The sequence below is a fragment of the Bacillus sp. GS3m_15504 genome (genome assembly GCF_055825275.1).
The window spans coordinates 1-57,671 of the sequence record NZ_JBVVNL010000001.1 but is presented as its reverse complement, the minus strand read 5'-3'; the positions used below and the strand labels follow the sequence as shown (position 1 = coordinate 57,671).

The following is a 57,671-nucleotide window of genomic DNA, read 5'->3' as shown; positions in this document are numbered from 1 at the left end:
TCGTTACATCACTAACGAACATCCCAACTCCTTTTTTCAAAGTTGCATCATCCGCTCCCCAATATATAGAAAACTTCTTCTTTAATTTCGGTATATGTAACATCGCTACCTTTTCTCCTTCTTTATGTTCTGTTTGAGAAGAAGGCACTTGAGAAGTTACCAGTGTTTCATAAGGAAGTTGATTATGTTGTATATTTTTAAAGCTCTTTATTTCCTCATTCGTTAATTCTTGCGCAGAACTTTTTCCTTTATACCATTCCACAGCGTAATAGGATCCCATAAGTAGCCCGATGGCCATTAATATCATTCCGATATAATTAAGTAACTTCACATTTCATCCCTCCATGCCAAAAATGGTAGGAATAACCTACCATTTTTAATATATGAAATTATCCCATTCTTTATAGGGCAATATTGTAATTACGCCTTAACTTTATTGCGACGTTTCAAACCGAATAACGTCCCTATCCCTACAAGGCACGCGCTTAGTGCCATCATTGCTACATTATTTGATGCAGTGTTTGGTAATTTTTCACCTTGTACAGCTGGCTTTGCTACTTCTTTTTTAGTTGCAGCATTTTTTTGTTGTACTTGTGCTGCTTCCTTTTTCCCTTCCTCACTCTTTTGCTGAGCCTTTATTGCTTCTTCTTTTTTTGCCATATCATTTTTTAGCTGTTCTTGCGCTATTCTCTTTTTCTCTTCTTCAATTTTTTGCTGTTCCTTAATCGCGGCTTCTTTTTTCGCTTTATCTTGTTGCAGTTGCGTTGCTTCTTCCTTTGTTACTGTTCCAGTATCCGCACTTGCTACTGAAGAATATCCTACTGTTAAAAGTGCTATTGCACAGATCGGTAATAGTTTCTTTTTCATTTTATTTCTCTCCTTTTATACGTTTTACATCACTTCGCATCGGATGTATCACTAGAATAAACAAGAGATATAAATATAAGATGCAGATGAAATATATTTCATTTAAAGATTTCATTGTAAAAAATAAAAAAACATCGCAATATATACGATGTTTTTTCGGGTGTGTGTCTCAATATTTACATGTTACTTTCGCGTGATTTAGAAGTAGAACGGGCCGGAGCGATAACTAATTGTCTCGGCTCAGTTTTCTTTAAGTGATTTTTGACGTTACACTTACGACGTTGAACAACCCACGCTTTAATAGGGTTTGTCAAAATAACCTTTTGCTCTTCGTTAGGGGTCTCTTCTTCAAACCTACAACTCTCGCTCCACTTACTCCATTTCATTGTAAATTTAGAAGAAGAATGATCGTCTTCTCGATCAAACAAGTGCAAAAAATCCATTTCGCCAGCTAGCATTACGGTGTTGCTAGTTGCTAAAAAAGAAAAGGTCGTCCAACGTTTCTCCATGCCCTCCTACTCCTTTTTCACATATAGAGTGCCTAAAACTTAATTTACCTAAAATATGCTTGCCTTTTACCTTACACCCATAGTTTATCCAAAACACTACTATGCAACTATCGATTTCCCTTACAACTACCTTACATTTTTGTAAGAAACAAAAAAACCTTCACTATGCCTATGTGAAGGTCTCTTATTTCTTATCTATATGGTCTTTCATATCATCAAGTCCAGCTTCTTGCAGTTGTGACATCATACCATGGGAAATTGCGCCTAATACTAAAGTCATTCCAATTAGTGAAATCCGAATCGCTGGTACATCAATTATATAAGCCAACAATCCAAGAACAATTGTTAATAGTAATGCTTTTATAAATGTTACAGTTGTGTACTGTTTCTTCTTCATTATCATCACCCTTTATGGAAGCGTTTTCTTAATATAATTAGTATATCATATCATCAGATGATTTTGTTCGTATTTTGTAAAAAATTACTATCTCCTTTGACTTTTTCCTTTCTATCCTTTACAGTCGAAATGTTCACAAGTTTTACACTGTAGGAGGACTCCAATGAATATTGAAATAAAAGACACTTTAATTTCTGAAGAACAATTACAAGAAAAAGTAAAAGAACTAGCACTTCAAATCGAACGTGATTTTGAAGGAGAAGAAATCGTAGTCATCGCTGTACTAAAAGGATCTTTCGTATTTGCTGCTGATTTAATTCGTCACATTAAAAACGATGTAACAATCGACTTTATTTCTGCATCTAGCTACGGAAATCAAACAGAAACAACTGGAAAAGTGAAACTATTAAAAGATATCGATGTAAACATTACTGGAAAAAACGTAATTGTCGTAGAAGACATTATCGATTCTGGTTTAACACTTCACTTCTTAAAAGATCACTTCTTTATGCATAAACCAAAGGCACTCAAATTCTGTACGTTACTTGATAAACCTGAGCGCCGCAAAGTGGATTTAACAGCTGAATATGTTGGCTTCCAAATTCCAGACGAATTTATCGTTGGCTACGGCATCGACTGCGCAGAAAAATATCGTAACTTACCATTTATCGCTTCAGTTGTAACGGAATAATCGTATAACTTAAAAAGTCGATAGTACATAAAATTTATATCGGCGATTTTCAAAATATATCGACCGTATCTTAAATTATATCGGCGATTTTTCAAATATATCGACCGTAACTCAAATTATATCGGCGATTTTTTAAATATATCGACTTACCGACAATAACTGACAATCTTAGCGCCCTATTAATAGGAAGAAGCTGTTCTGCAATACATCGGAACAGCTCCTTTCTTTCCATTACAAAAAAACAGGGAGAGATGAAAAATGACAAAGACAAAATTTGAAAAAGTACTCCTCATCGTAAATCCAAAAGCTGGACAAGGCGACTTACATACAAATTTAACGAAAATCGTACCACCTCTTGCCGCGGCTTTTCCTGACTTACATATCCTTCATACGAAAGAACAAGGTGATGCAACAAAATATTGCCAAGAGTTTGCTAGTAAAGTAGATTTAATTATCGTCTTTGGTGGTGACGGCACAGTATTTGAATGCACAAACGGCTTAGCACCTCTTGAAATTAGACCTACACTTGCAATTATTCCAGGCGGAACTTGCAATGACTTCTCTCGCACACTAGGCGTTCCGCAAAACATTGCAGAAGCAGCAAAACTTATCACTAAGGAACACGTAAAACCAGTTGACGTTGCAAAAGCAAATGGACAACATTTCTTAAACTTCTGGGGCATTGGACTCGTATCTGAAGTATCAAACAATATCGATGCAGAAGAAAAAGCAAAGCTTGGAAAAATCGGCTACTACTTAAGCACAATTCGAACTGTCAAAAATGCTGAAACATTCCCAGTAAAAATTACGTACGACGGACAGGTATATGAAGACGAAGCTGTTCTTGTTATGGTTGGAAACGGTGAATATCTTGGCGGCATCCCGTCCTTTATTCCGAACGTAAAATGTGATGACGGAACACTTGATATTTTCGTAGTCAAATCAACAGGTATTCAAGCATTTAAAGATTACATCGGAAAGAAACTATTTGAAGACTCAAACGAAAATGACATCTTCCACGTAAAAGCGAAATCCATTCATATTGAAACAGAAGAAGAAAAAGAAGTAGATACAGATGGAGAAAGTTCGCTTCATACACCTTGTAACATTGAATTATTACCAGGACACTTTACGATGATTTATAATCCTGCGGTTGTGTAATACAAAAAAACGAGCTAAAGTTTTAACATTTTAGCTCGTCTTTTTTATTACAAAGATATTTTAATATGAATTTTCGTAATCAAACTCCACCCAATTTTTCCAGTGCGTATTAGCATCCTTCTTCACAATAATACTTGGATCTTTCTTCTCTATTGCAGCGGCTACTGATTGGAAGAATTCATTTTCACTTACTTTTTCATCTTCAACATGTTTCCATTCTTCCGTTTCATACGCTACTTCCCAGTTGCCTTCTAAATCAAACTCTTCTAAAATCTCTTCTTTACTCCACCATAATAAATTTCTTGCTTCATTATTAGTAGCAAGCATACGCATGAAATATGTTGGATAAGACTCTATCGTTTGTACTTCTATTCCATGATTCACATAATCTTCTTCTGTAAATTGATATTCAAAATGATGCTCGCGAATTTTTAAACTGCCGTTATAAATATCCGGTATAAAATTACCTTCATCATCAAATAATTCATAATCTCCATCATTTAATTGCAAAATTCCATCATCACCAATTGAATGGTTTATTCTATCTCCATATACTTGAATATCATTACATACACCTAATGAACCTACACCGACAACTTGAAACACCATTAACCAATCCTTATTCTCTTTAAAGAAAAGAGAGAATTTCACTTGTGAAATATCCATATAAGCATTATCAAAAGCAGGAAATTCATACTTACTTTGCTTTTTATCTAATAGTTTCAAAATATCTTTTTGCATCTGTAGCATCTTCACCTCTATATAAACTTTTTAATTTTACTAGAATAGCTATACTTACCTCTGACATTATAATAATCCTACTTAAAAATAGCAGAATGGTCTATTTGCATACTCTAGTTATTTTTAGATAAAATGAAGAAAAGAAGCACCTTCATATAAGGGAGAGGACATACTTTGTTCAACCAACAATTAGTGAATTTACGCATTGATTTTGCATTTAAACAATTGTTTGGTACGAATGGTAGTGAAGATATTCTCATTGCCTTTTTAAACGCGATGTTACAAGAGTCTTTAGAGTCACCTATTGCTTCTCTACAATTAGAAGATCCACATTTACACCGAGAACACGCAAATGATAAATTATCAATTCTAGACATTTCAGCAACATTAGGCACAGGGACAAAAGTAAATATAGAAATACAGCTTAATAATAATCACGATATGATGAAACGCAGTTTATATTATTGGGGAAAATTATATACATCTCAGTTACAAAAAGGGATGCCCTACAGTGCACTTCGTAAAACCATCACCATTAATTTATTGAACTTCATAATGTTTTTAGATCACAAAGAATTTCATACAAAGGGCACATTGTGGAATACACAACAACAGAAACTCTTGAGTGATGACATAGAAATTCACATTGTAGAAATTCCAAAGTTAACAGAACAGTGGCATGAAGAAAAAGTAAATCCGTGGAAAGACCCATTTGCTCGTTGGCTTTTATTGCTTTCAGCAAATGAGGATGAGCACTTAACTAAACTATTGGAGGATATTGCTATGAACCAAGACCCTATTTTACAAAAAGCAATAAACAAGTGGGAACGTATGAGTCAAGATTCCTCTTTCCGACAAGCCTATGACGCAAGGGAGAAAGTTTTAATGGATGAAGCAGCAAAATTCGCCCATGCAGAGACAGAAGGTATGAAAAGAGGCATGGAAAAGGGCTTAGAAAAAGGTATAGAACAAGGTATAGAACAAGGTATAGAACAAGGTATAGAACAAGGGCGAAAAGAAGGAGTTCAACAGGGAAAAATCCAAATGATTAAAAGTATGTATGATCTTGGCATACCACTTGAAACGATTGCTAAGGCAAGTAAATTGAGTGTGCCTGAGGTTGAACATATTTTAGGACATAAATAGCAATGAAAAAGAGCTTGAATTGTTTCAAGCTCTTTTTCATCAACTTCTTGGCATACCCCGCATTTTTTTATAGCATTGAAATTCCCCAACATTTCCTTCAAAAGGAAAATCCAGCACCATGCAAAGTGATTCGGAGGACTTACTTGAACTAAAATATTACATTACATTTCGAACAAAAAGGAGCAGAATTCCCTTTTCTAATTTTCGCATCACATTTTGGACAATATACGTATCGTTCTTCTATCTTTTGTCGTTCTATCATATGTAAAGATACTACCCTCATACTACACATAATCCCAATTAATATAAGACTAACAACGAGTAGCATACCTCTCACTCCTCCCCTTTAAATTTTACCATAAAATAACAAACCCGATTCTCTCATCGAGAATCGGGTTTATATTTACAATCCTAACTTTGCCTTTGCACCGTCAGGAATTTTATCTATCGTTACTTGCACTTTGTCATGTAAAACCTTTCCTCTTGTCAGCACATGCCAATACGAACCTTTTTGTAATTCACCTACTCCATCAATCGTTACTTCTTTTTCTTTTCCATCCTTATCATAAGCTTTCACCGTATATTCACGGCCTTTATTTCCGCCTAATTCTTTTCCATCATTATCAATAATTGCGTAATGATTCTCTATATCAAGAAATGGGTTCATCTGATCTAATAGCTTACTCCCGCTTAATAAGTATGCCGCCCCTGCGACGATAACAATCATTGCTCCAAAAATAAATCTTTTCATCTATATTCCGCCTTTCATTATGTTTTCTTGAGAACATTTCTAAGTATAGAGCGCATTCCTTAATAAAAACTCGTACAGTTTCTTAACTTTTTCTTAATGTAGAAGAAATGTAGCGTTACATCTAGGTACATGAAATTATATCGACGATTTTTCAAATATATCGAACACAACTCAAAATATATCAACGATTTTTCGAATATATCGACGTTTCGACAAGGAATATCGACTTACCGACAAAAACTGACAGTAAAAACAACAAAAAAGGCTGTCCAAAATGTATTTTGGAACAGCCTCCTCTACTTACTAACTACCGCACTTCTTTTTACATAAAACAAACTGCCAATTAAAACAACAACTACGCCAAAATATACGCCATACTCTATCGCAACTGCTACAATTCTTTCAATATGTTGTCCGAATAAAGAACCGAGCACGAAATAAATGAGTGTCCAAACAAATCCTGTCGTATAGGAATACAAAGCATATATCCGAAATGACATGTTATTCATTCCAACTAAATACGGTACGATATGTCTTACAACTGGTATGAAGTAACTTGTAACTAACGCATAATGACCATATTTCTCTACCATTTGTTGAGATTTCAAAAAATATTTTGCCTTTTTCTTTTTCATTAGCTTATCAAGTACTTTCGCACCAAATATTCTCCCTAATATATAACCTAGCGATAGTCCTGATACAACACCTAAATATGTTAATAACAATGCTGGAATGACACTTAATATCCCTAATGAAGAGACAAAACCACCACTCATTACGATCATTTCGTCTGGAATTGGCATACCGATAATACCTAACCATAAACAGAAAAATAACGCCCAATAACCATACTGCTCAATATAGGATAATAATTCATGCAATTCCATTATGCATATACTCTCCTTAGCTCTTTTTTACAGCTAAAGACGTACGCTGGCGGAAAATTGAGCCACACTTTTTCTAATGTAATTTGAGGAAAGAAATGCTGTATAAATCCTTTTTTCACAAGTGAATATTGAAATGTTATGAATTCCCCATTCTCATGTATTGCTTCCATTGTATTATTTAAAATGCGTTTTGAAACTTCTTCTGATAAAGAAGCAAAAGGCAATCCAGATAAGACGTAATCAACACATTCTATATGGAACTCTTCCATATACTTCTTTATATTTTCAGCTGAACCATGCACAACAATGACGTTCTGCTCATCTTTAAACTTTCTCTTTAGCTCTTTGCAAAACACTTCATTTATTTCAATAAGAAGAAATATTGTTTCCTGCTTCTTTCTCTTCATAATTTCTTTCGTAAAGACTCCTGTACCAGGCCCTAACTCTACAATGCATTTTGCTTTATTAAAATCAATTACATCTACCATTTTCTTTGCTAATATTTTTGAACTTGGCGCAACTGCACCAGTATGTTTCGGATGTTTAATAAATTCATGTAAGAATGTTATGAGCTGCATGTAAACTTCTCCCCATTCGTTCAATAGTTTTTAACTTGTTTCTAAGTATAACTATCGTTTCTTAACAAAAATTGAGGAGATTTCTTAAGATTTTATGAAGAATAAAAAACAGCTATCGCCTATAGCGATAGCTGCCCCTTTATTACTTCGCACTCACAATCTTATAATAAGAGCGAACTGTTAAGAAGTAATATCCAATATAAATGACACCGTATACTCCGATACTAATTAGAAGTGGGATCATGATTTCATACGGTAATATGTTCCCTAAACCTTTTAGTGCAAACAAGCTGTGCAAAATTCCGATTACTAACGGGATCGCAAAGATAAAGCTTACTTGTTTTGCGATAGCTTTCTTCATCTCTTGCTTCGTTACACCGACTTTATGAAGGACGACGTAACGATCACGGTCAGCACTTGCTTCTGTTAATTGTTTAAAGTAAATGATTGAGCCTGTCGCTAATAGGAAGACTAATCCTAAGAATAACCCAATAAACATCATTAAGCCTGTCGTTTCAAGCCCCATTTGGAATCCTGTATAGAAATCATGAAATGGTTTTAAAATTTCTGATTCACCAGCTGGCATAACGCTTGCTAATTTCGCTGTTAACTCTTTACTATTTCGCTCACCTTTTACATCAATATTTTTTACAATGCGCGTTTCGTTTACTTGTTTCGCCTGCTCATATGTTTGATCTGGAACGATTACAAATAGTTCATTTAAGTTTGTAACACTTCTACTATCTACACCTTTAATCTTTAACTCTTTCGATTCATTTCCAACAGGGAATACAGCTGTATTTCCTGTGTAAAGAGGACCAAAATCAAGTGTTTCAATATATAAGCTATCATATACAAAAGCTTCATTTGCACTTAAATTTACAGGTTCTATATCTAAATGTTTCGCGATTGTATTAAAGTTTGATTGAGAAATAAGCTGGTACTGCTTTGTCACATTATAGTGTGTGTTCAGAACTTGATCCGCTCTTTCACCTTTAAATGTTCCTTTCACAGGAATCATTTCAAGTTCTGATTCATATGTCACTGGATGATTACTCTTTTCTCCAGCAAGTATTTCATTTACTTTTTTATCTAATGCTTCATCTTTTTTCTCATAAGAATAACTATACGGTGCAGCCACTTTTGATTGCGTAAATGTATTGTAATACATCGTAACTGACGTACCAACCGCCGTTAATGTTACTGCACTTAAAATCGCAATTGTCGCAAGTGATTTCGCATTTCCTTTAATACGATATAGTAATTGTGATGTCGTTACCATATTCATACCGTTATAAAACGCTGACTTATTATTTCTTGCACGTTTCAATATAAATACTGTGAAGAACATGAACAATAAATAAGTTCCTGCTACTGTCGCTAATAAAATGTATAATGCAACGACCATAAAGTCTGCATACATAACTGCTTTCATGTACATTAACGCTAAGAAATAACCTGAACCGATTAAGAAAACTGAAATTAATGCCATAATAACAGAGCCCTTCGGCATTGCTTCTCCTTCACGTTCTGCACGGAAAAGTTCAATTAGCTTGAATCGATAAATTAGACGATATCCTTGAAGTGATGTATATAAAATAATCACAAAGAAAATAATTGCTGTATCAACAATTGCAGCCATTGGTACTTCAAAATGTACATTTAATTTTAATCCCATCATGCTTACTAGCAGCTCAAGGAATAGTTTTGAAAGGACACTACCAATCGCAATCCCGATAATTAAAGACATTAATCCCATTAACATATTTTCATAAAAGAGCATTTTACCAATCTGTCTTTTACGAATACCTAATAAAGAATATAACCCAACTTCTTTTTTACGTTTTCTTGTAAAGAAACCGTTCGAATATATAATAAACACCGCTACGAAAATAATAAGCATCACACTGGAAACTTGGAATGCCCCGCTAATTTTTTTAGAAGCTTCCGCTGCTTTTTCCATTTGTGAATTATATTGCAGTGCTTTAAATGTAAAGTAAATAACGATACTAAAAATCATAGATGCAAAATATACAAAGTAGTCTTTAAAGTTCCGCTGTATGTTGCGGAGGGCAATGCTAGATAAGGTCATCAGCCATACCTCCGGAAATAGAAGACATTACATCAACGACTTGTTGGAAGAACTGTTTACGCGTTAACTCGCCGCGGTGCAATTCTTTATATAACTCACCATCTTTAATGAAAATAACTCGCTTGCAGTAACTTGCCGCAAATGCATCGTGCGTCACCATTAAAATTGTAGAGTTATCATATTCATTTAGCGACTTCATACTTTCAAGTAAATCTGTCGCTGATTTAGAATCAAGTGCTCCGGTTGGCTCGTCCCCGAAAATCATACTTGGATTTGTAACGATTGCACGTGATGCCGCACATCTTTGCTTCTGTCCACCAGATACTTGATATGGGAACTGACTTAAAATATGATCAATACCGAACTTTTTCGAGATTTCAAGAACGCGGCGATCAATTTCATTTGCCTTTACTTTCGATAACGCAAGAGGTAACGCAATGTTCTCTTTTACCGTTAACGTATCTAATAAGTTATAATCTTGGAAAATGAAACCTAAATGATCGCGGCGGAATAACGCTAACTTATCATCATTCATTTTCACGATATCTTTTCCATCAATTAAAATCTCACCGTTCGTCGCATTATCAATTGTAGAAAGAACGTTTAGTAAAGTCGTCTTACCCGAACCAGAAGGTCCCATAATTCCAACGAACTCACCTTCTTTTACTTGTAGGTTAATCCCTTTTAACGCTGCAAATTTATTACCACCCGTGTCATACACTTTTTCAATATTTTTTGCTTCTAATACTGTTTTCATCTCGACATCCCTCATTTCATCTATTCTCTATTTTCACTATATACATTCTCTACTCTTGCCACTATCGATATTTCTTACACAAACATGACAGTTATGTAAGTCTGGTGAGCAAAGAAATCAAAATTTAACCTAATGAATCAAAGTACTTTGTTACTATAACATTGGGATATCATGCCATCCATTCATTCTCCTTACAGGAACATTACAATTTTGTAAGGTTAAAAATATACCCTACAAAGTTGTGCATGAAATGTCGGATGGAGCTATTTTTTTCCTGCTATTCTATTTAACAAGGAGGTTATGGTTATGGATTCACTTAAAAACATGAATGCAGCAATGCAGTATATTGAAGACACCCTTACACATGAAATTGATTTTAAGGAAGTCGCAAAAATAGCTTACTGCTCCGAGTATCATTTCAAAAGAATGTTTTCTTTCCTAGCTGGCATATCACTATCAGAATATATTCGCTGTAGACGTCTTACTCTCGCTGCTTTTGAACTAAAAAATAGTGGTGCAAAAGTTATTGATGTGGCTATCAAATATGGTTACAACTCACCAGATTCTTTTGCACGTGCCTTTCAGAACTTGCACGGCATAACACCTTCAGAGGCCCGAAGTAGTAGTCATTCTTTAAAAGCTTATTCACCCATGACCTTCCAATTATCCATCCAAGGAGGACATGAAATGAACTATCGAATTGAAGAAAAAGACTCATTTCAAATTATAGGTATTACAAAACGAGTACCAATCGTTTTTAACGGTGTAAATGAAGAAATTGCTTCTATGTGGAAAAGTTTAAATCCAGAGATTATTCAAACACTAAAGTCCCTTTCAAACATGGAACCTACTGGAATCATTAGCGCTTCTACTAACTTTTCTGAAGGCAGAATGGAGGAAAAAGGTGAACTCGATCACTATATTGGAGTAGCCACAACAAAGGATTGTCCCGAGCAGTTTAAACAGCTTGAAGTTGCAGCTTCAACATGGGCTATATTTGAAGCTGTCGGTCCATTTCCTGAAACATTACAAAATGTATGGGGACGCATTTATTCCGAATGGTTTCCTTCCTCAAACTATGAACTAGCGGAAGGACCGGAAATATTGTGGAATGAACAGAAAGATATATCTTCTCCAAACTTTAAAAGTGAAATTTGGATACCGGTTTTGAAGAAATAAAAATAAAGCTGCTTTTCCTTTTTAGGAAGGGCAGCTTTGTTTTACATTTTAGTTCTTTTTAATTGTCAATTATATATACGCCCTTTTTACTTTTTACGCTTTTGCCCTATACTGTTTATTAGCTTATCTTTCAACATAATGAAAAGACTTGAAACACATGATACACTATATCTACAATTGTTTTTTTAGGAGGAATATACATATGTATAAAATTTTAATCGTTGAAGACGATCCAAATATTTCATCATTACTGCAATCTCACATTCAAAAGTATGGCTATGAAGCTGTTGTTGCGGAGAATTTCGATGATATTATGGAATCGTTTAACGCAGTGAAACCACATCTTGTTTTACTTGATGTAAACTTACCGAAATTCGATGGGTTCTACTGGTGCCGCCAAATTCGTCATGAATCTACTTGTCCTATTATTTTCATTTCAGCTCGTGCTGGTGAGATGGAACAAATTATGGCGATTGAAAGCGGTGCGGATGATTATATTACAAAACCGTTCCACTACGACGTTGTAATGGCGAAAATTAAAGGTCAATTACGCCGTATTTACGGTGATTATGCGCCAAATATTTCTGAACGTATCGTTGAAGTAGAAGGTTTAAAACTATTCCCAGAACGTCCTGAAATTCACTTCGGATCTGAGCAAGTTCTTTTAACGAAGAAAGAAGCTATTTTAGCAGAAATGTTATTATCTAAATTCCCTCGTACAGCGAGCCGTGAAGATTTACTAGCTGCCCTTTGGGATGACGAGAGCTTCGTTGAAGAAAACACATTAAACGTAAACATTACGCGTCTTCGTAAAAAGTTCAATGAGCTTGGTATTGAAAATGCTATTGAAACAGTGCGCGGACTTGGGTATCGTTTTAACGCAACTTGGAGTGAATAAGCATGAAGCTATTTTTACGTGATCATTTTGCATTTTTTCTACTGTACATATTAAACTTCGGTATCATCTTCGTTCTTTATGATGCAGTAGATGGATTCCAAAATAATAAATTTTACTTCGTTGTTTTAAGCTTATACTTATTTATTTGTTTCCTCGCTTATCGTTACGTTCGCAATCGTAGAATGTACCATAGATTAAGTGAGCAACCAGAAAAAATGGAAGATGCGTTTATTGAAAGAGCAACTGCTCCGATGCCTCACGGTGTAAATGAACTCGTGCGTACGCAGTATCGTCTCTTCCAAAAAGAACTACAATCGTACGAAGTAAAACAACAAGAACATCAATTATTCATTAACCACTGGGTGCATCAAATGAAGACACCCGTTTCTGTTATGCAACTTATGGTACTCGAAATGGAAGATGAACATTTAATTCCGAAATTCAAAAAAGAATTAGAACGCCTAAACCAAGGGCTTGATATGGCTTTATACATGGCAAGGTTAAATAACTTCCATGAAGACTTCCATGTTGAGACGATTTCATTAAAAGATACGGTAACGAAAAATATTAATGGATTAAAAGAACTATTTATCCGAAACGGAGTCTTCCCTGTTTTAGAAGTTCATTCTGATTTAAAGGTTGCTTCTGATGCGAAATGGCTAAAATTTATCATCTATCAGTTAATGACAAATGCCGTTCGTTACTCTGGTGAGCGCGGAAAGAAAGTATTCTTATCCGCTTATCGAAATGGAAAAGATATTATTTTAGAAGTTCGTGATGAAGGTGTTGGTATTCCGCAAGAAGATATTCGACGAGTATTCGAACCGTTTTACACTGGGAAAAATGGTCGTACATTCGGAGAATCTACTGGTATGGGACTTTATATCGTAAGTAAAATTTGTGATTACTTAGGTCACTCTGTCAAACTAGATTCTGAAGTTGGTAAAGGAACGACGATTAAAATCATCTTCCACAACGCTGCAAATAATCAATCAGAACATGCGGAGAAGGTGACCGAAGCATGATCGTGACATATGCAAGCAAAATGTATGAGAACTCACTCTCATACATTTTTTGCAATAAAACTACTTCTATATCTTCTAACCGGAGGTATAATTTATGACCTTTTGGCAATTTGCATTTAAAAACGTCACGCGCAACTCGAGAGCTTATTTTGCTTACTTTGTAAGTAGTTCTTTTTCGATTGCCGTTTTCTTTTCATTTGCTGTTTACTTATTCCATCCGAAATTACAAAAATTTGGCATGGTCTCTGAAATTTCAGGATTAATGATATTTTCAGAAGTAGTAATTGTATTTTTCTCTTTCTTCTTTTTACTATATTCCATTGGTACTTTTTTAAAAGTTAGAAAAAAACAATTCGGCGTTTTGACCGTTTTAGGAATATCTAGAAAACAATTACACCGTCTCGTCTTCATGGAAAATATGTTAATCGGTATTTTATCTATCTTTTTCGGTATGCAGTTTGGACTTGTCTTCTCGCAATTTTTCTTATTAGTGACAGCAAAAATTACGCACGTACCAGGCATATATTTATACTTGCCTATTAACGCGTTTATTTTAACGACAATCGTCTTCCTTAGTCTTTTTATCGTTGTATCTACATTGACACCGATGCTCATTCGTACAAAAAAAGCGGTACACCTTTTAAAAATAAATAGTAAAAAACGAAAAGAAAGAAAACCGTCCATACTTATTTCTTTATTTGGTGCGATTTGTTTATTTGGTGGCTATGCGTTAGCTGGAAATCCTAAATATTTCGTATCAGTAAGCCCACAAATAGGTGTTATATATATGGTTTCAAGTATTTTCGTCATTCCAACGCTCGTTACAATCGGTACATATTTCTTCTTTTCACAAATTAGTTTCTTACTTATTTATATTTTAAAGAAAAGAAGAAAGTTTTATATGAAACAGATTAATATGCTTTGGATTTCTGATTTAGCAAACCGTATTCGAACGAATATTAATATGCTTTTTATTGTAGCAATGCTATCTACTATCGCTTTCACAATGATTACGTTTCTATATGGGTTCGGAAAATTTATTAAGCTAGACGTTAATCGAACTTCGCCTTTCCCAATTTCTTATTTTTCTTATGATGCGAATCCTTTTGTTACAGAGCATTTAAATTGGCTTGAGCAACAATTACAAAAAGAGCATTTTCCTTATGAGAAAATAACAGCTGATATATATGAAACACCGCTAGAAGAAGATAAAGGTATAGCTATTTATAATGACGTATACGCAATTAAGCAAAGTGACTATAACAAACTTGCGGATTCTTTACGAATGAAACAACTATTTATGAATGATAACGAGGCATATGTTTTAACGGGGACGTCTTATATCACTATATTTAATGAATTTGAGCAAAGCTACAAAAGAGATTACATTACACTCTCTAGTACAAATACGAAATTAAAAGTTAAAGGCTATGAACAGATCCATGCAATTCCATCTAATTTTTCATATCAAACGATAGTTTTGCCTGATATTATCGTGAACAACTTACCTAACACGGTAAAGCATATATCGGCGTACAATTACAAAATTCAAAACTGGGAACAGACATATGAAATTGCTAATACTTTTATAGAAAAAGTGCAAAAAGATCGAAATAAATCTCAGTATGAAGAACCTCTTATTCGATCCTTTGAATCAGCAGGATCGTTATATAGAATAACATCTGGTAGTGCTGCATACTTCCTAATTGGAACATTTTTAGGAGTTATTTTCTTCATTGGAGCCGGTAGCGTTCTTTACTTTAGAATGTATACCGATTTGACGAACGAACAAGAGAAATATATAACGATTTCTAAAATCGGTGTAACAGGTGCAGAGATGAAACGATCTGCAACCATTCAACTTAGTATTTTATTTTTCGTTCCGTACATTATGGCATCCATTCATACAATGTTCGCAACAAAAATGTTACAAGATGTAATTGGCTTATCTTTGTTCAAAGAAGTTTCAGCCGTTCTTATTATTTTTGGGTTCGTTGAAATCGTATTTTTCTTATTCATTCGTTCACTTTATATGCAAAAGCTATCACAATATACTAATACACATTAAAAAGGTTATTACATGAAAAAGGTGGGATCTCTTCCCTCCTTTTTCATGCCCCTTATATTAGGAGGTTTAGGTGAATGACATTTTGGCAGTTTGCATTTAAAAACGTCACACGGAACGCCAGAGCTTATTTCGCCTATTTTGTAAGCAGCGCGTTTTCTATTGCAATTTTTTTCTCATTTGCAGTTTACTTATTTCATCCTAAATTGCATATGACCGACGTAAATTATGCTCTGAACATATTAATGACAATTTCAGAAGTTGTCATTGTATTCTTTTCATTTTTCTTTTTACTATATTCAATCGGTACTTTCCTAAAAGTACGAAAAAAGCAATTTGGGATTTTAACAGTACTTGGCATCTCTCAAAAACAATTAAAACGACTCATATTTATAGAAAATATGTTAATTGGTGTTCTTTCTATATTTTTTGGCATGCAACTTGGACTTGTCTTTTCACAGTTCTTTTTATTAGTTACCGCCAAAATTACACATGTACCTGGTTTATATTTATATTGGCCTACAAGCGCCATTATTTTAACTATCATCATCTTTCTCGGACTCTTTATTCTCGTATCATCTTTTACACCGATGCTCATTCGTACGAGAAAAGCTGTACGTCTTTTAAAAGAAGGAACAAAACAAAAAGAAAGAAAAGCATCTGTGCTCATCTCTCTATTTGGTGCGATATGTTTAATATCAGGATATGCGTTAGCCGCAAATCCATTATACTTTCTATCGCTAGGTGACATCATTGGGCTTTTATATGCCATCTCTAGTATATTTGTCATCCCATCGCTTATTGCAGCTGGAACATATTTTTTCTTCTCACAAATTAGCTTTTTACTCATTCGTATATTAAAAGCGCGAAGAACGTTTTATATGAAACGCATTAATATGCTTTGGATTTCTGATTTAGCATCACGCATTCGAACGAATATTAATATGCTTTTTATTGTAGCGATGCTATCAACACTCGCTTTTACAATGATTACATTCTTATACGGTTTTGGGAAATTTACAAAGTTTGATGCGATAAGGGAAAACCCTTTTCCTTTTACATATTTATCACATACTGAAAATACGTTAGCGGATGAGCATTTAAACTGGTTAGAGCAGAAGTTTAATGAAGAACACTTTACTTATACAAAATTTAAAACGGATATATATGAAGTATCTTCAGCTGAAAATAATACGCAACTCTATTACGCAATTAAACAAAGTGACTATAATGTACTTGCTAAGGCTTTAAATTGGGAAACGCTCACGGTAAATAAAAATGAATCTTATATTCTTATGAAAGACTTAGATGACCAAGTTATTGGAACACTTCACAATAAAGAACAGAAAAATACTCTTACACTTACTCAAAACAATTTACAACTACAAGTGAAAGAATATAAAAGTTATAGCCCATTCCCAAACAGCTTAATATACCAATTACTCATACTATCTGATGAAAATGTAGAAGCCTTATCGACTGTTTCCAAGCAAATGAGTGTATATAACTTCAAAGTTACAGATTGGGAAAAAGCACATAATATCGGTTCATCGTTTATAACAAAAATCCATAACGACAATGCAGCAATTCAAGCAGAGCACCCTCCTTTCCATGCAAGTGAAGCGAGCGATTCTCTATATAAAACAAAACTAAATGTCGCTTCATTTTTCTTAATTGGTACTTTCTTAGGTGTTATTTTCTTTATCGGAGCTGGCAGTGTTCTTTACTTCCGGATGTATACAGATTTAACAAACGAGCAAGAAAAATATATAACGATTACGAAAATTGGCTTAACGGAAACTGAAATGAAACGTTCAGCGACAATTCAGCTTGCGATTCTTTTCTTCGTGCCTTACATTATGGCATCCATCCATACGATGTTCGCGACAAAGATGTTACAAGAAGTTTTACATCTCTCGTTCTTCGCTGAGATTACAGTCGTTCTTATGATTTTTGGAACAGTTGAAATTTTATTTTTCCTTTTAATTCGTTCCTTTTATATGCAAAAATTATCACAACACATTAAGTTTTAAAAAATAGAAAGGTGATTATGATGGAAGAAGTATTACACATAAAAAACGTCTCGAAAGTGTATGAAGGAAAAGTCCCTCATACTGCTTTAAAAAATATAAATTTACATGTAGATAAAGGAGAATTCGTTGCCATTATGGGTCCATCTGGCAGTGGGAAATCTACATTTTTAAACGTTATCTCTACAATTGATTCGCCCACTTCTGGGGAAGTCGTTATTAACGGCAAAAAGCCACACACATTTCGTAGAGAAAAATTAGCTGTTTTCCGTCGTCAAGAGTTAGGGTTTGTTTTCCAAAACTTTAACTTACTCGATACATTAACGATCGGAGAAAATATCGTATTACCTTTAACATTAGACAATGTTCCTTTAAAAGAGATGGACAAAAAGCTCGATAGCATCTCAACAAAACTAGGAATCGATCATATTTTAAATAAACGTATTTTTGAAGTTTCAGGAGGACAAGCACAGCGTACTGCAGTAGCACGCGCCGTTATTCATCATCCGTCTCTTCTCCTTGCTGATGAACCGACAGGAAACCTAGACTCGAAAGCAGCTATTGATGTAATGGAGTTATTTACGAAATTAAATAAAGAAGAAGATGCAACGATTTTAATGGTTACCCACGATCCGTTTGCAGCAAGTTATTGTAATCGCGTTATTTTTATTAAAGATGGGGAGCTTTACAACGAACTGCACCGAGGATTGTATCGTGAGAAGTTTTATCAAGAAATATTAGATGTTTTAGCATTACTAGGAGGAAGACGTGGATGACATTTTGGCAATTTGCATTTAAAAATGTCTCGCGTAATTCCAAAGCATATTTCGCTTATTTTGTGAGTAGCGCGTTTTCGATCATGGTTTTCTTTTCATTTACTGTATACGCGTATCATCCACGCTTACAAATTATGAATAAATTACAGGAACAAGATCCATTGATGAACTTAGCCGGCATGGCACAGTTTGTTATCGTTTTGTTCTCGTTCTTCTTTCTCTTATATTCTATTGGGACGTTTTTAAATGTACGGAAGCAACAATTTGGCGTTTTAACTGTTCTCGGTATATCTCAAAAACAATTAAAACGTCTTTTGTTTACTGAAAATATGATTATTGGAATGCTTGCTATCTTTGCAGGTATTCAAGGCGGTCTCGTGTTCTCTAACTTTTTCTTACTCGTTACTTCTAAATTAACAAATGCAAAAGGCCTCTATTTATATTGGCCAACAGAAGCTATTATCGTTACAACAATAACTTTTATTATTTTATTTTTCATCGTCTCTACATTTACACCAATGTTCATTCGTACTCGGAAAACAACTCGATTACTTAAAAATAATAAAAAAGAAAAAAGCGAAAAAAGACCGTCTATACTCATTTCATTATTTGCTTTAATTTGTTTAGGGCTATGCTATTATATCGCTGGTTATCCGCAAGGCTATATAACAGAAAAAAATGTACAAAATGGATCTGTATTCTTAATTATGCTATCTATTTTACCGCTCGTAGTGGTGGGAACATATTTATTCTTTTCACAAACGTTTCTTCTCTTTATCTTTATTTTGAAAAAGCGGAGAAAGTTTTATATGAAGCAAATAAATATGTTATGGATTTCAGATTTAGCTAACCGCACTCGTAGTAATATTAATGTACTCTTTATCGTTTCTATGCTATCTGCACTTGCATTTACAATTATTATCGCGCTATTTGCTATCAATAATAATACGAAAGCAATGATATTAGAACGTTTTCCTATCCCCTTCACATATACATCTAAAGGGGAAAATTCACTTGAACAAAAACATATTGCTACAATTGAAACGGAGCTTACAAATGCTAATTTTCAATACAGCAAGCATCAGTCTACATTGTTAAAAGATACCGCTTTAAAAGAAGACATTACTCTTATGAAAATGAGTGATTATAACACGCTTGCAAAACAATTAAGGAGACCAGAAATAAATCTTGATTCTACACAAGTTTATATTATTTCTCGTTACTCACCAGAGCTCTTAAATCTTGTATCAAATCCATTCGCAAAACAAAATACAATTACAATCGGATCTAATAAAAAAGAATTTCACATTAAAGGATTTATTAATAAATCCATTGAACCCGCCTTCGCATTCCCTTATTTAATGGTTGTACAAGATGATGTATTCAATAATATGATTCCTCATATTGAAACAATCATAGTGTATAATTACTTCGTTGAAAACTGGGAAAATGCGATTGCTCCTACGAAAAATATATTAAAACATATTAGAAATGATACAGATAACTTCTATGAGGCACACAAAGATGCGGAAGGTAATTTTCAACCCCCATTTAATATTTATACAGCTGCCGATGACCTGAAATACAGCAAAGGAAATTCAATTGCTACTTTCTTTATTTGGGCATTCCTCGGTTTTATTTTCTTTATCGGTGCGGCTAGTGTTTTATACTTCCGTATGTATAACGACTTAACAAATGAAAAACAAAAATATATTACGATTACAAAACTTGGTTTAACAGAATCAGAAATGTTTCGCTCTGCAACGATTCAATTAGGAATTTTATTTTTCGTTCCTTATATCGTTGCTGGTATTCACACATTATTTGCGGTTAAGTTTTTACAAAGCATACTCGCTTTTTCTTTACTAAAAGAGTTATTAATTGTACTCACTTTCTTTGGGATTATCGAGATTATTTTCTTCTTCCTAATCCGATCTCTGTACATTAATAAATTATCACAGCACATAAAAATATGAATAAAATGGCCTTGTGCGTATTGCACAAGGCCATTTTCAATAGTTTTTAATTAGCAGCAATATCCACCGTAGCCGCCAGCATAACCGCCGTAACCACCATAACCACAACCGCCGCCTCCGCCGAAGCAGCTAGCACCGATGATGATTAATAAAATAAACAATACGATTAGAAGCGCAAAACCGCCGCCGCACCCATGTCTGCGGTTACAATCATCATGTCTGTGTTCACACTTTTCGCTCATTACTCTATTCCTCCTTTAGTATCATTCATAACAAGTTCACCTTGCTCTAAATGAGGGGATTCCATTTATAGTATGTTTTCAGGGCGAATAGGAAGCTTGGCTTACTTAAAAACGGGCTTGTTTTGGCAATTGGGCTTCATCAAAAAAAGATACCTATCCAGGTATCTTTTAAAGAAACATATTCAATACAAGGGCAAAACCAAATGCAATAAAAGATAACAATGTCTCTAGCACCGTCCACGTTTTAAACGTTTCTTTTACTGTCAAACCTAAATACTCTTTTACAAGCCAGAACCCTGCATCATTTACGTGAGAAAACATTAATGAGCCTGCACCGGTTGCTATAACGAGCAATTCTAAATTCACACCAGACATGTGCTGAATAACTGGTGAAACAATTCCTGCTGCTGTCGTTAATGCTACTGTCGCTGAACCTGTTGCAATTCAAATTAATCCAGCTACCATGAAAGCTAATACGATTGGTGATAACGATATATGTTCTGCCATTTGCGCAATCGCCGTTCCAACGCCGCTTTCAATTAATATTTGTTTAAATCCACCGCCTGCACCGATTATTAAAATAATGGAACCGACAGGTAGTAAGCTTTCATCCGTTAATTTTTTAATCATCTTTTTATTAATTCCTTGTCTTATTCCAAGTAAATAAAATGCTGCGAAACATGAAATAAGTAAAGCAATTACTGGGCTTCCGATAAATACAAAAAATTCAGTTATCTTTTTCGGTAATGAAATATATGGCGCAACTACTGATAAAATCATTAAAACGACCGGCAGTAAAATGATAAAAAACGAAACTTTACGGCTTGGTAAATCAGTTGATACTGTCGTAACTCGAATAAGCTCTGGTTCATTTTCAGGTATAACCCTTTTATGTATCCACTTTGCAAATATCGGTCCTGCGATAATAGCCGTTGGTAGCGCGATAAGTAATGAATATAAAAGTACCTTTCCTAAGTTCGCGTTATAAATACCGATTGCTGTCATCGCTCCTGGATGTGGTGGCACGAGCCCATGTACGATAGATAATCCCGCAATAACAGGTAACGCAATTAATAATATATTTTGCTTCGTCGTTTTTCGAATGGAAATAACGAGTGGTAACAAAATGACAATCCCCACTTCAAAAAATACCGGAATCCCTATAACAAATCCTGCAAATAACATAGCCCACGGTAGTTTCTTCACACCGAAAAATCGAATAAAGAAATCTGCCACTTGCATGCCGGCCCCTGAATCGGACATCATTTTTCCTAAAATTGTACCGAGAGCTAAAATACCAACTAAATGCCCTAGTACGCTACCAACACCAGATTCATAGGCAGTCACTATTTTCGTTAAATTCAGCCCAGACATAATCGCTAAAAATAAACTTGCAACTGTTAAACTAATAAATGCATGCCATTTCCACCATGATACACCTAAAATGACAATTGCAATTGCAAGTAATGTGACGATTAATAAGTATATATCCATCTCCCATTCCCCTTACTTTATAAAAAAAGAGGGAAAATCCCCTCTTTTTTATACGTCATAATTCACTACATAATGCTGCATTTCTGTATTGTAGTAGCCTTCGCTGTATTCAATTACTTCGCCAACTTCATCGTAAGAATAACGCATACGTTTTAATAGCGCTGTCCCCTCTTTTTCACCTAACGCTTCTGCAACGAAACTAGGCGCAAGCCCAACAGCAAATTCATCTCTGAAGTTTTCTAAATGAATGCCTCGGTCCTCGACTAAATCGTAAAGCGATTGCAAGTCAAAGTCCGATAAATCTGTACTTGCCATTTTCGCTGAAAAATAGTGCGTATAATGAATATACGGTGCATCATTTAACGTATATAAACGTTCAATACGAAAACTCTCTTTACCGAATAATAGAAATGGCACTGTTCCTTCTTCATTCTGAACGATTTCTGCTTTTAACAATTTCTTCTGTACTTTATAGCCTTCTTCCACTAACACTTCAGTAAATTTCTTTCCCTTTGACAGTTTTGTCGCAGAAGTATTGCGGATGACTTTCGTTCCTTTACCGCTTTTCTTTTCTAAATATCCTTCTTGAGCGAGTTCTTTAATCGCATTTCGTACTGTAATTTTACTTACTTTGAACTCTTCTTCTAACTGCGGTTCGGAAGGAATATTCGTATGAATTGCATATACACCATGCAATATTCGATCACGAATAATGTTTTTTATTTGTAAATATAATGGTCCTTTTTTCCTCGTTACGTTCACCGTTACACCCACTACCTTTCTACATCACCTACTGATGCCGTCATTGCCCGAAGTATATCCTTCTCTGATGACATTGGCGTATCACCGACGATTGTATGTGCAAGCATTCCAGCTGCTGACGCAAATGAAACAGCTTTCTCTGGTGCAAACTCTTCTATCTCGCCATGAATAATCCCGCTCGTATAAGCATCTCCAGCACCTATTCTATCATATACAGAAAACGTAAGTGTTTTTGCAAAAGTGAACGCACCATCTTTACATATAAATCCGCGAAGCGAGTGTGTATTATCGCTATTAATAGAGCGATGTGTACCAGCAATTGTAGCGATATGATACGTTTCAGCAACTTGTGGAATAAGGTCCACAAGTTGCTCCTCTCGCTCTGTCTCTTCTGTTTTCATCCCAAGAACGAACATCGCATCTTTTTCGTTCATCATAACGATATCAGCAAGAGCCAGCATTTCTTCATAATGCGGTTTCGCCTGTTCATATCCGTCTTCTCCCCAAAGAGATGGACGATAGTTACAATCAAAAACGACAGTACCTCCGTTTTCTTTAACAGCTTTCGCTAAAGATTTCATATGATGGCGCACCGTGTCATTCATCGCAAGTGTAATCCCACAAAAATGAACAATATCAATTTCCTTCGCAATTTCTTCAAATTGATACATTTCTTCACATGCCGTATTGAAGCTACTTTCTAATCGATTCGAATATGTAACGCGGCTTGCACGTGCGCCAAATCCATTTTCTAAAAAGTACATGCCGACATATTTACCGCCTCTTGAAACAAGCGAGGTTTGCACGCCTAATTTTTGAATGTAAGATAATGCAGCATCTCCAACCGAATTTTCCGGTAAAGTAGAAATAAGAAACCCTTCATGCCCGAGATGAGAAAGTGCTGCTGCCACGTTCACACCTGTACCAGAAAATGAATATTTTAATGTGTTAGCTTGCGACAACAATTCATATCCTGGTACTTGCAGGCGCATCATTACTTCGCCGAATGCTGCAATTTTCTTACGCATATTGATCAACTAACTTCTTCACAACTGCTAATAATTCACGAACATCTTCTACTTTCGTATTGCCAGTTTCTTTATCAATAATAGAAGAGTACACGTGCGGGATCACTTGCTCTACGTTTGCTTCAAGCGCAATACGTAAAATTGTTTCAAAGTTTTCTTTATCAATTCCGCCCGTTGGCTCTAATGCGAATCCTTCTTCTGCACAAGCTTTCGCGACTGCGCGATATTCTTCTTCGTGAGCTAGCCCTTTCATTGGGAAGTACTTCAATGAATTTCCGCCCATATCACGTACAAGTGCGATCGCTGTTTTAATTGGAACGATTGCTTTTTCTTCTCCAGCTGCACTAATTGGACCAGTAGAAATATTTACGTACCCTACTTTTCCTGTTGGTGATACTAAACTATTAATCCAGCTATCTTTTCCGCCGAGATTTGCACGCGTTGCTCCAACTGAAGGGAACACTTGATTAATATGGCTACCAGGATAATGCTTCGCAATTTCAGCTACAACTGCTGCTTGGCGATTATCTCCTGCGCCTAGTCCAATTGATACAGCGTCATCAATTTCTTTCCCGTATGCTTTCATCGCTGTAACAGCTTCTTCTACTGTTGGATAATCTTTTGATAATACACCTACTACTACATAACCTTCTGCTGCTTCAAAAATATCTTTTGCATTTTCTATATTGTTCGCTAATACATTTAATGCTACGCGGCCTTTATAAAAACGTTTTTGAATGTTTGTCATTTTAGTTTCCCCCTACAATTTCTCTCAATTTTTCTTCAATCACATGTATGTCATCACCTTGAAGTGGACGTGGATCAATATCAAAGAATCCTTGTCTTACTCCGTAATCACGTGTGTAAATTGCGATTTCCCCTTCGCGTAATGCAGTCACAACGTCTTTTGCCGATTTATTTAATTCATTCTCGTTAATATGAATACGTGCTCTAAAGATTGCTCTTCCCGCTTCATCTTGAACGATCGTTACATTTACACCGTTTAATTCTTTTAGCGGCATAAGTACTTGTAACAACTCTTTTTCTTGCTCACTCTTATCTTCTTTTACTCCGTACTCATCAAGCGCTTGAAGTAAGCCAAATGTTGTTTCTTTCCCAACCTTCATACTTCTTCCGATGCAATGTAATTGCACTTTCAGCCACTCAATATATTTTCGTTTCCCGCCAACAATGCCAGAAGTAGGTCCTTCAATCGCCTTTGAACCGCTATAAATGGCAAGGTCTGAATACTTCACATATTTTTGAATGTCTTCTTCAGCTGCCGCATCTACGATAAGCGGTACGTTATTTCGCTGCGCTACTTCCCATGCTTCTTCAACAGAAATCATATTTTTTTGCACGGCATGATGGGATTTTACATACAGAATCGCCGCTGTATTTTCACCAATTGCATCTTCAATATGTTCTGCTTTCCCTTCATTTGCGTAGCCAACTTCTACAAGTTTTCCTCCGCCTAAGTAAATCATCGTTTCAACAGGAGCACCGTATTGAACGTTATGGCCTTTTAACATGATTACTTCGTTTTTCGCGATGACCTCTTGATGAAGTCTTTCACTTTTACGACGATTTCCTTCTGTCACAATTGCTGCGATAGAAAGCGCAATTCCGCTCGATGCTGAATTCACAACAACCGCTGCCTCTGAATCTAGAATTCTCGCAATATGATCTCCTGCTTTATCTACTAAATCAGCAATTTCCACATAATTTTGTCCCCCATGTTTCATTGCATCCATAACTGTATCTGTCGGAGCGGATACACCTAAAATACTCATTCTACCGCTCGCATTAATCACTCTTTTTAATCCGTACTTAGCATTCAATGAATGACCCATTGACTACAACCCCTTTCGTATCAATTCTTCTTTCAGCAATGCGCTGATCCCCTTCTGAATCTATTAACTTAACCTTCTCATCTTTCACCGTAAATAAAGTTAAATTTGCAATATCTCCTTCTTGAATGCGGCCAAGCTCAGGTTTCTTAAGCCATTCTGCCGCATGTTTCGTAACCGCATCAATCACTTCTTCTAGCGGATAACCTAAGTAAAGGAATTTCGAAAGAACGTGAGCCATACTATACACTGGACCGTGCACGCGATTCTTCCGGTAAATATCTGTACTAATTGTATTAAAGGTAATATCGTGACGCTTTGCTGCCTCTGCTACTTTAAAAGAAAAACTAGCATTACCATGCCCAACATCTAAATGCACACCGCGATTCACTGCATCTAGTAACACAGGTAACGGTTTGCCTTCTTCATCAAATAAATTATTTTCTTTCCCGTTTAAATAATGTGTAATGACATCATCTTTTTCTAAAAGAGGTACAACTTCCTCAATGCGAGGAGGCGCTGAACCGATATGTACCATAATCGGTAATGATGTTTCACGGGATAAGTCACGCGCTATATGAAGTGGTTCAATTCCACTATCACAAACGACACTTTTACTCATTCTCGCCTTTAACCCAACGATTACATCTTTATATTTTTCTACTGCTTCTATTACTTTTTCTTTATCGATCCATTCCATATTGGATAATTCATCAATTCGTTTCAAACCGATGCGAGAAATATTTAAAAAAGCAAATAAATTCGTCTTTGCCTGTTCTCTACTTTTTACTAAATCTGCAATGCGATCAGCTCCGCAGCTACCCGCATCAACAATTGTCGTTACCCCTTGCTTAACGCCAATTTCATCCACCTCATCGCCATACGGATCAAACTCTGGAAAAGCATGAACGTGTAAATCAATCCAACCACTCGATACGTAAGTACCTGAGTAATCAAGAACCTTTCCACCCTCGCCAGCACCAGCTTTCGTCACCTGTGCGATTTTATTATTTTCAATTACAATGTCAATCTCTTCCCCGTTCACACGTCTCACATTACGTAGTACGAATCGTTCTGTCATTGTACTTCCACCCTTTTCTATAAGAAGCCATAAGAATACGCTTACATTAAAGTTTCATTTTATATCTCTTTCACACGTTTAGCGTAACACAAAAAAAGAGAGAAGTAAATATAACGTTATAATGTTTAAGTTCCAATAATGGAGACTATTTGCATTTCGTAAATTTTATATGTTAAGACATTTCTCTGTCATAAATAAAAAACCAAAAAGCACTTAAATTGATAGGCTTTTTGGTGATAGATAAATTTATAAAATGAAACTTTAATCAGTGTGGATTAGCCTTCACCAACTTTTGAGGTGGAAGCCTTACTGCGCGCCAATAGCGGGCTAGAACTAAACAATTGAATTATTAATTAACCAATCAGTAAATAATTTATTTCCTTCACACTCATCTAGATCTTTTGTACGAACATGGAGAATTTCATATCCATACTTATCATAGAATGGATACTTAGAAAATTGATGATTTGATAAATCATCATAGTAAGAAATATCAAAATACACTACCCATAAATTTTCATTACATACTTTATAAGCTATAGCCTCATATGTAAAAACCTCTTCAATATCCCTGTAATAAAATAAATGCATATGAATCAAATCGTCAAAGTTATATTTTTTCATAGATATAAGCTCCTTAGACATTATCTAAAATATTTGTGTGCACCGACATTAGGAGGACTATGATAATGTAAGATAGGACCTTTTCCATCAATATAATGATAATCTATGGCAAAAACTCGGTTACCAGTAGCTTTAGAACGTACTTGTATTATCATTCCACCCTTAGCTGCTTCTAAAATATATTGCTTCGGAGAATTGAGTGCCTTTTGTACATATGGACGCGCAACCGCCCAGGCTTTATCCGCAGCAGTTCTACCTACTTTTGAAACTAATACTCTTAATGCACCAAGAACAATAGCAGGCAAGATTTCCTGCTTAACAACCAATTCGCCAGTAAAAGGATTTTTTTCAACAACAGATTCAATCCTTAGTTTACTTACTTCTTCCTCTAGTTGTAAAAAAACAGGGTCATTTACTAAAAAATCATACTCTTTTCCGAAATTTTCAAAATCGAAGTCGGAAGTATCAACCTTTGATAAATCAATGCCTAGATTGATTTCAGGGATATACTCCGTTACAATACCATCATCTTCCGTTTCAATACTTGCATCAGCAATTGATGGTAAAGTAAAGCTCAGCAATAATGCAGCAGAAATCATTCCCGTGATAAATTTCTTTTTCATCTACCATTCTCCCTCCTAAATATGTAACAGCAGAAAACAATAAAAATACACTTTTATTATCTCGCAATCCAAATGATAAAACATTCAGAAAAATTAAACTAGTCTATTAATAACCTTCAATATTTGTTACTATTAATTTGTATAAAACAATTATTTAATGATGTTTAAAATAAATCTCATAACTAATTCACTCGGTGCAAATATAGAGCAATTTATATAATTAATAATTCCTTTTCGTTCCTATTTCAAACAATCGCCTTTATCAACTGATTAAAAAGAATGATCTTAACTCTCATCGATATAAGTAGTTAAACATTTTTTATAATCCGATATTGTGTATAAAACAACGATAAAGCATAGACAAGTACCTAATAAAAAAATCGCACTTTAATAAGCTTTTTTAGCACTCCTCCTTTTACTTGCTAGTTTAAAAACAATCATATTTCGTATCCATTGATTTATTTCGCTAGCTTGATAAGTATGTGACGGGAGCCAACCAGAAAAAAAGCTATCTACTTCAGATAGCTTTTTCTCTATTCCTGAACCGTCACAATAACCCCGTCCATATTATTCCCGGAAATTTCATACTGCTTATTCACTGGAACGTTCACTTTCATATTCCCTGAAACTTTATAATAAGAAACCGTATATTTCTTACCTTCCACATCGGTTGTGATTTCTTTTTTCTCTTTTAAGAAGTCTAAATATTCCTCTAATGTCATTTTCTTTTTTTGCATAATCGCACTATGAGGCAAGCCGACATAACGGATGTGCCACGGTTCATATTGAATGCCTGTAATATGACTTTTATTTTTCGGATAACGTAATACAAATCCGTGCTTCCATACATTCTCTTCAATCCATTTTCCTTCAGGCGCTTTTTCCATTTTCTTTTGCGTTGAACCAACGTCCAGTGATAATCCTAAATTATGTTCACTATATCCTGCTGGAAGTGCATAATCTGATCCCATTTCTTTATATAATTTACTTTGCTCTTTAAAATCTCGATACCCGCTATTCATTAAGAAATGTTGTACACCATCTTTTCCAGCCGCATCGACCACGTTCAAAAACTTTTTTACAACATCCTTTGATAAACGAAGATTTCTATCAAATATTACATAGCCCCTTACTAATTCACTATTATGATTTACATTTATAATATCGGACCTAATACTATCTTTTTTTACTGGATAATCTTTGTTAACTAATAATAGATCCCCTTTATAAATTTGTTCTTTTGTAACCTCTATCTTTTCCATATTTGCATTCTTTACTGCACCATTTTCCCCGCCGATTTTCACATCAATTTCCTTTTGAAATAACGGTGATATATAAACGCCTACACAGATTGTGCATGCGATAAAAAAAGAAATAAATACCCACTTTTTCATTTCTAGTTCCTCCTTAACGTAACTTACGTCTAGAATAGAAAAAACTATTAAAATAAAAAGTGGGATAAAGTTTAAATTTTTATTAAATTGTTAACTTCTTGTCTTTTGGCAATCGTACTTCAAATATCGTTCTAACTACATTACTTTCAGCAGAAATCGTACCGTTATGTTGCTCGACAATATTTTTCGCAATAAATAGTCCAAGGCCTGTCCCGCCACGGTTCTCAGTTCTCGATTTATCACCTGTATAAAACATATCAAAAAGATACGGTAAATCTTCTTCTGGAATGCTATCTCCGTAATTCATAACTTGTACGACAACTTCTTCATTATCGATATACCCATTCAGATCAACAAATTGCCCATCATATCCGTAGCGAACGGCATTTGTTAACAAGTTTTCAAATACTCTAGCTAACAATTTTCCATCACCGTTAATCGGCAAATGCGGATCAACATTCAATCTAGCTTCTAAATGATGTTTTTCTAATAACGGATACAATTCCTCATCTAGCTGTATAAGCAGCTCACTTATATCAATCGGCTTTTTATTTAGTTGTAACATGCCATAATTCATACGTGTAATTTCAAATAATTCATCAATTAAGCTTTCAAGCCTTTGCGATTTCGTATATGCAATCGTGGAAAAATGTTTAATTTGTTCTTTTGTTAAATTCTCATCTTTAAGAATTAAATCTAAATACCCTAACACGGATGTTAATGGTGTCCTTAAATCATGGGCTAAATTCACAACAAGCTGGTCTTTACTACTTTCAGCAAAGTCCCCTCTTTCCACAGCTTCTTTTAACTTTTCACTCGCAACATTTATTTCACGCGCGATGTCTCCAAACTCATCATTTGATGAAACTTGAACTCTATTCGTAAAGTTACCGTTCGCAAGATGATGAATCCCGTTAGAAATCTCACTAAAATACTTTAAATACGGTTTTGTCAAAAAGAAGAAAAAGATAATAGATAACGGGATAAAGAAAATTAAAAAGAAGTTAATGTCTCCAAATTCCCTTACGATTGACCTAAATTGTGCTAAAGGCTCTTCATAGCGAACCATCGTTTTATAATATAACTGCAATCCTTTATAAATTATATAAGTTACAGTTGCAGCGAGCACCATACTTAACGCAAATAAGGCAATCATTTTAAAACGAAAGCTTTTCATCATGTTATCCATTGAAAGTATACCCTACTCCCCACACTGTTTTTATTAGCTTATCTTTTCTTTTATCTTCCCCAAGCTTTTTCCGCAACGTACGAATATGTACCATAACTGTATTTCCACCTTCATAATAATCATCTGCCCATACTTGCTGAAAAATATTTTCCACATTGTACACTTTCTTCGGATGACTCGCTAATAAATATAAAATATCAAACTCTTTCGGTGTTAACTCAATTTGCTCTCCGTACACGTTCACTGTTCTTCGCTCAGGATCAATAGTAACTCCGCCTACCTGTAAAGCAGATTTATTCTCAGCTACTTTCGGCTGATTTAATGTAAGAAATCGGCGTAATTGTGCATTTACACGTGCGACTAATTCAATCGGTGTAAAAGGTTTCGTCATATAATCATCTGCACCTAATACAAGACCTGTCACCTTATCAAAGTCCGAAGTTTTCGCACTCAAGAAAATGATTGGCATATGATGCTTCGCTCGAATTTGGCGCGTCACCTCATACCCATCCATTTTTGGCATCATAATATCTAAAACCACTAAGTCGATTGGCTGCGTTTCAATAATATGAATTGCTTCTTCCCCGTCTGCTGCCTTCACGACGTGGTACCCTTCTTTTTCTAAATGTATCTCAATTAAATCAGCAATTTCTGCCTCATCATCCGCTATTAAAATTGAAATGCGCTTCATTTTACTCCCCCTTTTATACGCTCGATTGTAAACTAGTCTATCCAATTTGTACAATACGAAAAGGTTACCCGTTAGAGTAACCTTTGTAAATAAAATTATATCAGCGATTTTCCAAATATATCGACCATAACTGGAATTATATCGGCGATTTTTCAATTATATCGATCGTAACTCGAATTATATCGGCGATTATTAAAATATATCGACTTACCAACAATTAACGACAAAATCCTCTCGCTATTTTAAAGACTCCACTTACCGCTCAAAAACAATCCGTTGCTTCGTAATTTCCGCCAGCCTTCCGCGGTCCACTTTATACTCAGTATCAACACTTTGCGGCACCATCACTTTCCCGCCCTCAAGCGTCACTTCCGGCGAAATAATATCCTTCTCCCAATGTCTACTAGAAGCGGATATATCGCCAGGAATCGTAAAGTTCGGCAATGAGGCGAGGGCAACATTTTGCGCTCGTGAAATCCCCATCTCTACCATACCGCCGCACCAAACGGGTATGTTATGCTCCATACAATAATTATGGATTTGGATTGATTCTGTTAATCCGCCTACTCGTCCTGGTTTAATGTTAACGATTTGGCAACTACCAAGTGTAATCGCAACACGCGCATCTTCTAAACTATGGATACTTTCGTCCAAACAAATTGGCGTTTCAATCTTCTTCTGTAGCTGTGCATGATCGAGAAAATCGTAATCTGCTAGCGGTTGCTCAATCATCATCAATTGGAATTCATCTAGTCGTTTCAGACTCTCCGTATCCGCTAATGTATACGCTGAATTTGCATCAGCCATTAACGGGATATGCGGAAACTCTTTACGAATTTCTTTCAATAACTCATAATCATGCCCCGGTTTTATTTTCACCTTAAAACGCTCGTATCCTTCTTCCGCATACTTCTCAATTTGTTTTAACATAACTGGAATCGTATTGATCCCGATCACAACACCGACTTCAATTTCAGACTTCGTTCCGCCAAGCAATGTCGCTAACGATTTCTTTTGACGCTTCGCATATAAATCCCAAACAGCCCCTTCAATTCCGGCCTTTGCCATTCGGTTTCTTTTTATATGCTGGAACAAACTCGGCACTTCATTCGGATGAGAAATTTCAGCCTTTAATAAATCCGGTAATAAAAAGTCTTGCAGTACGTGCAGCGCTGTCTTCACTGTTTCTTCCGTATACCACGGTTCAGAAAATGCAACGACTTCGCCAAATCCAATGTACCCGTCCTCATCTTCTAATTCAATGACGATACTCTCACGTTTTTCATACGTTCCGTAGCTTGCAGCAAACGGGATGACGAGTGGCATTTCCGTTATATGAAGTGTCGCTTTTTTTATTTCCACTTACATCTCCTCCACTAATTGTCTTAACTCTCGTCTTAACAATTTTTTCGAAGCATTTCGTGGTAATTCTTCTAAGAAGCACGCTTTTTTCGGCACTTTATATTTCGCTAATTTCTCCTCGCAAAAATGAAGAATTTCTTCTTCTGTTATCTCTCCACTTTTTACAACAAAAGCAGCGGGTACTTGTCCCCATTTATCGTCAGTCATACCGACAACACCAGCTTCCGCTACCATCGGATGAGAAAGCAACACTTCTTCAATTTGAGCCGGATATATATTCTCTCCGCCAGAAATAATTAAATCACTGCGGCGATCTAATACGTATAAAAATCCTTCTTCATCTAAATAACCGAGGTCGCCAGTATGAAGCCATCCGTTTTGAATAGTCTCGCGCGTTGCATCTTCACGGTTAAAGTAACCGCCTGTTACGTTTGGTCCTTTTACGACAATCTCGCCTTCTGCAAACGGCGGCACTACTACGCCGTCTTTTTCAATACGAAGTTGGCATTGAAATAGTGGTTTGCCGGCTGATCCTACTTTCGTTAACATGTAATCCGCGGATAACGTACAAATTTGCGAAGACGTTTCTGTCATACCGTACGTTTGATATACAGGAATCCCTTTATCTACACACGTTTCTAATAACGGTTTCGGCGCTGGTCCTCCGCCAAGTAACATACATCGTAAAGAAGATGGATATGTTCCTTCTCCAAGTCGCTCTAATAAATCAGTTAACATTTTAGAAACGACAGAAATAATCGTAACGCCTCTCGTTTGAAGTGCTTTATGAATAAAATCAGCATCATATTTCGGAACGAGTAAAATGCGCATGCCGTACATAATATTTTTCATTAAAAGAGATAGCCCGCCAACGTGGAACATCGGCATACAAGCTAACCAGCAATCATCATCACGAAGTCCTAAATTAAGCGAAGAACCAACCGCGCTTGCCCAGTGATTCCCGTACGTTAAAATAACGCCTTTCGGTTTTCCAGTCGTACCTGACGTATAAATAATTGTCATCGCTTCTCTTAAAGAGAATTCTTCTTGTATAGAGGCTTCCTCTTTTGGTCCATTCATCACTTCGGCGAATGAATAGACAGGAATATCTTTAGCCTCAAAATCTTGATCTGTCACTAAACAAATAACTTCAGCATCATCCATTTGCCAAAGTAGCTCTTCTCTTGAAAGACGCGTATTTAAAAGCACAGCTACTGCACCTACGTAAGATAGGGCGTGAATAACTGTAATCATCTCCATACCATTTTTCATCAGAACAGCCACCTTTTGCCCACGCTTCACTCCTACATGCGTGAGGTGTTCACAAACAGATACTACTTTTTCATGCAGCTGCATAAAAGTAACTTTCTCTTCCTCTATTTCAATTGCAGTGCGATCTGGTGTTAAAAATGCACGTTGCTTTAACCAATTTGGCATCGTCTCCATCATTCATTCTCCTTTCATGAAAGAAAGAGACTTGATATGACATCAAGTCTCTTAGTTGTTTTGTTTCCATCTCACACTCTGGACGAACCGCTTCCGCTTTTAATCTCATCCAGCTGCGCCTCCTAGCCCCTTCCGTCTAAGAACCTTCCGCACAAGAAAGAACCTTAGCCAACGGGGCTAAACAGTCGGCTCCGCTTTTGGTTTGATCACGGGAAACGAGGGAATTGACCGAAGTCCGGACTGCGTTTTTCTTTGAACGCGTCGCGACCTTCTTTTGCTTCGTCAGTTGTGTAGTACAATAACGTTGCATCTCCAGCTAGTTGTTGAATACCAGCTAGTCCGTCTGTGTCTGCGTTGAATGCAGCTTTTAGGAAGCGAAGTGCCATTGGGCTGTTTGCTAAGATTTCTTGTGCCCATTGTACTGTTTCTGCTTCAAGTTCTTCTAATGGTACTACTGTGTTTACTAAGCCCATATCAAGCGCTTCTTGAGCGTTGTATTGACGGCATAGGTACCAAATTTCGCGAGCTTTCTTGTGGCCTACCATACGAGCTAGGTAACCAGCTCCGTATCCACCGTCAAAGCTTCCTACTTTAGGACCTGTTTGTCCGAATACAGCGTTGTCTGCAGCGATTGTTAAGTCACATACGATATGAAGTACGTGTCCTCCACCAATTGCATAACCTGCTACCATTGCGATAACTGGTTTAGGAATTGCGCGAATTAGACGTTGTAGGTCTAATACGTTTAGACGTGGGATTTGGTCGTCACCTACATATCCACCATGACCGCGAACTTTTTGGTCGCCGCCAGAACAGAATGCACGTCCACCTTCACCTGTTAAAATGATAACGCCAACATTTGCATCATCACGAGCGTGTGCAAAAGCATCGATTAACTCCATTACCGTTTTAGGACGGAATGCGTTATGTACTTCAGGGCGGTTAATCGAAATCTTCGCGATACCATTGTATGTTGAATAAATAATATCTTCGTAATTGCCTTCTTTTACCCATTCAATAGCCATTACAACTACCTCCTTATATATTTCTGATCTCCTCTATAAGTGTAACTTCATTCTTAACTGAAAAAAGCATCACTGCATAGTTTTTAGAAATCCCTTTACTATTGTATCAAACTTTTCCGGTTGTTCCACATGAATTGCATGGCCAGCACCATCAATTTTGACAAATTTCGCGTCAGAGACGCATTTTTCGATATTTTTTAATATGCGAAAGAACTTTTCATCATACTCTCCGTTCATTAAAAGAACAGGCATCTTTAAGTTTTGCAGCTCATTCCACCATGAAGGCTGAGCCCCTGTTCCCATGCCGCGCAAGCTATTTGCAAGTCCGTTTGAATTGTTAGCAAGTCGTTCTTTTCGCACTGCTTCTTGTACGTTTTGCGCTAAACTTTTTTGCGTTTCAAACAGCGGAATATTTTCCCACATTGTTACAAAACTTTCGATGCCTTCTCGCTCGATTTTATCGGCAAGTCGCTCATCTTTTTCACAGCGTTCTTTTCGCTCATCTTCCCTTTCAAGCCCAGCTGTACAATTTTCTAATAAAAGAGAACGTACATATTCCGGATATAGACATGCCATCGTAATCGCTAGTCTACCGCCCATTGAATAGCCAAGTATGTGCGCTTTTTCAATATGAAGGTAATCTAGCAGCTCTTTCATTTGCAATGCCGCATTTCGAATATCATAATGCGTCACATCTTCAGGGCTTTCTGTTTTTCCGTGCCCAACAATGTCTACTAAAATAACTTGAAATTGCTCGCTCCAAGAAGGAACGAATGAACGCCACGTTTCCATGCTTCCCGTAAAACCATGAAGAAGTAGAAGTGGCTCTCCGCTTCCGACTACTTCATATTCATACGATACACCTTGCAGCGTTACGTTCATTTTGATTCACCTTGCAACGATGTAGTAATTACGTCCTGTGTTTTTGCCCATAACGTACGGTGCAATGTTAAGTTTTCATCACGGTTCGTACAAATTTCCACAACGTGTAAACCTTCTGTCGTTACTCCCTTTTGTACTTCTTCACGGAATTGCTCCCAACCATTTACACGGCTAAATGAACCGCCATACATTGTAACAACATGCTCATAATCAAGCCCAATCGGTGTTCCAAATAACGATTCGAAATGTTCCTTTTTCTCATATTGCGGTAAGAATGAGAAAATACCACCACCGTCATTATTTACAACGACAATTGTTATATTTAATTCATGTAATTTTGCGGCTAATAATCCATTTAAATCGTGATAAAATGATAAATCACCGATTACTAATACGAGCGGATCGCAAATCATGCTCGCTCCTAAAGCTGTCGAAATGATTCCATCAATCCCATTTACACCACGGTTAGCCATCACTTGAATATTTTTATCCGATGTGAAAAAGAATGAATCTGTATCACGAATTGGCATACTATTACTCGCAAATAAAGTTGCCCCTTCTGGTAATACGCGGACAATATCCGTAATGACCCTTCCTTCAAACGCCGTATCATATGTTTCCATTTCACGAAGCGTTTCCTTCGTTTTTTCGTTTATATGTTGCCACATTCGGAACCAATCATTCTTTTTCATAACTGGCATTTTTTCTATTAGTGCACTGCAAAATGCAATATCACTTGCTTGAACAACTTCTGTTGCAACGAGAGCTGGATCTCTCCATTGTCCTGATTCGTCAACTACGATATGAACAGCTTTCGTTTGTTTTTTAATGAACTGCGTTAATGCTTTTGAAACAGGCATACCACCGAAGCGAATTAAAACGTCCGGCTTCCACGTTTCCTTTAACAGCTCATTTCGTAAAAATGTATCGTAACAGTCGATTACCATCGTTTTATCGTGGTGTCCGCTACGAATGTTAGAAAGTGGATCCGCTAATATTGGATATCCCGTTTTTTCAGCTAGTTGCGTTGCAAACGCTGCGATTTCTGAATGACTATCATCTCCACAAATAATAAGCCCCTTTTCCATATGTGAAAGGCGCCCTACAAGAGAATCTACATATTCACTCGGCATCACCGCGTTCCCTTGCTGAACTACTCCTGTATATTCTCCGCGTCCTTTATCCCATAAACTTTCTAATGAGAAGTCCGGGATAAGCGGTTCACGAACTGGAAAATTAAGATGAACAGGTCCTTGCGGCGCTAAACAAGCACTTGCTATCATGCGCTGCGTTGTCAAGCGAGCGTAATGATACATCGCTTCACTCGCTTCTGGAAGTGCCATCTCTGTAAATTGCTTCACAAACGTACCGTATAAATTAATTTGATTCATCGCTTGTGGTGCACCGACATCTCTTAATTCATGCGGTCTATCTGCCGTTAAGACGATAAGTGGCACTCGTGAATGAAAAGCTTCACATACAGCTGGGTAATAGTTCGCTGCTGCCGTTCCTGACGTACATAATAATGCAACCGGACGTTTTTTCGCTTTTGCGATACCGAGCGCAAAAAATCCTGCAGATCTTTCATCTACATGTAAATATGTGTTCATTCCTTCATGTTGTTCCATTAGTAGAGCAATCGGCGTTGACCGTGAGCCTGGACTAATGACAACATCACATACATTTAGACGCGTCAGTTCATCCACGAACGCGCCTAAATAATATGATAATGCTTCTATATGATTGTTCATTTCATTAATTCCTCCAAAGCACCAAGCATCGGTCTAAACTTTAAACTTGTTTCTTCATATTCAAGTTGTGGTACTGAATCAATTACAATTCCGCAACCGGCAAATAAAGATGCTTTCTCTCCATTTAATAATCCACAGCGAAGTGCAACCGCAAATTCACCATTTCCTTCATCATCTATCCAGCCAATCGGTGCACCATATAATCCTCTGTCTAACAATTCAACATCACGAATTAGTTTCATCGCTTCTAAACGAGGTGTCCCGCCAAGAGCTGGTGTTGGATGTAATTCTTCTACCATCGTTAAAAGACTCGCGTCACCTTTTGCCTCTACAGGCGTATATAAATGAATTAAGTTTTTCGTTGTTAATAGACCTGGACTTTCCGGAATATTAACGAATTCGCAGTGCTCATTTAATACCGACCTGATCATGTTCACAACATAACCGTGTTCAGCTAAATTCTTTTCATCATGAAGAAGCGCATTACTATTTCGCTTACTTTCTTCTATAGATTGACCATGACTAGTTGAACCCGCAAGACACATCGAAGTAAACTTCTCATCTTCTTTGCGAATTAACCTCTCTGGCGTCGCTCCTAAGAAGCATGCCCCTTTATAATCAAAAGAAAATACGTAACAATCCGGTTGCCCAATGCGGAGTGCTTCTAAAACAAGAGCAGAATCAATATGATGATCCATCTCTACTTTTAGCTCCCTCGCTAATACAACCTTCTGCACGTTCCCCTGCTTCATCTCATCTTGCACTTTCTCAATGGCCTTCATCCAGCCTTTCGGATCCACTTCTACTTTAGAAGTAACTGTTAATTTTGATCCTTCTAGTGCACATTTACTCTCCTCAAAAATTTTCTCTTCTAAAGAAACAATTTCGTTATAAAGAGTTTCTGCACAATCTGTTGCTGAAACGAATGTATTCATTGTTAACCATGCTTTTTCATTTTTTACAGTTAATAAAAATGCTGGTAGTGAAAATGTCGTATCATCAAATTCTTTCCATAAATCTGTTTTCTCTTTTTCTTGGTCAAATGAAAATCCACCAAATAAAAGAGGACCTGTTCCAAACTCGTATTTTTCCCTTTGTACAAATGCTTTCTCTTTTACTTTATCCCACTCGTCACGAGCAGTTTGAAAGCGTTTGTGAGAAGCAGTTGCTATAGTGAAAACAGAGCCAATTCCAGCAAATATTACATGCTGCGCTGGGTCTGCAAAATAACATCTATTTTCGAATGAGATCCTTTTTCCTGCTGCATAAAACAGAAGCGGATCCATCCAGTCTATTTGTTTTACGAAGCTCACCAATATTTTTTCATCAGTTGCACGCTTAATGGCCGCACTTAGAACTTCTTGCAAGCCTATTTGTTTCGTTTGAATCACAATTGTCTCCCCCCTATGGGCGAAAAATAGTCATAATTACGCTTGATTTTAAGATACACCTCAAACGAAAGGCCTGTCAACGTTTAGCATTTCTGAGAAATTCACCTTCTCTTCCTAGAAAATAAACGTTGACACTAAATGATGCTTTTTCTACACTTAGTTGTGTACAATATGTGACCAAAGGAGGATTCAACATGGAAATGAACGTCGAAACGAATTCCTCTCCTACGGCGCCAAAGCCAAGTAAGCAAACAGGCTGGCGCATTTGGTGGAGTTTACTACGTCCCCATACATTAACAGCAGCTTTCGTTCCTGTTTTCATCGGAACAGCCTATGCAATGCAGGTCGGAGGTATAAATCAAATACATCTCCCTCTTTTCCTTATAATGCTTCTTGCTTGTCTTCTCATTCAGGCAGCAACAAACATGTTTAATGAATACTTTGATTATAAAAGAGGACTTGATCACGAAGGTTCAGTCGGTATCGGCGGCGCTATCGTTCGCGATGGCATTCAGCCAAAAACAGTGCTTAACTTAGCATTTGGATTTTTCGGCATCGCAATACTATTAGGTGTTTATATTTGTATGAATTCTAGCTGGTGGCTTGCTGCAATCGGTCTTGTTTGTATGGCCGTTGCTTACCTTTATACAGGCGGTCCACTTCCAATTGCATATACACCATTTGGAGAGTTAACAGCCGGATTATTTATGGGTGTCATTATTATTGGGATTTCATTCTTTATTCAAACTGGAACTGTAACATCAGAAGTCGTGTTACTATCTATTCCAAGCTCGATTTTAATTGGTGCCATTTTACTAGCTAATAACATCCGTGACTTAGATGGCGATAAAGAAAATGGTCGTAAAACGTTAGCCATTCTCGTTGGACGTGAAAGAGCCGTTGGTGTACTTGCTTCTATGTTCATCGTTTCCTACATTTGGACAATTGCTTTAATTATCGTGGGCATCGTATCACCATGGATGCTTATCGTATTTTTAAGTGCACCGAAAGCATTTAAAGCGACGAAAGGCTTTATCGGCAAAAGCATTCCAATGGAAATGGTACCTGCAATGATAGCAACAGCAAAAACAAATACAATCTTCGGTCTCCTTATGGGAATCGGATTATTACTTGGATATTTCCTTTAAAAGGAGCTGCTAATGCGGCTCCTTTTTCATATACCAATTTCAGCTCATAATTCCTACTCGCAACGCTCATACTATGTAAAGAAACTGAATTGTAGGAAGGTGGACGACTATGTTAACTCCACAACAAATAAATCAATTTAAATCCGTTTTAGAAAAACAAAAACAAGAACTAGAGCAAACGATACAAACACATGAAAATGAAGATCGTGCATCTGAACGCGAATCTGTTGGAGAATTGTCTAGCTATGACAATCACCCCGCTGATATGGCTACTGAATTATATGAGCGTCAAAAGGACTTCGGACTTATTGAGCTTTGGCATAAACAGCTAGAAGATACGAAACATGCCCTGCAAAAAATAGAAGCGGGTACGTACGGCATTTGCGAAGTGTCTGGCGAAGAAATTCCATTTGAAAGATTAGAAGCAATGCCGACTGCTACAACATGCATACAGCACACGACAAACAAATTAAATATGGAAACGCGACCAGTTGAGGAAGAAGTATTATCCCCTTCTTTTCATAAGCACGATGAAGATCATTCTGTTGAGTACGATGCAGAAGATGCGTGGCAAGATGTTGCCAATTATGGAACGTCTGAAACGCCGTCTGATTTAGAAAGACAAGATTCAAAAAACTACAATGGCATGTACGTAAATAGCGAAGAGAATGTAGGCTACGTAGAGGATTTTGAAAACTTTATCGGTACAGATATGTATGGGAAAAATCCGCAAGTTTTCGCTACGGAAGAGCATGAAGAATATGAACAAATGCTTGATGACTTTGAAGAGCGTACGTTTAAGGGCGAATTATCTTCAAATGAGTCGAGTTCCAAAGAATAAAAAAAAGCATTCCGAAAATCGGAATGCTTTTTATCGCTAGCTAATTAGTTTTTTGTAACGTTAGCAGCTTGTGGTCCACGGTTACCTTCAACGATTTCGAAAGAAACTTCTTGACCTTCTTCTAAAGTTTTGAATCCGTCACCTTGGATAGCTGAGAAGTGAACGAATACATCGTCTCCACCTTCAACTTCGATGAAACCGAAACCTTTTTCGCTGTTAAACCATTTAACTTTACCTGTTTGCATGTCATGTACCTCCTAAATAAAAATGAAACTATGAATCCACATGAAAAGGTGGATATAAAGGACATGAATGTATAACAAGCTTACAGCCTTTAATTCAACGTGCTTTATTTCCGTACCACATTATGTAGCTCAATAGTGACTTCACTATATCACGCTATATCAAAAACGTCAAATGAGAACACTTTCATTCCATCATTTTTTTATAATTTTAATATAATGTTGAATTTCCATATTCATATTTTATTGGAAAATTAACAAAACTATAGTGTTCTAATTCTAATAATTTCTGTACAATATAATTACTACATATTTATGAGGTGAAAAGAATGCAAGCACATGAAATCGAGTATAAATTATACGGCGATGATATGCAGTTTGTTGAAATTGAGTTAGACCCAGAAGAAAGCGTTATCGCAGAAGCTGGCGCAATGATGATGATGGAAGATTACATCGAAATGGAAACAATCTTCGGGGATGGTTCTGGACCATCTGGAGGTTTATTCGGAAAGTTAATGGGCGCTGGTAAACGTCTCGTTACAGGTGAAAGCATGTTTATGACTGTATTCACAAATACAGGTCACGGCAAACGTCACGTATCCTTTGCTGCTCCTTATCCAGGTAAAATTATTCCTGTAGATTTAACAGAATATCAAGGGAAAGTAGTTTGTCAAAAAGATGCGTTTCTTTGTGCCGCAAAAGGCGTTTCTATCGGCATTGAGTTTACGAAAAAAATAGGAACTGGTTTCTTCGGTGGTGAAGGTTTCATCATGCAAAAACTTGAAGGTGATGGACTTGCTTTCATGCACGCAGGCGGAACTGTATACAAACGTGAATTAAAGCCTGGCGAAAAACTTCGCATTGATACAGGTTGTCTCGTTGCCATGACAAAAGACGTTAATTACGATGTCGAGTTCGTTGGAAAAGTAAAAACAGCTCTATTTGGCGGCGAAGGTTTATTCTTCGCAACGTTAGAAGGCCCTGGAACAGTTTGGATCCAGTCCTTAACACTTAGCCGCTTATCAGCACGCCTGACAAGCCCAGCTGCTCAAGGCAGTGGTGAAGGTAGCGTTTTAGGTGGACTTGGTCGTTTATTAGATGGGAAAGAGTAAAAAGGGCCCTTATGGGGCGCTTTTTATTTTGGTAAACTATACTTTTACTCTTTTCCCTCACGTAACTAAATGTATACGCCTCATTTTCAAAACTCTCCAAAAGAATGAATCAAGTCCCTCACTGCATATATTGAACTATACCTTTTCTTAAGGAGGCTCCCTTAATGCGTACTCCTTTATCCTTTGATAAAGATACTGCCATACTGTTAGCTTCTTGTTGTGAGTTAACATATGAACAATATAAACAAAATGGGATTTTTGAAATACCAAATGGTTTTCAATATGTACAAGGCTTTCAAGGAAAAACCATTCAAACGACAGAATGGTTCGGATTCATATTAGAATCTGAGGATACGATTATTGTAGCTTTTCGCGGGACACAAACAGATACAGACTGGATTATCGATTCACTCGTTAACCAAAAACCATACCCATATGCTTTAAATAGCGGAAATGTCCATAACGGCTTTCTTTCCATTTATGAGTCTTGCCGGGATTCTATTATGGATATGCTCGTATCACTACCAGCCCATAAAAAACTTCTTGCAACAGGTCATAGCTTAGGCGGCGCGCTTGCCACACTACATATACTTGATGCGCGTATCAACACCGCCTTCGCACAGTACGGTCTTTATACATTTGCCTCCCCAAAAGTGGGCGATATTGCATTTCGTAATTATTATAAACTACAAGTAGCTAGTAGCTTTCGCTTTGTTAATTTATTTGATGTCGTTCCTCTTCTCCCTCCGCGCAATGTCCATTTTAATGAACAAGACTGGGAATATGCACACGTTCATCACAACATGACTTTTACAAAAAACACAAAATCTATTGCAAATAATCATGCCATGACAACATACAAAACATGTCTGACTTCTCATTTTTAACCAGTAAACAATTGGAAATTAAATATCCTTATACTATAATAATATATGAAGTTATTTTTGGATGAGGGGACCTTACATGCTAAAATTTATCTTTGCACTTTTTCTCATTGTAATTTTTTCGTTTACGGGTTTCTTTACATTTTCATACTTTGCGACAGGAGAATATGATGGAACAGGTATCATATATACTGCTATCCCATTTCTTTCTTAAGCAAAAAAAGAAAACCGAGCTTAATGAGATTAAGCTCGGTTTATTTATTAATTTCAATTTTTTTCGGTAAATCGATATATCTTAAAAATCGCCGATATAAATTTCATATAGCCTTTTCCGGCCTAGCAATCTCTTTAAATTTGTGTAACTGTATTACCAATACCCCAAATCTCATTACTATACTGTAAAATCGTTCGATCGCTCGCAAAATGACCAGATTGTGCAATGTTTAAAATCGACATTTCTAGCCACTTCGTTCGGTTTTCATAAGCTCTACCAACAGCTTCTTGCCTTTCCGCATATGGACCAAAATCTCGCAGAACGAAATACTCATCATTTTGAATAACGAGAGAATCGTAAATTGCTTCAAATTCAGCTCCCGACTGTGCAAAGAAACCATTCGTTAACTGATCTACTACCTTTTTAATGTGCCCATTGTGGTGATAATAATCACTTGCACGATATCCACCATTTTGATAGTAATGAAGAACTTCTTCGGCCGTTAAACCGAAAATGAAACAGTTATCATCACCGACTCTATCTTTTATTTCAATATTCGCTCCGTCTAACGTGCCGAGCGTAATCGCACCATTCATCATAAATTTCATATTCCCTGTTCCGGATGCTTCTTTACTCGCTGTTGAAATTTGTTCACTGACATCGGCCGCTGGGAATATATCTTCCGCTAAAGACACTCGATAGTTTTCTAGAAAGATAACTTTCATATACTGGCTTACATACGGATCATTATTCACTTTCCTTGCGAGTTCATTAATTAATTTAATAATCTTTTTCGCATAGTAATAGCCAGGTGATGCTTTCGCTCCAAAGATAAAAGTACGCGGATAAAATGTAAAACTAGCATCCTCTTTCAAACGGTTATACAAATATAAAATATGAAGAACGTTTAACAATTGTCGTTTGTAAGCATGTAGTCTTTTTACTTGCACATCAAAAATAGAATTAGGATCAATTGTAATCCCCATTGTATTATGAATACGCTCCGCTAAAATCTCTTTACGCTCTTGTTTTACCTCTGCAAATTTCTCTTGGAAACTCGCATCGTATTGAACTAATTGTAACTCTTGAAGCTTAATCGGTTCTTTCTTCCACTCTGTTCCAATCGCCTCTGAAATAAGGTTTGTCAGCTGCGGATTCGCCTTCATTAACCAGCGTCTATGAGCGATTCCATTCGTTTTATTATTAAACTTATCTGGATAAAACTCATAAAACAATCGCATTTCACGTTGCTTCAAAATTTCCGTATGAATTTTTGCTACACCGTTTACGCTATGGCTACCGACAATTGCCAAATGAGCCATTTTCACAAGATCATGCGCAATAATCGCCATCTCTTCAATACGATGCCATTCATACGGATAACGTTCCCAAAGCTCATGACAGAAACGTTCATTAATCTCTTCAATAATCATATAAATTCTCGGTAATAACGGTTTAAAAATGTGAATTGGCCACTTCTCAAGTGCTTCTGATAACGTCGTATGATTCGTATAAGAAATCGTTTGCGTTGTTATATGCCAAGCCTCTTCCCATGCTAGTTTTTCTTCATCTAATAAAATACGCATTAGTTCTGGAATCGCCAAAACTGGATGTGTATCATTAATATGAATCGCAATTTTTTCATGTAATTGACGAAGGTCACCATATCTTTCTCTATGCAAACGAACAATATTTTGCAAGCTTGCTGATACGAGGAAATACTGTTGTTTCAAACGAAGTATTTTCCCCTCATCATGCGTATCATCTGGATATAAAAACTCCGATACCGCCTCTGTTTCACGCTTATATTTCAAAATATCTTTGCAATTTTGCGGGAAAGGAACTGGTTCCGCATTCCAAAGTCTAAGTGTATTTACAGTACTCGTCTCATAACCTACTACTGGAACATCATATGGTACTGCCATAATTACTTCTGCATTCGTATGCCTGAATTCTAAACGTCCATCAATGTAGAGCGGTTCAACATTGCCAAAATAACTTACCTCTACAGCTTGATCATGCCTTCTTACTTCCCATACGTTTTCATGAAGAAGCCACTGTTCTGGAAATTCAACTTGATAACCATCAACAATTTTTTGATCAAATAAGCCGTGTTTGTAACGAATTCCACATCCATGACCTGGTAAATCTAAAGATGCAAGTGAATCAAGGAAACAGGCTGCTAATCTTCCAAGGCCACCATTTCCAAGACCCGCATCTGCTTCCACCTCTTCTAACTGCTGCAAAGAAATTCCAAGCTCAGAAAGTCCTTGCTCACATACATCCCTGATACCTAAATTTAATATGTTACTTCCAAGCAAACGCCCAAGTAAAAACTCAATGGATAAGTAATACATTTGCTTTCGCTCTCCAGATCGATAACTTTCGTTCGTTGCAATCCATTGACTATTCATATACTCACGTACCATGTACCCAAGCGTGTTGTATTGATCACGAGTTGTAGAGTCTTTGAAACTTTTACCATACATCGTTTCTAACTTTTCTAGAAAAGCTGATTTGAAACTTTCAACATGAGTAAACATTTCTTCACCACCTACATGTTATTCCATGAGACCTTTATACAATTTCTTATAAGCAAGAGCTGATTTCTCCCAGCTATAATCTTCAGTCATCGCTTGTTTTACAAGCCTATCCCATACCGGTTTATCATGATAAAATTCAATTGCACGAAGAACCGTGTGCAACATATCATGTGCATTGAAGTTCGTGAAACTGAAACCATTTCCTTCTCCAGTTTCTTCATCATAAGATTGTACCGTATCATTTAATCCGCCTGTTTCCCTTACAATTGGAATCGTACCATACGCTAATGCGATAAGTTGTCCAAGGCCACACGGCTCAAACAGTGATGGCATTAAGAATAAATCACTTCCCGCATACACTTGGTGAGCTAACTCCTCATTAAAGCCGATATACACTTTTACCTTCTCAGGATACTCATATGCCATCCACTCAAAGAATTGTTCATATTCAGAATCACCTGATCCTAAAATAATACATTGTACATCTTCTTCCATTATTTCTCGGAATACAGTACGTACTAAATCAAGACCTTTTTGCTTCGTTAATCTCGTTACCATTGAAATAATTGGTGTATCTTCTTTTTCTGGCAAACCAAAATAACGCTGCAACGCGCGTTTATTTTCATTCTTTTCATATAATGAATCTGCATCATACTGCGCAGTAATATACGAATCCGTTTCTGGATTGTACACGCTCGTATCAATTCCATTTACAATGCCGCTAAGCTTATCATTATATTTTCGCAGTAATCCATCTAACTTCTCACCGAAAAATTCATATTGAATTTCTTCTTTGTACGTCGGGCTAACCGCTGTAATTTGATCAGAAGCGATAATGCCCCCCTTCATAAAGTTCACATTTCCATAAAACTCTAACTGCTCACTATGAAAATATTCATCACCAAGTTCTAACAAGTCGTACATCACTTCAGGAGGAAATACACCTTGGAACTGCAAATTATGAATTGTATATACCGTTTTAATATGCTCATATAACGGGTTATCTTGATACTTTTCACGCAGTAAGAAATTCACCATAGCTGTATGCCAATCATGACTATGAAGAACATCCACTTCGAAATCAAGATGCGGAATACACTCTAATACTGCTTTCGAGAAATAAGAAAAACGCTCTCCGTCATCATAATGGCCATACAGAGAATCTCTCTTAAAATAATATTCATTATCTATTAAGTAATACGTAATCCCGTCTTGCTCACCTTTTAAAATTCCACAATATTGATTTCTCCAGCCAAGCGGGACGTTAATTACTTTATGTAGCGTACATCCATCCCTTAATTTTTGCGGAATAAGACTATAATTCGGGAGTATAATGCGAACTTCCACACCTAATTTTTTTAGCTCTTTTGGGAGCGCACCTGCTACATCAGCTAATCCTCCAGATTTCACAAACGGTACACATTCTGATACTGCAAATAAAATATTCACTTGTTGTCCCACTGCACGAAAAGCTTCTACTACTTCCCTTGCAGCTTCCTCCCTTCGAGTTTTCATTTAAATTAAAACTTTAATCAGTGGAGGAAAGACCCCCACTGATTTCTTAAGAATAACTATTAATCGTACTGTTTTGAACGCTTCCTTTTTCTACAACGTATGGCTCATCGGCGTTTCCTTTTAAGACAACACCGTCACCAATTTTCACGTCTTTATCAATAATAACACCGTCTATTATACAGTTATCTCCAATTTGGCTCTTTTGCATAATAATGCTATTACGAACAATTGAACCTTTCCCAATTTTAACAGAACGGGAGACAACACTATTTTCTACTTCACCTTCGATAATACTGCCGTTTGCAATCATTGTATTTTTCACAGCTGCACCCTTTACATAACGAGTTGGTGGTTCATCTTTTACTTTCGTAAAGATTGGTGCTTCTTTCTTAAATACTTGCTTCCAAATAGCAGGTTGCAAAATTTCTAAGCTATGTTTATAGTAGCTTTCAATCGAATCAATAATAGCTACATATTCTGTATGCTCATACGTAGCAATATGCAGTGATTTCCCCCGCTTTTCTCTCACTACATCGAATAAGCTATATTGCTCCATATCTTTATATGCCTCAAATAAGTCTAACAATAATTGTTTCTTTAACACGTATGTTTGAAGCGAAACCCCTTCATGGCAAACTTCCGTAATATCAGCTGCCGTATGTATATGTCGCTCTAACACTGCTTGAAAATTTAATGCTGTTACGAGATGGCTATTCGTAATAACGACGTACTCTTCTCTGCTTCTTAGAAAATAATCAATATGTCTTCTAAAATGTGCAAAAGATCCAAATTCATCTTGGTCACATTGGCAATTTGGGGGGAATAAAAACAGTCCGTCTCGTTTTCTATCTAAATCCCACTGTTTGCCTGAACCAACGTGGTCCATTAGTGAACGGTTTTTATGGCTTGTAAAAACTGCCACACTATGAATATTAGAATTCACCATATTTGAAAGCATGAAATCAATGAGTCGATAACGGCCCCCAAACGGTAACGCCGCTAGTGAACGATGCCCTGTTACTTTCTTTAAGGAAGGAAAACTTCCCGTTGCATTAATAATCCCTAACATTTTTTCTCCCATTCATTTCATCCCCCTTTTCTATTTCCCTTCAGCAATAAGTACTACATCGTCAACATTCTTTTCTGGACGAATAATTGTTCCATCTTCAATAACCATTTCCGATCCAACAATCGCTCTTTCAATTACAACATTTTTTCCAATCTTCGCCCCTGGCATAACGACAGAATCAATAACCATACTACCTTCTTCCACCGTCACCCCTTGGAATAAGACAGAATGCTTCACATCCCCTTCAATGACGCATCCTTCGTTAATAAGTGATTCTTCTACTTTTGCCTTTTCCGCAATATATTGAGGCGGTTCGTTTGGATTAACAGAATAAATACGCCAGTCACGGTCGTTTAAATTCAGCGATGTTTCATCGCGGAGTAAATCCATATTCGCTTCCCATAAGCTCTTCACTGTACCAACATCTTTCCAATATCCTTCAAACGGATACGCCATTAGCTTCTTCCCTTCATCTAATAAAAGCGGAAGTACATCTTTTCCGAAATCATTACTAGATTCAGGGTTTCTTGCATCCATTTCTAAATACTCTTTCAAAATTGCCCAGTTAAAAATGTAGATTCCCATTGATGCAAGATTACTTCTTGGAAATTGCGGTTTCTCCTCAAATTCAACAATCTCCATCTCTTCGTTCGTATTCATAATGCCAAAGCGACTCGCCTCATCCCAAGGCACTTCAATAACAGAAATCGAAACATCCGCTTCTTTCTCAATATGGTAATCTAGCATTTTACTGTAATCCATTTTATAAATATGGTCGCCTGATAAAATGAGAACATACTCTGGCTCATATTGACTTAAATAGTTTAAGTTTTGATAAATGGCACTTGCCGTACCTGTGTACCACTTCACACCTGAAGACTCCGCATAAGGAGGTAATACTGTGACTCCACCGCTTACTCGGTCTAAATCCCACGCATTGCCAATTCCGATATAATTATGAAGTTCTAGCGGTTGATATTGCGTTAAAATCCCAACCGTTTCAATACCAGAATTCGCGCAGTTACTTAGCGTAAAATCAATAATGCGATATTTACCACCAAATGGAACAGCTGGCTTGGCTAAATTTTTTGTTAATGCACTTAATCGACTACCTTTTCCCCCTGCTAGTAACATTGCTACGCACTTTTGTTTTTGAGCCATCTTGTTTTTTGCTCCCCTTTCTCGTCTTCACTGGTCGTAATATGGATACGCCAAATGGTGGAATTGTAATTTCTACATGTGCTGTTTGATTATGATACGGTTCTTGAATCGTCTTAAGACGTTTCTTATTTACTTGCCCTGATCCGCCATATTGCTCAGCATCACTGTTTAAAACCTCGTTATAATACTCGAAATCTGGTACACCTACTTTATAGTTTTCATATGTAGCTTTCGTAAAATTACATACGACAACTAACGCATCTTCTTGTTTATCCCCTTGGCGGATAAAAGAGAAAATACTTTGCTCATTATTATTAGCATCAATCCACTGAAATCCTTCACGCGAATGATCAAGCTGCCAAAGTGGTTTAGAGCGCTTATACAATGCTATGAGCTCTTTAAAGTAATCATGCATATAACGATGCATTTCAAAATCATGTAAATTCCAATCTAAATCTTCAAGGTCTTTCCACTCATCAAACTGCCCGAATTCTCCTCCCATGAAAAGTAATTTCTTTCCTGGGTGAGTAAAGAAATATCCATATAATAAACGAAGTTGAGCAAACTTATCCCAGTAGTCTCCTGGCATTTTATTTAATAACGACTTTTTCCCATGAACGACTTCATCATGAGAAAGCGGTAATATGAAATTTTCAGAGTAAGCATATAGTAAAGAGAACGTCATTTTATCATGAATATATTTTCTGTACTCTGGCGCACATTCCATATATTTCAGCACGTCATTCATCCAGCCCATATTCCATTTGTAATTGAATCCAAGCCCACCTTCATACGTTGGAGCTGTTACAAGTGGCCAAGCTGTTGAATCCTCTGCTGTCATAAGAAAATCTTCATCCTCTGCAAACACCGCTTCATTTAACTCTCGTAAAAAGGAAACAGCGTGCTCATTACTTTGCTCTTGTCCTTCTTTATTCCAGTACAGCATGTTCGCAACTGCATCCACCCTGAAACCATCAATATGGAAATATCGCATCCAAAATAACGCATTTGAAATTAAGAAATTACGTACTTCCCTCTTTCCTAAATCAAAGTTAACAGTTCCCCATACTGGATTTTCTTGCACATCTTTATCTTTATATTCATAAGTCGGTGTCCCATCAAACAAATATAAACCGTGAGCATCTTTACAAAAATGCCCCGGCACCCAATCTAAAATGACACCGATTCCATATTTATGACATTCATCGACAAAATGCATCAAACCATGTGGCGTGCCGAATCTACTCGTTGCTGCATAATATCCCGTCCCTTGATATCCCCAAGAACGATCATATGGATGCTCAACAAGCGGCATAATTTCAATATGTGTAAATTGATGTTCCACCACATAAGGAATGAGTTCTTCTGCCATTTCTCTGTAAGAATACAGTGTTCCATCTTCTTTCTTTTTCCAAGAACCGAAATGTAATTCATAAACTGTCATCGCTTCTTTATAAACCGATTTTTTCTTTTTCTTACGGCTCCAGTTTTTATCATTCCATTCATATCCCTTTATATCAAAAACTACAGATGCCGTATTCGGTCTTACTTCTGCATACACAGCATACGGATCTGCCTTAAAAATGACATCACCAGCCATCGTTTCAATCGCATATTTATATATTTCTCTTTCTTCTATATGCGGTATAAATAGGGACCAAATTCCCTCTTCTGTCACTTGCAGCATCTTATGTTGCTCATAATCCCATTCATTAAAATCTCCAACAACACTCATTGCTTTCGCATGAGGAGCCCATACTGTAAATCGTACACCTCGCATCTCATCTTCCGTCACAATATGTGCGCCAAAGATGTTATAACTTTCATAGTACTTTTCGGTATGAAACTCATCTCGTTTCACTTCTTCACAATTTATTACACTCAATATGCTCACCTCACTAAGATGACAGAATTTTTTATACTTTACCAATTCTGCGAAAAACTGAAATATCCTTGTTAATTTATAAAAAATATACGTTTTTTTCTTAAAAATGTTTAATTTTTTTCACATTTCTATATAAAATATCGAATTTTGACGAATATTCATTGAAAACGCTTTATTTTCTATTAGTCCTTCACCTTACTATTTATTTCTCAACCTCTATTTTATTCACTTTATTTTCTTTTTCACGTTATTTACTACTTAAAATCGTAACAAAATAATCTTTCATAAAAAATATTTCTCAACATTTCTCACCACAATTTTATTGAAATGCGAAATTCTTAAGTAGATATTTTAGTTCTCAATAAAGAATGTTAAATTTTAGTAAATATAACTCATACTAAAATACTGTGTTTACTCTATCTATATCCAAAACGAAAATTAGATAAAAAATTAAATTAAGGTTCTTATGCCAGTAAAACAAAAAATTAGAGATGGAAATTGGTACGGCAACGGCTCAGCTTATCACTTACATTCGGTGGTTTATTCGCTTATTTCAGTGATTCCAAAACATCGAGTAACTCATTTCAAGCTGTCTAACAACAAAATTAGATACTGAAAGCTACTTGGTCACTATTATTATGTAAGACCTGACGAAAACCTTGCAGGTAATGTAAATGGTGATACAGATATTCGCTTCGTTAAAAAGAACTTCTTGAAAAAAGGTCCAGATGCATCTAAATCACAAACAGCTGCTGAAAAATCAAAAAGCGGTACACTGGCAGATATTTTAAAGAAATTGGGATTAACGCCTAAAAAATAATAATAAAGAGCACTCTATATAAAGTAGAGTGCTCTTTTCTATAAACGACCCTGATCCAGCAAAAGGGGTATATTGGGGATATACAAGGGAAACCGGAAAAGGAATTTATATGAAATTATATAAATTCAGAGGTAGGAAGCAGTTTCCCGCCTCTGAACTATTTAGCAATTATTATAGTACTGGTGCCATTGTTTCTTTTAATACTTTTACAGAATGAGCGAATTTCGCTTTTTCTTCTTCATTTAACTCAAGCTCTACGATTTCACGTACACCTTCACGGTTAATGACAGCTGGAACACCTACGTAGGCATCTTTCTCACCGTATTGACCTTCAAGGTATGCAGATACAGTTAATACGCTGTTCTCGTTGTTTAAAATTGCTTTAGTTACACGAAGTAGTGACATACCGATTCCGTAGTAAGTTGCACCTTTACGCTCGATAATATGGTAAGCTGCATCACGTACGTTTTCGAAAATTTTATCTAAGTCTTCTTGTTTGTACTGTTCGTTGTTAGCTAAAATTGTTTCTAGTTTTTGTACACCGATAGTAGCGTGGCTCCATACTGGAAGTTCAGTGTCACCGTGTTCACCAACGATGTAAGCATGAACGTTACGTGGATCTACATCTAAGTAGTCACCTAACATATAACGGAAACGAGCAGAGTCTAAAGTAGTACCAGAACCGATTACGCGCTCTTTTGGTAGACCAGATTCTTTCCAAGTTACGTAAGTTAAAATATCAACTGGGTTAGTTGCGATTAAGAAGATTCCATCAAATCCGCTATCCATAATACCGCGAACGATTTGTTTAAAGATCTTTGTATTTTTCTCAACTAAGTCTAAGCGAGTCTCACCTGGCTTTTGTGGTAATCCAGCAGTGATAACTACTAAATCTGCATCTTTACAATCTGCATAGCTACCGCTCCAAACTTTTGTTGGTGATGGAGAGAATGGTACCGCATGGCTTAAGTCCATTGCTTCCCCTTCTGCTTTTGCTTCATTAACATCTACTAATACGAATTCTTCAGCTACACCTTGGTTGATCATTGAGTAAGCGTAACTACAACCTACAGCTCCTGTTCCTACTAATACTACACGATTGATACCTTTTTTCATGGTAATTTCCCCTCTCTATTGTTCACATATATTTTTTATGATTGTTTAAGTAATTAATTAAAATACTAATTTAATGTTGTTTAACTTCTTTACACTCATATTGTAGCACGTATTATTGTGAATTACTTCACAAATTATGACCTATTTGTGAACTTTTTCACATAGAGTGTAAAGTTATTGGATCAGGTATGGAATCCATTTCAATGGAGGCGTTTTCTTTAGATTGTGAAAGGGTTTTTCTATGGTTTTTGTCGGTAAGTGAAATTATATCGGCGATTTTTAGAATATATCTACCGTAACTCAAATTATATCAACGATTATTGAAATTTATCGACTGTAACTCAAATTATATCAGCGATTTTTGCAATATATCGACTTACCGACAAAACTCGACAATAATAACAGCATAAAAAACGCCATCCTTTCTGTATATTTCTACAAAAGAATAGCGTTTTTTAATTATATGGATACAAACTTATCTTAGCTGGATAGTGATATTTTTTCCATACACGTCAAGTTAACATACCATCACTTATTAACATTCAATAGACATGGAAACCTAGCCAAGCTCTTCAATTATTGTAGCAATACAGTCGTTTTCAAATCTTCAGCACCTCCATTTTTTAATATATCATTTAGACCACTAAGATACGCGGGCTCAATTGTTAAGGATCTTGGAGGATTATCCATCGGCGGAAGAGCTAAAACAATATGGTGTCCATATAGTCCCGTACTACCAACTTGCAAGCTGACTCCTTCGTAGATTTTTCCTTTATCATCAGTGACAGTATAATCAAGTGCTGGCCAGCTATCATTAGCTTCCATTTCTTTCGGATAATCAAAGGTCAAATCAATCCTCGTTGAAAGTGAAGAAAAGGTTATTTGATCTACTGTTAATGCGTACAGATTATCTTTCGTCAATGTTTTTATATTAGGAATGAATTTACGAATCTCACCTTCAACTTTTGTAAGAGGAAATGCTACATTCCATGTTCCTGTTTTTCCAAATAAATCTTTCCCATGTACGGAAACATCAATTTTATCACCAAATTCACCATAATTAGCCAGAGTGAATTCATGCTGCTCAATAATGGTGTTTCCTTCTTTTGACTTCTGTGAAGTAGAAGCAATTGCAGCTTTGACTTCTTTTCCATTGATGGTTACATAACTAAATCCAGGTTTCTCTTCATTGGTATTTGAAATAGTATTTGCTCCTTTGTATTCCACCGTGATCACTAAACGTCCACCATCGTAAACAGCTTCTTTTACCTTCATCGTTAAACCACTATGGTTATCTTGTCTCTCAATTGATGTAGCAAGCTCATCCTTTTCAATTTTATGAGAAGCAATATCCTTAAATTGTGCATAAATCGGGCCTATAACTGGAACACTCGATAATGTCTTTGCCATAGTAGGAGAAATGAATCCAAAACCTAAGAGAGAAACACATATTCCACAAGCAACAAGACTAGAATACTTGATTGTTTTTGTTCTACGGTATTGATTCTTCTTAGCTTGAAGAATGGCTGTTTTTTCTCTTTGAATTAACCTGTCTTCTGGTATAGGAATATCATTGATATGGTAATTAAATTCTTCTTTATTCATAACTATATCCCTCCTTTAAAATGGGGCGTAAAGCTTGCTTCGCTCGATGTAATTGAGATTTTACCGTTCCTTCTGGAGAATTAAGAACCTCAGCAATTTCCTTAATAGATAAATCGTGATAATACCTTAATAAAATAATAGTTTTGTAAGTAGGATCTAAGAAATTAAATGCCTCGGTTAAATCCAATGATTGTTCTAATTTATTCATGCTCTCTTCTGTACATAAATTGGTGAATATTTCATCATCCACAACAAATTGTCTAGAGGATTTTCTTACAAAATCAATGGATTTAAAAACAAGAATTTTGGTAATCCAACTTTGAAATTTCTCGGGATTTTTTAATTTTTTCAATGAAAGATACGCTTCATAAATTGTTTCTTGGTATATATCCAGTGCATCTTGTTCATTTCTTACATAAGAATAGGCTGTTCGATATAATTTCGGACGAACAAAAGTAATGAGTTGTTCAAATGCTTGATCATTTCCTCTTGTTGCTTGTTTTACTAGATAGGATATGTCCATTTTTATGTCTTCCTCCCTTTACTAATATAGTCGAATGAGAGAATAAAAAGGTTGCAAAAATAAGTGCATATACATAAATCTTCTACAATTTATTGCAATGATTAATACTCAGCATTAAAAAAAGACACCAGAAATCCAGATAGAAATATTAGTTAGACGATCTAAATAGAAAAAAGTATACAAGAAATCCATAAAAAAAGCAGACTATTCAAAGTCCACTTTTACACAACAAAAAAGAGATAGCAGATTATGCTATCTCTTTTAGTATGACCCGTACGGGATTCGAACCCGTGTTACCGCCGTGAAAGGGCGGTGTCTTAACCACTTGACCAACGGGCCAATTACTGGCAGAGAAGAAGGGATTCGAACCCTCGCACCGCGTTCGCGATCTACTCCCTTAGCAGGGGAGCCCCTTGAGCCACTTGGGTACTTCTCTATAAATATGGCTCCGCAGGTAGGACTCGAACCTACGACCGATCGGTTAACAGCCGATAGCTCTACCACTGAGCTACTGCGGAACAATTATGGTGGGCCTAAATGGACTCGAACCATCGACCTCACGCTTATCAGGCGTGCGCTCTAACCAGCTGAGCTATAGGCCCATAATTGAAAAGCGGGTGAAGAGAATCGAACTCTCGACCAGAGCTTGGAAGGCTCTTGTTTTACCACTAAACTACACCCGCATTAAATTGTAAATGGTGAGCCATGAAGGACTCGAACCTTCGACCCTCTGATTAAAAGTCAGATGCTCTACCAACTGAGCTAATGGCTCATTTTGAAAGTGGTGCCGGCTAGAGGACTTGAACCCCCAACCTACTGATTACAAGTCAGTTGCTCTACCAATTGAGCTAAGCCGGCTTGCGACTTCAAAATGGTGGCTCGGGACGGAATCGAACCGCCGACACGAGGATTTTCAGTCCTCTGCTCTACCGACTGAGCTACCGAGCCTTTATGTAAAAATGGCGGTCCCGACCGGGGTCGAACCGGCGATCTCCTGCGTGACAGGCAGGCATGTTAACCACTACACCACGGGACCTTGGTTGCGGGGACAGGATTTGAACCTGCGACCTTCGGGTTATGAGCCCGACGAGCTACCAGACTGCTCCACCCCGCGACGATAAAATATTTAATTAAGAAAAAATGGAGGAGGTAGAGGGATTCGAACCCCCGCGCGACTCTCGCCGCCTGTCGGTTTTCAAGACCGATCCCTTCAGCCGAACTTGGGTATACCTCCGAGATATAAACTTCTAATGGTGGACCTTGTAGGACTCGAACCTACGACCGGACGGTTATGAGCCGTCTGCTCTAACCAGCTGAGCTAAAGGTCCTTTATGGTAGCGGCGGAGGGGATCGAACCCCCGACCTCACGGGTATGAACCGTACGCTCTAGCCAGCTGAGCTACACCGCCATAAATGATATTGAAATAAGTGGAGCCTAGCGGGATCGAACCGCTGACCTCCTGCGTGCAAGGCAGGCGCTCTCCCAGCTGAGCTAAGGCCCCATGTTTTTGGGAATATCGGGAAGACAGGATTTGAACCTGCGACCCCCTGGTCCCAAACCAGGTGCTCTACCAAGCTGAGCCACTTCCCGTTAATAAAAGCGCGCCCGAGAGGAGTCGAACCCCTAACCTC

Annotated in this window: 52 protein-coding genes, 15 tRNA genes and 3 pseudogenes (1 of these 70 running past the window's edge); 17 read left to right on the top strand and 53 right to left on the bottom strand. The window is 36.7% G+C overall.

Going from position 1 to position 57,671, the window contains the following annotated elements:
• The 4 genes from AC0L0O_RS00350 to AC0L0O_RS00335 form a co-directional block, all read right to left on the bottom strand.
• A protein-coding gene (locus AC0L0O_RS00350; protein ID WP_000771606.1) for a class D sortase crosses the window boundary here: on the bottom strand, nt 1-331 show its 5' portion. The gene continues 290 nt to the left of window position 1, outside the view; 331 of the gene's 621 nt are visible here — the first part of the coding sequence; it begins with the start codon at nt 329-331; its stop codon lies beyond the left edge, outside the window.
• Between the two features lie 89 nt (nt 332-420).
• The gene (locus AC0L0O_RS00345; RefSeq protein ID WP_000728003.1) at nt 421-867 is read right to left on the bottom strand and encodes an LPXTG cell wall anchor domain-containing protein; all 447 of its coding nucleotides are present in this window, start codon (nt 865-867) and stop codon (nt 421-423) included.
• A 176-nt stretch (nt 868-1,043) separates the two neighbouring features.
• Nucleotides 1,044-1,376 carry a hypothetical protein gene (locus tag AC0L0O_RS00340; protein WP_000415605.1) on the bottom strand — a complete coding sequence of 111 codons (333 nt, stop codon included), beginning with the start codon at nt 1,374-1,376 and terminating at the stop codon, nt 1,044-1,046.
• Nucleotides 1,377-1,560: 184 nt separating this feature from the next.
• Nucleotides 1,561-1,776, bottom strand: coding sequence for a hypothetical protein (locus AC0L0O_RS00335; protein WP_002156638.1), 216 nt, complete (start codon nt 1,774-1,776; stop codon nt 1,561-1,563).
• 160 nt (nt 1,777-1,936) lie between these two features.
• Here AC0L0O_RS00335 and hpt point away from each other — a divergent pair, with 160 nt between their 5' ends.
• Nucleotides 1,937-2,464: a hypoxanthine phosphoribosyltransferase gene (gene hpt / locus AC0L0O_RS00330; RefSeq protein WP_001019306.1), complete on the top strand. Its 528-nt coding sequence runs from the start codon at nt 1,937-1,939 to the stop codon at nt 2,462-2,464.
• Nucleotides 2,465-2,722: 258 nt separating this feature from the next.
• Entirely contained in the window at nt 2,723-3,625 is a 903-nt protein-coding gene (locus tag AC0L0O_RS00325) for a diacylglycerol/lipid kinase family protein (RefSeq protein ID WP_000167887.1), read from the top strand.
• Between the two features lie 60 nt (nt 3,626-3,685).
• Here the strand turns inward: AC0L0O_RS00325 and AC0L0O_RS00320 are convergent, their stop codons facing one another.
• Nucleotides 3,686-4,366 (bottom strand): DUF7003 family protein, encoded by a 681-nt coding sequence (locus AC0L0O_RS00320; protein ID WP_001168083.1) that lies wholly within the window; start codon nt 4,364-4,366, stop codon nt 3,686-3,688.
• Nucleotides 4,367-4,540: 174 nt separating this feature from the next.
• On the opposite strand from AC0L0O_RS00320, the gene AC0L0O_RS00315 reads away from it, so the two are divergent.
• A complete protein-coding gene (locus AC0L0O_RS00315) occupies nt 4,541-5,512 on the top strand; it encodes an Rpn family recombination-promoting nuclease/putative transposase (RefSeq protein WP_473785597.1) in 972 nt (323 codons plus the stop codon).
• A 148-nt stretch (nt 5,513-5,660) separates the two neighbouring features.
• Here the strand turns inward: AC0L0O_RS00315 and AC0L0O_RS00310 are convergent, their stop codons facing one another.
• The 6 genes from AC0L0O_RS00310 to AC0L0O_RS00285 all read right to left on the bottom strand — a co-directional run bounded on the left by AC0L0O_RS00310 (nt 5,661) and on the right by AC0L0O_RS00285 (nt 10,577).
• Entirely contained in the window at nt 5,661-5,840 is a 180-nt protein-coding gene (locus AC0L0O_RS00310) for a hypothetical protein (RefSeq protein ID WP_000928044.1), read from the bottom strand.
• A gap of 75 nt (nt 5,841-5,915) precedes the next feature.
• Complete coding sequence (locus AC0L0O_RS00305) at nt 5,916-6,263, bottom strand: YxeA family protein (protein ID WP_000819341.1); 348 nt, start codon at nt 6,261-6,263, stop codon at nt 5,916-5,918.
• A 296-nt stretch (nt 6,264-6,559) separates the two neighbouring features.
• Nucleotides 6,560-7,150: a DedA family protein gene (locus AC0L0O_RS00300; RefSeq protein ID WP_000418932.1), complete on the bottom strand. Its 591-nt coding sequence runs from the start codon at nt 7,148-7,150 to the stop codon at nt 6,560-6,562.
• On the bottom strand, nt 7,150-7,728 hold the full coding sequence (locus AC0L0O_RS00295; protein WP_001176081.1) for a class I SAM-dependent methyltransferase: 579 nt from the start codon (nt 7,726-7,728) through the stop codon (nt 7,150-7,152). Before AC0L0O_RS00295 ends, AC0L0O_RS00300 begins: the two co-directional genes overlap by 1 nt.
• 142 nt (nt 7,729-7,870) lie before the next feature.
• Nucleotides 7,871-9,820: an ABC transporter permease gene (locus AC0L0O_RS00290; protein ID WP_073522338.1), complete on the bottom strand. Its 1,950-nt coding sequence runs from the start codon at nt 9,818-9,820 to the stop codon at nt 7,871-7,873.
• Nucleotides 9,807-10,577, bottom strand: a complete 771-nt coding sequence (locus tag AC0L0O_RS00285; protein WP_000859653.1) for an ABC transporter ATP-binding protein — start codon at nt 10,575-10,577, stop codon at nt 9,807-9,809. The genes AC0L0O_RS00290 and AC0L0O_RS00285 overlap by 14 nt, the downstream gene beginning before the upstream one ends.
• 306 nt (nt 10,578-10,883) lie before the next feature.
• Here AC0L0O_RS00285 and AC0L0O_RS00280 point away from each other — a divergent pair, with 306 nt between their 5' ends.
• The 7 genes from AC0L0O_RS00280 to AC0L0O_RS00250 all read left to right on the top strand — a co-directional run bounded on the left by AC0L0O_RS00280 (nt 10,884) and on the right by AC0L0O_RS00250 (nt 20,526).
• Nucleotides 10,884-11,756, top strand: a complete 873-nt coding sequence (locus AC0L0O_RS00280) for an AraC family transcriptional regulator (protein WP_001982622.1) — start codon at nt 10,884-10,886, stop codon at nt 11,754-11,756.
• A gap of 202 nt (nt 11,757-11,958) precedes the next feature.
• The gene (locus AC0L0O_RS00275) at nt 11,959-12,654 is read left to right on the top strand and encodes a response regulator transcription factor (RefSeq protein ID WP_000276737.1); all 696 of its coding nucleotides are present in this window, start codon (nt 11,959-11,961) and stop codon (nt 12,652-12,654) included.
• Nucleotides 12,655-12,656: 2 nt separating this feature from the next.
• Entirely contained in the window at nt 12,657-13,679 is a 1,023-nt protein-coding gene (locus tag AC0L0O_RS00270; RefSeq protein WP_000765327.1) for a sensor histidine kinase, read from the top strand.
• Nucleotides 13,680-13,773: 94 nt separating this feature from the next.
• A complete protein-coding gene (locus AC0L0O_RS00265; RefSeq protein WP_000145040.1) occupies nt 13,774-15,747 on the top strand; it encodes an FtsX-like permease family protein in 1,974 nt (657 codons plus the stop codon).
• A gap of 74 nt (nt 15,748-15,821) precedes the next feature.
• A complete protein-coding gene (locus AC0L0O_RS00260; RefSeq protein ID WP_000144995.1) occupies nt 15,822-17,777 on the top strand; it encodes an ABC transporter permease in 1,956 nt (651 codons plus the stop codon).
• Nucleotides 17,778-17,797: 20 nt separating this feature from the next.
• Nucleotides 17,798-18,550, top strand: coding sequence for an ABC transporter ATP-binding protein (locus AC0L0O_RS00255; RefSeq protein ID WP_000393254.1), 753 nt, complete (start codon nt 17,798-17,800; stop codon nt 18,548-18,550).
• Nucleotides 18,547-20,526, top strand: a complete 1,980-nt coding sequence (locus AC0L0O_RS00250; protein ID WP_000144912.1) for an FtsX-like permease family protein — start codon at nt 18,547-18,549, stop codon at nt 20,524-20,526. The genes AC0L0O_RS00255 and AC0L0O_RS00250 overlap by 4 nt, the downstream gene beginning before the upstream one ends.
• 50 nt (nt 20,527-20,576) lie before the next feature.
• Here AC0L0O_RS00250 and AC0L0O_RS00245 read toward each other — a convergent pair whose 3' ends face one another.
• From AC0L0O_RS00245 to AC0L0O_RS00160, 18 genes and pseudogenes are all read right to left on the bottom strand, one after another.
• The gene (locus AC0L0O_RS00245; protein WP_001290392.1) at nt 20,577-20,768 is read right to left on the bottom strand and encodes a YjcZ family sporulation protein; all 192 of its coding nucleotides are present in this window, start codon (nt 20,766-20,768) and stop codon (nt 20,577-20,579) included.
• 168 nt (nt 20,769-20,936) lie between these two features.
• Nucleotides 20,937-22,262, bottom strand: a pseudogene (gntP, locus tag AC0L0O_RS00240) (gluconate permease GntP).
• 48 nt (nt 22,263-22,310) lie between these two features.
• Complete coding sequence (locus AC0L0O_RS00235; protein WP_131370345.1) at nt 22,311-23,036, bottom strand: GntR family transcriptional regulator; 726 nt, start codon at nt 23,034-23,036, stop codon at nt 22,311-22,313.
• Complete coding sequence (locus tag AC0L0O_RS00230) at nt 23,036-24,052, bottom strand: sugar kinase (protein WP_001227468.1); 1,017 nt, start codon at nt 24,050-24,052, stop codon at nt 23,036-23,038. The genes AC0L0O_RS00235 and AC0L0O_RS00230 overlap by 1 nt, the downstream gene beginning before the upstream one ends.
• The gene (gene dagF / locus AC0L0O_RS00225; protein WP_000181911.1) at nt 24,045-24,800 is read right to left on the bottom strand and encodes a 2-dehydro-3-deoxy-phosphogluconate aldolase; all 756 of its coding nucleotides are present in this window, start codon (nt 24,798-24,800) and stop codon (nt 24,045-24,047) included. The genes AC0L0O_RS00230 and dagF overlap by 8 nt, the downstream gene beginning before the upstream one ends.
• Nucleotide 24,801: 1 nt before the next feature.
• Nucleotides 24,802-25,905: a DgaE family pyridoxal phosphate-dependent ammonia lyase gene (locus AC0L0O_RS00220; protein WP_048529647.1), complete on the bottom strand. Its 1,104-nt coding sequence runs from the start codon at nt 25,903-25,905 to the stop codon at nt 24,802-24,804.
• Entirely contained in the window at nt 25,883-26,983 is a 1,101-nt protein-coding gene (locus tag AC0L0O_RS00215; protein ID WP_042510784.1) for an amidohydrolase/deacetylase family metallohydrolase, read from the bottom strand. The genes AC0L0O_RS00220 and AC0L0O_RS00215 overlap by 23 nt, the downstream gene beginning before the upstream one ends.
• Before the next feature lie 333 nt (nt 26,984-27,316).
• Nucleotides 27,317-27,607 carry a DUF3986 family protein gene (locus AC0L0O_RS00210; protein WP_000760460.1) on the bottom strand — a complete coding sequence of 97 codons (291 nt, stop codon included), beginning with the start codon at nt 27,605-27,607 and terminating at the stop codon, nt 27,317-27,319.
• A gap of 20 nt (nt 27,608-27,627) precedes the next feature.
• On the bottom strand, nt 27,628-28,230 hold the full coding sequence (locus AC0L0O_RS00205; RefSeq protein WP_000726225.1) for a hypothetical protein: 603 nt from the start codon (nt 28,228-28,230) through the stop codon (nt 27,628-27,630).
• A 533-nt stretch (nt 28,231-28,763) separates the two neighbouring features.
• Nucleotides 28,764-29,624, bottom strand: a complete 861-nt coding sequence (locus AC0L0O_RS00200) for a M15 family metallopeptidase (RefSeq protein WP_473785596.1) — start codon at nt 29,622-29,624, stop codon at nt 28,764-28,766.
• Nucleotides 29,625-29,706: 82 nt separating this feature from the next.
• Entirely contained in the window at nt 29,707-30,813 is a 1,107-nt protein-coding gene (locus AC0L0O_RS00195) for a HAMP domain-containing sensor histidine kinase (protein WP_000369660.1), read from the bottom strand.
• The gene (locus tag AC0L0O_RS00190; protein WP_000822492.1) at nt 30,806-31,504 is read right to left on the bottom strand and encodes a response regulator transcription factor; all 699 of its coding nucleotides are present in this window, start codon (nt 31,502-31,504) and stop codon (nt 30,806-30,808) included. Before AC0L0O_RS00190 ends, AC0L0O_RS00195 begins: the two co-directional genes overlap by 8 nt.
• A gap of 255 nt (nt 31,505-31,759) precedes the next feature.
• Nucleotides 31,760-32,866, bottom strand: a complete 1,107-nt coding sequence (gene menC, locus AC0L0O_RS00185; protein WP_000403267.1) for an o-succinylbenzoate synthase — start codon at nt 32,864-32,866, stop codon at nt 31,760-31,762.
• Nucleotides 32,867-34,312 carry an o-succinylbenzoate--CoA ligase gene (locus AC0L0O_RS00180; protein WP_000449547.1) on the bottom strand — a complete coding sequence of 482 codons (1,446 nt, stop codon included), beginning with the start codon at nt 34,310-34,312 and terminating at the stop codon, nt 32,867-32,869.
• Between the two features lie 206 nt (nt 34,313-34,518).
• On the bottom strand, nt 34,519-35,337 hold the full coding sequence (gene menB / locus AC0L0O_RS00175) for a 1,4-dihydroxy-2-naphthoyl-CoA synthase (protein WP_000963873.1): 819 nt from the start codon (nt 35,335-35,337) through the stop codon (nt 34,519-34,521).
• 69 nt (nt 35,338-35,406) lie between these two features.
• Entirely contained in the window at nt 35,407-36,219 is an 813-nt protein-coding gene (gene menH / locus AC0L0O_RS00170) for a 2-succinyl-6-hydroxy-2,4-cyclohexadiene-1-carboxylate synthase (RefSeq protein WP_001103368.1), read from the bottom strand.
• On the bottom strand, nt 36,216-37,970 hold the full coding sequence (menD, locus tag AC0L0O_RS00165) for a 2-succinyl-5-enolpyruvyl-6-hydroxy-3-cyclohexene-1-carboxylic-acid synthase (protein WP_001059242.1): 1,755 nt from the start codon (nt 37,968-37,970) through the stop codon (nt 36,216-36,218). Before menD ends, menH begins: the two co-directional genes overlap by 4 nt.
• On the bottom strand, nt 37,967-39,361 hold the full coding sequence (locus AC0L0O_RS00160) for an isochorismate synthase (protein WP_283729390.1): 1,395 nt from the start codon (nt 39,359-39,361) through the stop codon (nt 37,967-37,969). Before AC0L0O_RS00160 ends, menD begins: the two co-directional genes overlap by 4 nt.
• Before the next feature lie 194 nt (nt 39,362-39,555).
• On the opposite strand from AC0L0O_RS00160, the gene AC0L0O_RS00155 reads away from it, so the two are divergent.
• Together AC0L0O_RS00155 and AC0L0O_RS00150 are read left to right on the top strand one after the other, a co-directional pair.
• A complete protein-coding gene (locus tag AC0L0O_RS00155) occupies nt 39,556-40,509 on the top strand; it encodes a 1,4-dihydroxy-2-naphthoate polyprenyltransferase (protein ID WP_000425747.1) in 954 nt (317 codons plus the stop codon).
• 109 nt (nt 40,510-40,618) lie between these two features.
• Nucleotides 40,619-41,350 carry a yteA family sporulation protein gene (locus AC0L0O_RS00150; RefSeq protein ID WP_000957385.1) on the top strand — a complete coding sequence of 244 codons (732 nt, stop codon included), beginning with the start codon at nt 40,619-40,621 and terminating at the stop codon, nt 41,348-41,350.
• A gap of 44 nt (nt 41,351-41,394) precedes the next feature.
• Here AC0L0O_RS00150 and cspD read toward each other — a convergent pair whose 3' ends face one another.
• Nucleotides 41,395-41,595, bottom strand: a complete 201-nt coding sequence (gene cspD, locus AC0L0O_RS00145; RefSeq protein WP_001193054.1) for a cold-shock protein CspD — start codon at nt 41,593-41,595, stop codon at nt 41,395-41,397.
• Nucleotides 41,596-41,921: 326 nt separating this feature from the next.
• On the opposite strand from cspD, the gene AC0L0O_RS00140 reads away from it, so the two are divergent.
• From AC0L0O_RS00140 to AC0L0O_RS00130, 3 genes are all read left to right on the top strand, one after another.
• Nucleotides 41,922-42,704 carry a TIGR00266 family protein gene (locus tag AC0L0O_RS00140; protein ID WP_001147838.1) on the top strand — a complete coding sequence of 261 codons (783 nt, stop codon included), beginning with the start codon at nt 41,922-41,924 and terminating at the stop codon, nt 42,702-42,704.
• A 164-nt stretch (nt 42,705-42,868) separates the two neighbouring features.
• Nucleotides 42,869-43,591 carry a lipase family protein gene (locus AC0L0O_RS00135; protein ID WP_001260128.1) on the top strand — a complete coding sequence of 241 codons (723 nt, stop codon included), beginning with the start codon at nt 42,869-42,871 and terminating at the stop codon, nt 43,589-43,591.
• A gap of 76 nt (nt 43,592-43,667) precedes the next feature.
• Complete coding sequence (locus AC0L0O_RS00130; RefSeq protein WP_000911067.1) at nt 43,668-43,802, top strand: hypothetical protein; 135 nt, start codon at nt 43,668-43,670, stop codon at nt 43,800-43,802.
• 134 nt (nt 43,803-43,936) lie between these two features.
• Here AC0L0O_RS00130 and glgP read toward each other — a convergent pair whose 3' ends face one another.
• The 5 genes from glgP to glgB form a co-directional block, all read right to left on the bottom strand.
• Complete coding sequence (gene glgP / locus AC0L0O_RS00125; protein ID WP_000494082.1) at nt 43,937-46,345, bottom strand: glycogen phosphorylase; 2,409 nt, start codon at nt 46,343-46,345, stop codon at nt 43,937-43,939.
• A gap of 18 nt (nt 46,346-46,363) precedes the next feature.
• Nucleotides 46,364-47,794: a glycogen synthase GlgA gene (glgA, locus tag AC0L0O_RS00120; protein ID WP_033704342.1), complete on the bottom strand. Its 1,431-nt coding sequence runs from the start codon at nt 47,792-47,794 to the stop codon at nt 46,364-46,366.
• A 112-nt stretch (nt 47,795-47,906) separates the two neighbouring features.
• A complete protein-coding gene (gene glgD, locus AC0L0O_RS00115; RefSeq protein ID WP_000504154.1) occupies nt 47,907-48,941 on the bottom strand; it encodes a glucose-1-phosphate adenylyltransferase subunit GlgD in 1,035 nt (344 codons plus the stop codon).
• 18 nt (nt 48,942-48,959) lie between these two features.
• Nucleotides 48,960-50,090, bottom strand: a complete 1,131-nt coding sequence (gene glgC, locus AC0L0O_RS00110; RefSeq protein WP_000057611.1) for a glucose-1-phosphate adenylyltransferase — start codon at nt 50,088-50,090, stop codon at nt 48,960-48,962.
• Nucleotides 50,038-51,975 carry a 1,4-alpha-glucan branching protein GlgB gene (gene glgB / locus AC0L0O_RS00105; RefSeq protein ID WP_473785595.1) on the bottom strand — a complete coding sequence of 646 codons (1,938 nt, stop codon included), beginning with the start codon at nt 51,973-51,975 and terminating at the stop codon, nt 50,038-50,040. Before glgB ends, glgC begins: the two co-directional genes overlap by 53 nt.
• A gap of 466 nt (nt 51,976-52,441) precedes the next feature.
• Here glgB and AC0L0O_RS00100 point away from each other — a divergent pair.
• Both AC0L0O_RS00100 and AC0L0O_RS00095 read left to right on the top strand, forming a co-directional pair.
• A pseudogene (locus AC0L0O_RS00100) lies at nt 52,442-52,566 on the top strand (TasA family protein); the annotation flags it as partial.
• A 25-nt stretch (nt 52,567-52,591) separates the two neighbouring features.
• Nucleotides 52,592-52,795 (top strand): annotated as a pseudogene (locus AC0L0O_RS00095) (dockerin type I domain-containing protein); the annotation flags it as partial.
• A gap of 171 nt (nt 52,796-52,966) precedes the next feature.
• Here the strand turns inward: AC0L0O_RS00095 and AC0L0O_RS00090 are convergent.
• The 18 genes from AC0L0O_RS00090 to AC0L0O_RS00005 all read right to left on the bottom strand — a co-directional run bounded on the left by AC0L0O_RS00090 (nt 52,967) and on the right by AC0L0O_RS00005 (nt 57,630).
• Nucleotides 52,967-53,911 carry an L-lactate dehydrogenase gene (locus AC0L0O_RS00090; RefSeq protein ID WP_000715339.1) on the bottom strand — a complete coding sequence of 315 codons (945 nt, stop codon included), beginning with the start codon at nt 53,909-53,911 and terminating at the stop codon, nt 52,967-52,969.
• Between the two features lie 576 nt (nt 53,912-54,487).
• A complete protein-coding gene (locus tag AC0L0O_RS00085; protein WP_001030881.1) occupies nt 54,488-55,516 on the bottom strand; it encodes a DUF4179 domain-containing protein in 1,029 nt (342 codons plus the stop codon).
• A complete protein-coding gene (locus AC0L0O_RS00080; RefSeq protein WP_001982820.1) occupies nt 55,509-56,039 on the bottom strand; it encodes a sigma-70 family RNA polymerase sigma factor in 531 nt (176 codons plus the stop codon). Before AC0L0O_RS00080 ends, AC0L0O_RS00085 begins: the two co-directional genes overlap by 8 nt.
• 267 nt (nt 56,040-56,306) lie before the next feature.
• Nucleotides 56,307-56,378, bottom strand: a tRNA-Glu gene (locus tag AC0L0O_RS00075).
• A 6-nt stretch (nt 56,379-56,384) separates the two neighbouring features.
• A tRNA-Ser gene (locus tag AC0L0O_RS00070) sits at nt 56,385-56,475 on the bottom strand.
• Between the two features lie 7 nt (nt 56,476-56,482).
• Nucleotides 56,483-56,557 (bottom strand) — tRNA-Asn (locus tag AC0L0O_RS00065).
• 7 nt (nt 56,558-56,564) lie between these two features.
• Nucleotides 56,565-56,641: transfer RNA gene (locus AC0L0O_RS00060), tRNA-Ile, on the bottom strand.
• A 10-nt stretch (nt 56,642-56,651) separates the two neighbouring features.
• Nucleotides 56,652-56,722: transfer RNA gene (locus AC0L0O_RS00055), tRNA-Gly, on the bottom strand.
• 13 nt (nt 56,723-56,735) lie between these two features.
• A tRNA-Lys gene (locus tag AC0L0O_RS00050) sits at nt 56,736-56,811 on the bottom strand.
• Nucleotides 56,812-56,821: 10 nt separating this feature from the next.
• A tRNA-Thr gene (locus tag AC0L0O_RS00045) sits at nt 56,822-56,897 on the bottom strand.
• Between the two features lie 14 nt (nt 56,898-56,911).
• A tRNA-Phe gene (locus tag AC0L0O_RS00040) sits at nt 56,912-56,987 on the bottom strand.
• Between the two features lie 12 nt (nt 56,988-56,999).
• Nucleotides 57,000-57,075: transfer RNA gene (locus AC0L0O_RS00035), tRNA-Asp, on the bottom strand.
• Between the two features lies 1 nt (nt 57,076).
• A tRNA-Met gene (locus AC0L0O_RS00030) sits at nt 57,077-57,153 on the bottom strand.
• Nucleotides 57,154-57,180: 27 nt separating this feature from the next.
• A tRNA-Ser gene (locus AC0L0O_RS00025) sits at nt 57,181-57,273 on the bottom strand.
• 17 nt (nt 57,274-57,290) lie between these two features.
• Nucleotides 57,291-57,367, bottom strand: a tRNA-Ile gene (locus tag AC0L0O_RS00020).
• A gap of 4 nt (nt 57,368-57,371) precedes the next feature.
• Nucleotides 57,372-57,448: transfer RNA gene (locus AC0L0O_RS00015), tRNA-Met, on the bottom strand.
• 20 nt (nt 57,449-57,468) lie between these two features.
• A tRNA-Ala gene (locus AC0L0O_RS00010) sits at nt 57,469-57,541 on the bottom strand.
• A 15-nt stretch (nt 57,542-57,556) separates the two neighbouring features.
• Nucleotides 57,557-57,630: transfer RNA gene (locus tag AC0L0O_RS00005), tRNA-Pro, on the bottom strand.
• Nucleotides 57,631-57,671: the final 41 nt, after the last annotated feature.

Excerpts from the sequence above, each read along its gene's own strand:
- AC0L0O_RS00345 (WP_000728003.1), bottom strand. The coding sequence starts at position 867 with ATGAAAAAGAAACTATTACCGATCTGTGCAATAGCACTTTTAACAGTA.
- AC0L0O_RS00340 (WP_000415605.1), bottom strand. The coding sequence starts at position 1,376 with ATGGAGAAACGTTGGACGACCTTTTCTTTTTTAGCAACTAGCAACACC.
- hpt (WP_001019306.1), top strand. The coding sequence starts at position 1,937 with ATGAATATTGAAATAAAAGACACTTTAATTTCTGAAGAACAATTACAA.
- AC0L0O_RS00325 (WP_000167887.1), top strand. The coding sequence starts at position 2,723 with ATGACAAAGACAAAATTTGAAAAAGTACTCCTCATCGTAAATCCAAAA.
- AC0L0O_RS00320 (WP_001168083.1), bottom strand. The coding sequence starts at position 4,366 with ATGCAAAAAGATATTTTGAAACTATTAGATAAAAAGCAAAGTAAGTAT.
- AC0L0O_RS00310 (WP_000928044.1), bottom strand. The coding sequence starts at position 5,840 with ATGCTACTCGTTGTTAGTCTTATATTAATTGGGATTATGTGTAGTATG.
- AC0L0O_RS00305 (WP_000819341.1), bottom strand. The coding sequence starts at position 6,263 with ATGAAAAGATTTATTTTTGGAGCAATGATTGTTATCGTCGCAGGGGCG.
- AC0L0O_RS00300 (WP_000418932.1), bottom strand. The coding sequence starts at position 7,150 with ATGGAATTGCATGAATTATTATCCTATATTGAGCAGTATGGTTATTGG.
- AC0L0O_RS00295 (WP_001176081.1), bottom strand. The coding sequence starts at position 7,728 with ATGCAGCTCATAACATTCTTACATGAATTTATTAAACATCCGAAACAT.
- AC0L0O_RS00290 (WP_073522338.1), bottom strand. The coding sequence starts at position 9,820 with ATGACCTTATCTAGCATTGCCCTCCGCAACATACAGCGGAACTTTAAA.
- AC0L0O_RS00285 (WP_000859653.1), bottom strand. The coding sequence starts at position 10,577 with ATGAAAACAGTATTAGAAGCAAAAAATATTGAAAAAGTGTATGACACG.
- AC0L0O_RS00280 (WP_001982622.1), top strand. The coding sequence starts at position 10,884 with ATGGATTCACTTAAAAACATGAATGCAGCAATGCAGTATATTGAAGAC.
- AC0L0O_RS00275 (WP_000276737.1), top strand. The coding sequence starts at position 11,959 with ATGTATAAAATTTTAATCGTTGAAGACGATCCAAATATTTCATCATTA.
- AC0L0O_RS00270 (WP_000765327.1), top strand. The coding sequence starts at position 12,657 with ATGAAGCTATTTTTACGTGATCATTTTGCATTTTTTCTACTGTACATA.
- AC0L0O_RS00265 (WP_000145040.1), top strand. The coding sequence starts at position 13,774 with ATGACCTTTTGGCAATTTGCATTTAAAAACGTCACGCGCAACTCGAGA.
- AC0L0O_RS00260 (WP_000144995.1), top strand. The coding sequence starts at position 15,822 with ATGACATTTTGGCAGTTTGCATTTAAAAACGTCACACGGAACGCCAGA.
- AC0L0O_RS00255 (WP_000393254.1), top strand. The coding sequence starts at position 17,798 with ATGGAAGAAGTATTACACATAAAAAACGTCTCGAAAGTGTATGAAGGA.
- AC0L0O_RS00250 (WP_000144912.1), top strand. The coding sequence starts at position 18,547 with ATGACATTTTGGCAATTTGCATTTAAAAATGTCTCGCGTAATTCCAAA.
- AC0L0O_RS00245 (WP_001290392.1), bottom strand. The coding sequence starts at position 20,768 with ATGAGCGAAAAGTGTGAACACAGACATGATGATTGTAACCGCAGACAT.
- AC0L0O_RS00230 (WP_001227468.1), bottom strand. The coding sequence starts at position 24,052 with ATGCGTAAGAAAATTGCAGCATTCGGCGAAGTAATGATGCGCCTGCAA.
- dagF (WP_000181911.1), bottom strand. The coding sequence starts at position 24,800 with ATGACAAACATTCAAAAACGTTTTTATAAAGGCCGCGTAGCATTAAAT.
- AC0L0O_RS00220 (WP_048529647.1), bottom strand. The coding sequence starts at position 25,905 with ATGGGTCATTCATTGAATGCTAAGTACGGATTAAAAAGAGTGATTAAT.
- AC0L0O_RS00215 (WP_042510784.1), bottom strand. The coding sequence starts at position 26,983 with ATGACAGAACGATTCGTACTACGTAATGTGAGACGTGTGAACGGGGAA.
- AC0L0O_RS00210 (WP_000760460.1), bottom strand. The coding sequence starts at position 27,607 with ATGAAAAAATATAACTTTGACGATTTGATTCATATGCATTTATTTTAT.
- AC0L0O_RS00205 (WP_000726225.1), bottom strand. The coding sequence starts at position 28,230 with ATGAAAAAGAAATTTATCACGGGAATGATTTCTGCTGCATTATTGCTG.
- AC0L0O_RS00200 (WP_473785596.1), bottom strand. The coding sequence starts at position 29,624 with ATGAAAAAGTGGGTATTTATTTCTTTTTTTATCGCATGCACAATCTGT.
- AC0L0O_RS00195 (WP_000369660.1), bottom strand. The coding sequence starts at position 30,813 with ATGGATAACATGATGAAAAGCTTTCGTTTTAAAATGATTGCCTTATTT.
- AC0L0O_RS00190 (WP_000822492.1), bottom strand. The coding sequence starts at position 31,504 with ATGAAGCGCATTTCAATTTTAATAGCGGATGATGAGGCAGAAATTGCT.
- AC0L0O_RS00180 (WP_000449547.1), bottom strand. The coding sequence starts at position 34,312 with ATGGAGACGATGCCAAATTGGTTAAAGCAACGTGCATTTTTAACACCA.
- menB (WP_000963873.1), bottom strand. The coding sequence starts at position 35,337 with ATGGCTATTGAATGGGTAAAAGAAGGCAATTACGAAGATATTATTTAT.
- menH (WP_001103368.1), bottom strand. The coding sequence starts at position 36,219 with ATGAACGTAACGCTGCAAGGTGTATCGTATGAATATGAAGTAGTCGGA.
- menD (WP_001059242.1), bottom strand. The coding sequence starts at position 37,970 with ATGAACAATCATATAGAAGCATTATCATATTATTTAGGCGCGTTCGTG.
- AC0L0O_RS00155 (WP_000425747.1), top strand. The coding sequence starts at position 39,556 with ATGGAAATGAACGTCGAAACGAATTCCTCTCCTACGGCGCCAAAGCCA.
- AC0L0O_RS00150 (WP_000957385.1), top strand. The coding sequence starts at position 40,619 with ATGTTAACTCCACAACAAATAAATCAATTTAAATCCGTTTTAGAAAAA.
- cspD (WP_001193054.1), bottom strand. The coding sequence starts at position 41,595 with ATGCAAACAGGTAAAGTTAAATGGTTTAACAGCGAAAAAGGTTTCGGT.
- AC0L0O_RS00140 (WP_001147838.1), top strand. The coding sequence starts at position 41,922 with ATGCAAGCACATGAAATCGAGTATAAATTATACGGCGATGATATGCAG.
- AC0L0O_RS00135 (WP_001260128.1), top strand. The coding sequence starts at position 42,869 with ATGCGTACTCCTTTATCCTTTGATAAAGATACTGCCATACTGTTAGCT.
- AC0L0O_RS00130 (WP_000911067.1), top strand. The coding sequence starts at position 43,668 with ATGCTAAAATTTATCTTTGCACTTTTTCTCATTGTAATTTTTTCGTTT.
- glgP (WP_000494082.1), bottom strand. The coding sequence starts at position 46,345 with ATGTTTACTCATGTTGAAAGTTTCAAATCAGCTTTTCTAGAAAAGTTA.
- glgD (WP_000504154.1), bottom strand. The coding sequence starts at position 48,941 with ATGGGAGAAAAAATGTTAGGGATTATTAATGCAACGGGAAGTTTTCCT.
- glgC (WP_000057611.1), bottom strand. The coding sequence starts at position 50,090 with ATGGCTCAAAAACAAAAGTGCGTAGCAATGTTACTAGCAGGGGGAAAA.
- AC0L0O_RS00090 (WP_000715339.1), bottom strand. The coding sequence starts at position 53,911 with ATGAAAAAAGGTATCAATCGTGTAGTATTAGTAGGAACAGGAGCTGTA.
- AC0L0O_RS00085 (WP_001030881.1), bottom strand. The coding sequence starts at position 55,516 with ATGAATAAAGAAGAATTTAATTACCATATCAATGATATTCCTATACCA.
- AC0L0O_RS00080 (WP_001982820.1), bottom strand. The coding sequence starts at position 56,039 with ATGGACATATCCTATCTAGTAAAACAAGCAACAAGAGGAAATGATCAA.